54 protein-coding genes, 1 tRNA gene and 1 riboswitch (2 of these 56 running past the window's edge) are annotated in these 57,671 nt (G+C 48.8%); of the genes, 43 read left to right on the top strand and 12 right to left on the bottom strand.

Annotated features, from left to right (window positions below):
• The 6 genes from LACPH_RS08400 to LACPH_RS08375 form a co-directional block, all read left to right on the top strand.
• On the top strand, nt 1–2,050 hold the 3' portion of the coding sequence (locus LACPH_RS08400; protein WP_306386634.1) for a cation-translocating P-type ATPase. Its footprint begins 614 nt before the window's first position; only the last 2,050 of its 2,664 coding nucleotides appear in the window; its start codon lies beyond the left edge, outside the window; the stop codon is at nt 2,048–2,050.
• 59 nt (nt 2,051–2,109) lie between these two features.
• Nucleotides 2,110–2,547, top strand: coding sequence for a hypothetical protein (locus tag LACPH_RS08395; RefSeq protein ID WP_087912361.1), 438 nt, complete (start codon nt 2,110–2,112; stop codon nt 2,545–2,547).
• Nucleotides 2,548–3,265: 718 nt separating this feature from the next.
• Nucleotides 3,266–4,261 carry a tryptophan ABC transporter substrate-binding protein gene (gene trpX / locus LACPH_RS08390; RefSeq protein WP_306386633.1) on the top strand — a complete coding sequence of 332 codons (996 nt, stop codon included), beginning with the start codon at nt 3,266–3,268 and terminating at the stop codon, nt 4,259–4,261.
• A complete protein-coding gene (locus LACPH_RS08385) occupies nt 4,258–5,157 on the top strand; it encodes an ABC transporter permease (protein WP_306386632.1) in 900 nt (299 codons plus the stop codon). Before trpX ends, LACPH_RS08385 begins: the two co-directional genes overlap by 4 nt.
• Nucleotides 5,150–5,902 (top strand): ABC transporter ATP-binding protein, encoded by a 753-nt coding sequence (locus LACPH_RS08380; RefSeq protein WP_306386631.1) that lies wholly within the window; start codon nt 5,150–5,152, stop codon nt 5,900–5,902. The genes LACPH_RS08385 and LACPH_RS08380 overlap by 8 nt, the downstream gene beginning before the upstream one ends.
• 261 nt (nt 5,903–6,163) lie before the next feature.
• Entirely contained in the window at nt 6,164–6,616 is a 453-nt protein-coding gene (locus tag LACPH_RS08375) for a SprT family protein (RefSeq protein ID WP_306386630.1), read from the top strand.
• Here the strand turns inward: LACPH_RS08375 and LACPH_RS08370 are convergent.
• Nucleotides 6,609–7,073 (bottom strand): GNAT family N-acetyltransferase, encoded by a 465-nt coding sequence (locus LACPH_RS08370; RefSeq protein ID WP_049172311.1) that lies wholly within the window; start codon nt 7,071–7,073, stop codon nt 6,609–6,611. The two genes, LACPH_RS08375 and LACPH_RS08370, sit on opposite strands and share 8 nt — an antisense overlap.
• 103 nt (nt 7,074–7,176) lie before the next feature.
• Nucleotides 7,177–7,262 (bottom strand) — tRNA-Leu (locus LACPH_RS08365).
• A 172-nt stretch (nt 7,263–7,434) separates the two neighbouring features.
• Between LACPH_RS08365 and LACPH_RS08360 the strand changes: the two genes are divergently transcribed.
• The 3 genes from LACPH_RS08360 to LACPH_RS08350 all read left to right on the top strand — a co-directional run bounded on the left by LACPH_RS08360 (nt 7,435) and on the right by LACPH_RS08350 (nt 10,899).
• Nucleotides 7,435–8,892, top strand: coding sequence for an ISNCY family transposase (locus LACPH_RS08360; protein ID WP_306386520.1), 1,458 nt, complete (start codon nt 7,435–7,437; stop codon nt 8,890–8,892).
• 213 nt (nt 8,893–9,105) lie between these two features.
• The gene (locus tag LACPH_RS08355; RefSeq protein ID WP_049172308.1) at nt 9,106–9,711 is read left to right on the top strand and encodes an ECF transporter S component; all 606 of its coding nucleotides are present in this window, start codon (nt 9,106–9,108) and stop codon (nt 9,709–9,711) included.
• Between the two features lie 45 nt (nt 9,712–9,756).
• Nucleotides 9,757–10,899, top strand: coding sequence for a M20 family metallopeptidase (locus LACPH_RS08350; RefSeq protein ID WP_306386629.1), 1,143 nt, complete (start codon nt 9,757–9,759; stop codon nt 10,897–10,899).
• A 104-nt stretch (nt 10,900–11,003) separates the two neighbouring features.
• Here the strand turns inward: LACPH_RS08350 and LACPH_RS08345 are convergent, their stop codons facing one another.
• Nucleotides 11,004–11,813, bottom strand: a complete 810-nt coding sequence (locus tag LACPH_RS08345; protein ID WP_306386628.1) for an aldose epimerase family protein — start codon at nt 11,811–11,813, stop codon at nt 11,004–11,006.
• Between the two features lie 113 nt (nt 11,814–11,926).
• On the opposite strand from LACPH_RS08345, the gene LACPH_RS08340 reads away from it, so the two are divergent.
• Both LACPH_RS08340 and LACPH_RS08335 read left to right on the top strand, forming a co-directional pair.
• Nucleotides 11,927–12,490, top strand: a complete 564-nt coding sequence (locus tag LACPH_RS08340) for a restriction endonuclease (RefSeq protein ID WP_049172304.1) — start codon at nt 11,927–11,929, stop codon at nt 12,488–12,490.
• 177 nt (nt 12,491–12,667) lie between these two features.
• Nucleotides 12,668–13,498, top strand: coding sequence for a TIM barrel protein (locus LACPH_RS08335; RefSeq protein ID WP_306386627.1), 831 nt, complete (start codon nt 12,668–12,670; stop codon nt 13,496–13,498).
• Here LACPH_RS08335 and LACPH_RS08330 read toward each other — a convergent pair.
• Nucleotides 13,495–13,794 carry a hypothetical protein gene (locus LACPH_RS08330; RefSeq protein ID WP_306386626.1) on the bottom strand — a complete coding sequence of 100 codons (300 nt, stop codon included), beginning with the start codon at nt 13,792–13,794 and terminating at the stop codon, nt 13,495–13,497. The two genes, LACPH_RS08335 and LACPH_RS08330, sit on opposite strands and share 4 nt — an antisense overlap.
• Nucleotides 13,795–14,266: 472 nt before the next feature.
• Here LACPH_RS08330 and LACPH_RS08325 point away from each other — a divergent pair, with 472 nt between their 5' ends.
• The 4 genes from LACPH_RS08325 (at nt 14,267) to spxB (ending at nt 19,925) form a co-directional block, all read left to right on the top strand.
• Nucleotides 14,267–15,448, top strand: a complete 1,182-nt coding sequence (locus tag LACPH_RS08325; RefSeq protein WP_306386625.1) for a thiolase family protein — start codon at nt 14,267–14,269, stop codon at nt 15,446–15,448.
• A 9-nt stretch (nt 15,449–15,457) separates the two neighbouring features.
• The gene (locus LACPH_RS08320) at nt 15,458–16,738 is read left to right on the top strand and encodes a hydroxymethylglutaryl-CoA reductase, degradative (RefSeq protein WP_306386624.1); all 1,281 of its coding nucleotides are present in this window, start codon (nt 15,458–15,460) and stop codon (nt 16,736–16,738) included.
• Entirely contained in the window at nt 16,722–17,915 is a 1,194-nt protein-coding gene (locus tag LACPH_RS08315; RefSeq protein WP_306386623.1) for a hydroxymethylglutaryl-CoA synthase, read from the top strand. Before LACPH_RS08320 ends, LACPH_RS08315 begins: the two co-directional genes overlap by 17 nt.
• A 255-nt stretch (nt 17,916–18,170) precedes the next feature.
• Nucleotides 18,171–19,925: a pyruvate oxidase gene (gene spxB / locus LACPH_RS08310; RefSeq protein WP_306386622.1), complete on the top strand. Its 1,755-nt coding sequence runs from the start codon at nt 18,171–18,173 to the stop codon at nt 19,923–19,925.
• Nucleotides 19,926–19,996: 71 nt separating this feature from the next.
• On the opposite strand, the gene LACPH_RS08305 is transcribed toward spxB, so the two are convergent.
• Nucleotides 19,997–20,476: a nucleoside 2-deoxyribosyltransferase gene (locus LACPH_RS08305; protein WP_010487663.1), complete on the bottom strand. Its 480-nt coding sequence runs from the start codon at nt 20,474–20,476 to the stop codon at nt 19,997–19,999.
• A 76-nt stretch (nt 20,477–20,552) separates the two neighbouring features.
• Nucleotides 20,553–21,920: a 23S rRNA (uracil(1939)-C(5))-methyltransferase RlmD gene (gene rlmD, locus LACPH_RS08300; RefSeq protein WP_306386621.1), complete on the bottom strand. Its 1,368-nt coding sequence runs from the start codon at nt 21,918–21,920 to the stop codon at nt 20,553–20,555.
• 76 nt (nt 21,921–21,996) lie between these two features.
• Here rlmD and LACPH_RS08295 point away from each other — a divergent pair, with 76 nt between their 5' ends.
• Nucleotides 21,997–22,377 carry a hypothetical protein gene (locus tag LACPH_RS08295; RefSeq protein WP_306386620.1) on the top strand — a complete coding sequence of 127 codons (381 nt, stop codon included), beginning with the start codon at nt 21,997–21,999 and terminating at the stop codon, nt 22,375–22,377.
• A gap of 11 nt (nt 22,378–22,388) precedes the next feature.
• On the opposite strand, the gene LACPH_RS08290 is transcribed toward LACPH_RS08295, so the two are convergent.
• A complete protein-coding gene (locus tag LACPH_RS08290) occupies nt 22,389–23,909 on the bottom strand; it encodes a helix-turn-helix domain-containing protein (RefSeq protein WP_306386619.1) in 1,521 nt (506 codons plus the stop codon).
• Nucleotides 23,910–23,981: 72 nt separating this feature from the next.
• Between LACPH_RS08290 and recX the strand changes: the two genes are divergently transcribed.
• The 3 genes from recX to LACPH_RS08275 all read left to right on the top strand — a co-directional run bounded on the left by recX (nt 23,982) and on the right by LACPH_RS08275 (nt 25,933).
• On the top strand, nt 23,982–24,779 hold the full coding sequence (recX, locus tag LACPH_RS08285; protein WP_306386618.1) for a recombination regulator RecX: 798 nt from the start codon (nt 23,982–23,984) through the stop codon (nt 24,777–24,779).
• Between the two features lie 73 nt (nt 24,780–24,852).
• On the top strand, nt 24,853–25,389 hold the full coding sequence (gene ntdP / locus LACPH_RS08280) for a nucleoside tri-diphosphate phosphatase (RefSeq protein ID WP_010487673.1): 537 nt from the start codon (nt 24,853–24,855) through the stop codon (nt 25,387–25,389).
• A gap of 25 nt (nt 25,390–25,414) precedes the next feature.
• Nucleotides 25,415–25,933: a hypothetical protein gene (locus LACPH_RS08275; RefSeq protein ID WP_087912341.1), complete on the top strand. Its 519-nt coding sequence runs from the start codon at nt 25,415–25,417 to the stop codon at nt 25,931–25,933.
• Between the two features lie 112 nt (nt 25,934–26,045).
• Here LACPH_RS08275 and LACPH_RS08270 read toward each other — a convergent pair whose 3' ends face one another.
• On the bottom strand, nt 26,046–26,480 hold the full coding sequence (locus tag LACPH_RS08270) for a GNAT family N-acetyltransferase (RefSeq protein ID WP_306386617.1): 435 nt from the start codon (nt 26,478–26,480) through the stop codon (nt 26,046–26,048).
• Nucleotides 26,481–26,556: 76 nt separating this feature from the next.
• Between LACPH_RS08270 and LACPH_RS08265 the strand changes: the two genes are divergently transcribed.
• The 3 genes from LACPH_RS08265 to LACPH_RS08255 all read left to right on the top strand — a co-directional run bounded on the left by LACPH_RS08265 (nt 26,557) and on the right by LACPH_RS08255 (nt 30,808).
• Entirely contained in the window at nt 26,557–27,735 is a 1,179-nt protein-coding gene (locus tag LACPH_RS08265) for an AI-2E family transporter (protein ID WP_047107583.1), read from the top strand.
• 73 nt (nt 27,736–27,808) lie between these two features.
• Nucleotides 27,809–29,167 (top strand): hemolysin family protein, encoded by a 1,359-nt coding sequence (locus LACPH_RS08260; protein ID WP_306386616.1) that lies wholly within the window; start codon nt 27,809–27,811, stop codon nt 29,165–29,167.
• A 66-nt stretch (nt 29,168–29,233) separates the two neighbouring features.
• Nucleotides 29,234–30,808, top strand: coding sequence for a peptide chain release factor 3 (locus LACPH_RS08255; protein ID WP_306386615.1), 1,575 nt, complete (start codon nt 29,234–29,236; stop codon nt 30,806–30,808).
• A gap of 130 nt (nt 30,809–30,938) precedes the next feature.
• Here the strand turns inward: LACPH_RS08255 and LACPH_RS08250 are convergent, their stop codons facing one another.
• Both LACPH_RS08250 and LACPH_RS08245 read right to left on the bottom strand, forming a co-directional pair.
• On the bottom strand, nt 30,939–31,232 hold the full coding sequence (locus LACPH_RS08250) for a DUF1827 family protein (protein WP_025012683.1): 294 nt from the start codon (nt 31,230–31,232) through the stop codon (nt 30,939–30,941).
• A 161-nt stretch (nt 31,233–31,393) separates the two neighbouring features.
• Nucleotides 31,394–33,622, bottom strand: coding sequence for an ATP-dependent Clp protease ATP-binding subunit (locus LACPH_RS08245; protein WP_306386614.1), 2,229 nt, complete (start codon nt 33,620–33,622; stop codon nt 31,394–31,396).
• 219 nt (nt 33,623–33,841) lie between these two features.
• On the opposite strand from LACPH_RS08245, the gene ykzS reads away from it, so the two are divergent.
• From ykzS to nrdG, 19 genes are all read left to right on the top strand, one after another.
• Complete coding sequence (ykzS, locus tag LACPH_RS08240) at nt 33,842–34,033, top strand: protein YkzS (RefSeq protein WP_010487689.1); 192 nt, start codon at nt 33,842–33,844, stop codon at nt 34,031–34,033.
• A 142-nt stretch (nt 34,034–34,175) separates the two neighbouring features.
• Nucleotides 34,176–34,442: a phosphocarrier protein HPr gene (locus LACPH_RS08235; protein WP_003566007.1), complete on the top strand. Its 267-nt coding sequence runs from the start codon at nt 34,176–34,178 to the stop codon at nt 34,440–34,442.
• The gene (gene ptsP, locus LACPH_RS08230) at nt 34,442–36,166 is read left to right on the top strand and encodes a phosphoenolpyruvate--protein phosphotransferase (protein ID WP_306386613.1); all 1,725 of its coding nucleotides are present in this window, start codon (nt 34,442–34,444) and stop codon (nt 36,164–36,166) included. Before LACPH_RS08235 ends, ptsP begins: the two co-directional genes overlap by 1 nt.
• A 262-nt stretch (nt 36,167–36,428) precedes the next feature.
• Nucleotides 36,429–37,853: a sugar porter family MFS transporter gene (locus LACPH_RS08225; protein ID WP_306386612.1), complete on the top strand. Its 1,425-nt coding sequence runs from the start codon at nt 36,429–36,431 to the stop codon at nt 37,851–37,853.
• A gap of 333 nt (nt 37,854–38,186) precedes the next feature.
• Nucleotides 38,187–38,284, top strand: a riboswitch (TPP riboswitch).
• A 42-nt stretch (nt 38,285–38,326) separates the two neighbouring features.
• Nucleotides 38,327–38,932 (top strand): energy-coupled thiamine transporter ThiT, encoded by a 606-nt coding sequence (thiT, locus tag LACPH_RS08220; protein WP_010487772.1) that lies wholly within the window; start codon nt 38,327–38,329, stop codon nt 38,930–38,932.
• A 359-nt stretch (nt 38,933–39,291) separates the two neighbouring features.
• Nucleotides 39,292–39,777 (top strand): 5-(carboxyamino)imidazole ribonucleotide mutase, encoded by a 486-nt coding sequence (gene purE, locus LACPH_RS08215; RefSeq protein WP_306386611.1) that lies wholly within the window; start codon nt 39,292–39,294, stop codon nt 39,775–39,777.
• Complete coding sequence (purK, locus tag LACPH_RS08210; protein ID WP_306386610.1) at nt 39,774–40,889, top strand: 5-(carboxyamino)imidazole ribonucleotide synthase; 1,116 nt, start codon at nt 39,774–39,776, stop codon at nt 40,887–40,889. The genes purE and purK overlap by 4 nt, the downstream gene beginning before the upstream one ends.
• On the top strand, nt 40,883–41,611 hold the full coding sequence (gene purC, locus LACPH_RS08205) for a phosphoribosylaminoimidazolesuccinocarboxamide synthase (protein WP_306386609.1): 729 nt from the start codon (nt 40,883–40,885) through the stop codon (nt 41,609–41,611). The genes purK and purC overlap by 7 nt, the downstream gene beginning before the upstream one ends.
• Entirely contained in the window at nt 41,604–41,864 is a 261-nt protein-coding gene (gene purS, locus LACPH_RS08200) for a phosphoribosylformylglycinamidine synthase subunit PurS (RefSeq protein ID WP_025012690.1), read from the top strand. The genes purC and purS overlap by 8 nt, the downstream gene beginning before the upstream one ends.
• On the top strand, nt 41,861–42,547 hold the full coding sequence (gene purQ, locus LACPH_RS08195; protein WP_306386608.1) for a phosphoribosylformylglycinamidine synthase subunit PurQ: 687 nt from the start codon (nt 41,861–41,863) through the stop codon (nt 42,545–42,547). Before purS ends, purQ begins: the two co-directional genes overlap by 4 nt.
• The gene (purL, locus tag LACPH_RS08190; protein WP_306386607.1) at nt 42,534–44,750 is read left to right on the top strand and encodes a phosphoribosylformylglycinamidine synthase subunit PurL; all 2,217 of its coding nucleotides are present in this window, start codon (nt 42,534–42,536) and stop codon (nt 44,748–44,750) included. The genes purQ and purL overlap by 14 nt, the downstream gene beginning before the upstream one ends.
• Nucleotides 44,726–46,180 carry an amidophosphoribosyltransferase gene (purF, locus tag LACPH_RS08185; protein ID WP_306386606.1) on the top strand — a complete coding sequence of 485 codons (1,455 nt, stop codon included), beginning with the start codon at nt 44,726–44,728 and terminating at the stop codon, nt 46,178–46,180. Before purL ends, purF begins: the two co-directional genes overlap by 25 nt.
• Nucleotides 46,177–47,187 (top strand): phosphoribosylformylglycinamidine cyclo-ligase, encoded by a 1,011-nt coding sequence (gene purM / locus LACPH_RS08180; RefSeq protein WP_306386605.1) that lies wholly within the window; start codon nt 46,177–46,179, stop codon nt 47,185–47,187. Before purF ends, purM begins: the two co-directional genes overlap by 4 nt.
• Entirely contained in the window at nt 47,184–47,753 is a 570-nt protein-coding gene (gene purN / locus LACPH_RS08175) for a phosphoribosylglycinamide formyltransferase (RefSeq protein ID WP_306386604.1), read from the top strand. Before purM ends, purN begins: the two co-directional genes overlap by 4 nt.
• Complete coding sequence (gene purH / locus LACPH_RS08170; protein ID WP_306386603.1) at nt 47,754–49,277, top strand: bifunctional phosphoribosylaminoimidazolecarboxamide formyltransferase/IMP cyclohydrolase; 1,524 nt, start codon at nt 47,754–47,756, stop codon at nt 49,275–49,277.
• A 428-nt stretch (nt 49,278–49,705) separates the two neighbouring features.
• Nucleotides 49,706–50,950, top strand: coding sequence for a phosphoribosylamine--glycine ligase (gene purD, locus LACPH_RS08165; RefSeq protein ID WP_306386602.1), 1,245 nt, complete (start codon nt 49,706–49,708; stop codon nt 50,948–50,950).
• A gap of 213 nt (nt 50,951–51,163) precedes the next feature.
• Nucleotides 51,164–51,607: a CopY/TcrY family copper transport repressor gene (locus LACPH_RS08160; protein WP_306386601.1), complete on the top strand. Its 444-nt coding sequence runs from the start codon at nt 51,164–51,166 to the stop codon at nt 51,605–51,607.
• Nucleotides 51,597–53,843 (top strand): heavy metal translocating P-type ATPase, encoded by a 2,247-nt coding sequence (locus LACPH_RS08155; protein WP_306386600.1) that lies wholly within the window; start codon nt 51,597–51,599, stop codon nt 53,841–53,843. Before LACPH_RS08160 ends, LACPH_RS08155 begins: the two co-directional genes overlap by 11 nt.
• A gap of 215 nt (nt 53,844–54,058) precedes the next feature.
• The gene (gene nrdG / locus LACPH_RS08150) at nt 54,059–54,637 is read left to right on the top strand and encodes an anaerobic ribonucleoside-triphosphate reductase activating protein (protein WP_306386599.1); all 579 of its coding nucleotides are present in this window, start codon (nt 54,059–54,061) and stop codon (nt 54,635–54,637) included.
• 93 nt (nt 54,638–54,730) lie between these two features.
• On the opposite strand, the gene LACPH_RS08145 is transcribed toward nrdG, so the two are convergent.
• Nucleotides 54,731–55,810: a sensor histidine kinase gene (locus LACPH_RS08145; protein ID WP_306386598.1), complete on the bottom strand. Its 1,080-nt coding sequence runs from the start codon at nt 55,808–55,810 to the stop codon at nt 54,731–54,733.
• A 9-nt stretch (nt 55,811–55,819) separates the two neighbouring features.
• Nucleotides 55,820–56,494, bottom strand: a complete 675-nt coding sequence (locus LACPH_RS08140; protein WP_010487816.1) for a response regulator transcription factor — start codon at nt 56,492–56,494, stop codon at nt 55,820–55,822.
• 167 nt (nt 56,495–56,661) lie between these two features.
• Here LACPH_RS08140 and LACPH_RS08135 point away from each other — a divergent pair, with 167 nt between their 5' ends.
• Both LACPH_RS08135 and LACPH_RS08130 read left to right on the top strand, forming a co-directional pair.
• Nucleotides 56,662–57,432, top strand: coding sequence for an ABC transporter ATP-binding protein (locus tag LACPH_RS08135; protein ID WP_306386597.1), 771 nt, complete (start codon nt 56,662–56,664; stop codon nt 57,430–57,432).
• On the top strand, nt 57,416–57,671 hold the 5' portion of the coding sequence (locus tag LACPH_RS08130; RefSeq protein WP_306386596.1) for an ABC transporter permease. It continues 1,820 nt past the right edge of the window; 256 of the gene's 2,076 nt are visible here — the first part of the coding sequence; the start codon lies at nt 57,416–57,418; the stop codon falls past the right edge of the window. Before LACPH_RS08135 ends, LACPH_RS08130 begins: the two co-directional genes overlap by 17 nt.

The raw sequence follows: 57,671 nt of genomic DNA, 5'->3' as shown, positions 1-57,671 counted from the left end.
ACGTGGTGTCGGCGTCGTTGTTGCCACCGGAATGAAAACTGAAGTCGGCCGGATTGCCGGGATGATCAATGCCGCAGAAGAAACCACGACCCCGCTGCAGGAAAACCTTAAGAGTCTGGGTAAGACGCTGACCGTGATGATTCTGGTCATTGCAGTCATTGTGTTTGCAGTCGGTATTTGGCGGAATGCGGCAAGTCTGCCGGAAATGTTCTTAACGGCGGTGTCCTTGGCAGTTGCGGCTATTCCTGAAGGACTGCCAGCAATTGTAACGATTATTCTGGCACTGGGAACCCAGAAAATGGCCAAGCGCCACGCCTTGGTCCGCAAGCTGCCAGCTGTGGAAACTTTAGGTAGCACCGATATTATTGCCAGTGATAAAACCGGAACGCTGACGCAAAATAAAATGACCGTTGAAAAGGTTTATTACGACGGTCAGCTAAATAATGCCAGTGACGGCATCCACGGCGGCAATCCGCTGATGACCATTATGAATTTTGCTAATGATACGCAGGTTCAGGATGATGGTAAATTACTGGGGGATCCAACCGAAACCGCGCTGGTCGCATATGGGAAGACCCAATCGTTTGATCTGAATCACGCCTTGGCAGACGAACCGCGGATCGATGAAGTACCATTTGATTCTGAACGTAAATTGATGTCGACCCTTCATCGGCGGGCAGACGGCAAGATTCTGGTGACAACCAAGGGTGCGCCGGATGAATTGCTCAAGCGCGTGACTGAATTGGCCACCGGTGATCAGGCAGCACCGATGTCTGACAGCGAACGTGATGCCATTTTAAAGGCCAATAAAGATATGGCCACCCAGGCTTTGCGGGTGTTGGGCATGGCGTATAAGGTCATTGATGCAGTTCCTGAACCGGTCAATTCGGAGACAGTTGAAAATAATCTGATTTTCGCCGGTTTGGTTGGGATGATCGATCCGGAGCGGCCTGAAGCAGAAGCAGCGGTTGCAGAAGCAAAATCAGCCGGGATTCGGCCAATGATGATTACCGGCGATCACCGCGATACTGCTGAAGCAATTGCGGTTCGGCTGGGGATCATTGATCAAGGCGATGATGATGCTGTCATTACCGGCGCCGAACTTGATCAGCAAAGTGACGAAGAATTTGCCAAAAATGTTGGTAAATACAGCGTTTATGCACGAGTGGCACCAGAGCATAAAGTTCGGATTGTCAACGCCTGGCAGAAAAAAGGTAAAGTTGTTGCGATGACCGGTGACGGTGTCAATGATGCGCCTGCTTTGAAGGCCGCCGATATCGGCATTGGCATGGGGATCACCGGCACAGAAGTTTCCAAGGGTGCCTCTGACATGGTGCTAGCCGATGACAACTTCGCCACGATCGTTGTGGCCGTTGAAGAAGGCCGAAAAGTCTTTTCCAACATTCAAAAGGCGATTCAATACCTGTTGTCCGCCAACCTTGGCGAAGTACTGACGTTGTTCATGATGACCATGCTTGGCTGGGATATCCTGGCACCGGTGCACATTCTTTGGATTAACTTGGTGACGGATACCTTCCCCGCGATTGCTCTTGGGGTTGAACCGACAGAGCCAGGGATCATGAAGCAAAAGCCACGCGGTCGCAAATCCAACTTCTTCTCAGGCGGCGTCGGTCCAGCGGTCATCTGGCAGGGTATTCTTGAAGGCTTACTGACCTTAGGCGTTTACTGGTTTGCCATCACGTATCCGGTTCACAGTGGTCAAGCAGCGATGCATGCGGACGCATTGACGATGGCGTATGCTACTTTGGGCTTGATTCAGCTCTTCCATGCCTTTAACGTCAAAAGCATTCATCAAAGCCTCTTCACAGTTGGTGCCTTCAGAAATAAAGCTTTCAACTGGGCAATCCTTGCTTCCTTTGTGTTGTTGGCTGTCACCATTCTGGTACCGGGATTCAATGGACTCTTCCACGTGACAACGCTGGATTGGCACCAATGGTTAACGGTTTTAAGTGCCGGGGTTACCATGATTGTGCTCGTCGAAATCGTCAAGATCTTCGAACGTGCTCGGCGCAAGCGGCGCGGTCTGTAAATCTTCAGCATTCGGAAAAAATTGATGGATTAGTTTTCAAGAGAGGATTCGTGCTTTTCATGAACAAGCAACAAATTAAAATGGCGCACTATGGTACCACGATCAATGATGTGGTGGAACAAACCCAGGACAATCAGGAAAAGATGGCGCCTTTGTTTGAGCCATTACGTGAAGCGATTGATGCCGGCAAATTGGCCGATTATGATCAGGACACCTATGATGACACGCGGGTCGTGTTTCGTGAGGGTACCGATGCTTACAAAAAGTTACTCACTCGATTGCAAGAAGTCGCGGTTCCTGCACGGTTGGTCGGGCCACACCGTACACTAATTCACAACTTTGCGACCTTCACGGAGGCGTGTGAAGCCATGACCGAAAGCCTCAAGTCTGACTTAGAAGTGGATGTCACAGCGTTTAATGCAGCCGAAAAAGCGCAAGACGAAGCGATCCAAAAATTCACCAAGCAAATTCAAAAGATTTCAGCGATCTTACAGTGATTTTTCTTCGTGAAAAGGATCATTTTCGCTTGACATGAGAAGTTTGCTCACGTATCTTTAATTTACCAACTTATTTCAAGTTTAAATGAATGGAGGAAACCAACATGAAAGCACTGCTTACCTTAAAAACTTGGCAAAGCCAACTTTAGGTAGGTTGCAGACGCAACCTGCCAGACGCGCAGGTTGTGTCTATGTTGGCTTCTGATCAATTCGTCCGCATAGATACCCCACAACGGGACTATGCGGTTTTTTATTTGCCGCGAAGGTCTAAACCTGCCGCGGCAATTTTTGTGTGAGCGTGAGCCGGCGCGCTTAGGGGTCGGAGTGTAAGTGGCCTCAGGCGTGATGGCCCGAACTTAGGCCATTGCGACTGAGGTCCTTACACGCAGACCCCTGCGCCGGGGAACGCGTTATAGAAAGCTGAGCGTGAGCCAGCCCGGTTAGAAACCGGAGTGTAAGCGGCCTTGGACCTGATGGCTGGGCTTTGGCCATTGCGGCCAAGGCCCTTACACGCAGGTTTCTGGGCTGGCGAACGCGTTATAGAAAACGGAAGCAGGATTTATCGACTAGACGTCATTAGAACTAGCTGCCATGGTTGGAAAGGCATAAGCCGTGGCGACCACAAGACCTTTACATGTCGATAAACGTGTCACGGCTCGACACACACAACAACCTCATCACAACCAACCAAAAATTACAACAAATTGGAGGAACCCGCATGAAGCGAATGCTTGGATTGATCATCATCATCTTCGGCTTTTTAGGCATTGCCTATTTTCAAAGTGGTACCACAACGCAACAAACGCAAAGCAAACCAACTGTGGGCATTTTGCAGCTGACGACTCACCCGGCGTTAGATGCAATTCATAAAGGCATTATTTCAGGACTAAAAGATAAAGGCTACGTTAACGGGAAAAACATTAAGATCGACTTCCAGAATGCCGAAAACGATCAGAGCAATCTGAAGTCAATGTCGGAACGTTTTACCGAAGAGAATGCGGCGGCTACTGTGGGGATTGCAACGCCAGCAGCTCAGGCACTGGCCAATGTTAACCAGAAAACGCCGATCATTCTTGGTGCCATTACCGATCCGGTGGCGGCTAAATTGGTCAAAAATGTCAAGAAACCGGGTGGTAATATCACCGGCGTTTCGGACCAGGCGCCGATTGCCGCCCAATTGAAGCTGATTCGCCAGATCATGCCTGACGCCAAAACGCTGGGCGTGATTGCCACTTCTAGCGACGACTCAGCCCAGACACAAGCTAAAATGGTGGCAAAACTCGGACCAAAAGAAGGGTTTACGGTGAAACGGTATGCCATTAGTTCCACCAATGATTTAAACCAAGTGGCAAGTCAAATGGTCAGCCAAGTCGATGCCGTTTTCGTGCCGACTGACAACACGGTCGCCAGCGCGATGCAAACACTGGTTGCGGCGGCCAATGCGCGCAAAGTGCCGATTTTCCCGACTGTCGATACAATGGTTAAACAAGGCGGGGTCGCCACGATCGGGATCAATCAGTTTCATCTAGGTGTCGTAACCGGACACATGTTGGCGGATGTTTTAAAAGGCAAAGCCAAACCCGCAACGACGCCTATTCATTTTGAAAAAACAGGCGAGCTTATTTTAAACGAGAAACAGGCAAAACAGTTAGGGTTGACCTTACCTAGTGCGTTAGTCAAACAGGCAGAGACGAAAGGAACGGTGATCAAATGAGTTTAGGCGTTTCGGCAATTGGTCAAGGATTACTTTATGGATTAATTGGCTTGGGATTGTTTTTGACTTTCCGTGTGCTTGATTTTCCTGATATGACGGTTGAAGGGACTTTCCCGTTTGGGGCGGCAGTCGCGGTTAGTGCGATTACCCATGGCATTTCGCCGATCATTGCGACACTACTTGCTACCGGAGCAGGGATGCTGGCGGGCTTGGCAACAGGCTTATTAACGACAAAGGGACGAATTCCGGTATTGCTCGCTGGTATTTTGGTTATGACTGGCTTGTTTTCGATTAACTTACGAATTATGGGGCGGGCGAACTTATCCTTGTTGCACCAAGCCAATCTTTTTCAGGAATCGTTTTTGAAGGATCTGCCGCCATACTTTAACAGCGTTGTGATTGGGTTGGTGGTTGCGGTCGTTGTCGTCGGATTACTTATGCTGTTTTTAAACACCCAGTTGGGCCAAGGCTTCATTGCTGCCGGAGATAATCCGAACATGGCGCGTAGTTTGGGGATTGATCCTGATCATCAAATGGTGCTTGGCTTAACGGTTGGGAATGGGCTTGTCGGACTTGCCGGGGGCCTGTTAGCGCAGAACAATGGCTATGCGGATGTCAATATGGGCATCGGGATCATTGTTATCGGGCTTGCTGCCATCATCATCGGTGAAGTCGTTTTCGGTGAACTGACCTTGTCACAGCGCTTGGTCGCCGTGATTCTGGGCAGTATTCTATACCGGTTTGTTCTGCTAGTGGTTTTGGCACTGGGATTCAACGCCGACGACCTGAAATTGATTTCGGCAGTGGTCCTAGCCGTTGCCATCATGGTACCGCAAATCGATCATCAACTGCGATTACGGCGAGTTTTGCAAAAAGGGGTGCAGGCACATGGCTGAATTAATATTAGATCACGTCACAGTCAATGTACCGGTCGCAACGGAAGTAAAAACCTTGCTTCAAGACGTGACGTTAACGGTCAAAACCGGTGATTTCGTAACAGTCTTAGGCCATAACGGCGCAGGAAAATCGACGCTGTTTAACGCCATTACCGGTGATCTGCCGGTGAGCGGAGGAACGGTGACCTTAGCCGGTAAAAAGTTGAATGGCCAACGTCCCGAGCAACGGGCGCGTCACATTGCCCGAGTCTTCCAAGATCCAAAAATGGGCACAGCCCCGCGGATGACGGTCGCCGAAAACTTGCTATTAGCCAGTCACCGTGGCCAGCGCTTAAGTTTGCGCTCACGGGGACTTACTGCCCAAAAGGAGCGGCTGAAAGAACTTGCGGCCAAAACCGGGAATGGTCTGGCTGAAGCGCTTGATAAGCCGACTGAACAACTTTCTGGCGGGCAACGGCAGGCACTGAGTCTGTTAATGGCCACTATGCGAGAGCCTGATCTGCTATTACTTGATGAACACACGGCAGCACTGGACCCGCACACGAGCCAATCAATCATGACGCTGACTAACGAAATTGTTTCGGATCAACATTTAACCTGCTTAATGATTACCCATCAAGTCGAAGATGCGTTACGCTATGGCACGCGCTTAATCGTTTTAGATGCCGGCCAAATTGTGGCTGATTTTGATCAAAAGAGAAAAGCTGCGCTAACCCGTGAGGATGTGTTGGCGTTCTTTAGCTAAAGAATATTTTTTAGCTAATTGAAGCATTCAAGTAAGTTCGTCTCGGCGCATTATGAATGCGGTGCGCGTGAGTCAGATTCAATTTTAGAATGACGAAAAAATCGGTTACGGATGATCGTGCACATCAACCATGCATGAACATCTGGAACCGATTTTTGTATTGCTGGTATAGATTGTTTGTGAGCAGGTTAGCGGTCAGCGTCAGTCGTGCAATCGAGCATCACTTGATGTACACTGTTGGCTCGGAGGTAATGTTCAACGATGACAAACCAAGAACTACAGGCACGCGTGGAGGCAATTTCCATGGCGGCATTTCACCAACCGTTCCGCCACCATGCCATTTTCAATGCCCGGCTAAAAACAACCGGCGGCCGGTTTCATCCAGCTGACATGAATTTGGACTTTAACCCCAAACTCTTTGCCGCTTATCCCCCGGCAATCACCGATGGCATCATCAAGCATGAACTGGTGCACTATCATTTGTACGCCCAGCATCGCGGGTACCAACACCGCGATCATGATTTCCGCCAATTACTGGCAGCAGTTGGCGGGTCCCGCTTTGCTCCGCCGCTGCCCACGACCGGCCGTCAATATATCTATGTTTGTACGCAATGCGGCCGGCAATTCATTCGTCGGCGGCGGATTGACGTCAAACGGTATGCCTGTGGCCACTGCCGCGGCAAGTTGCGACTACAAAAAACGGAGATCAATTGAGTGGCTTTTGTAACGTTAAATTGACTGGTTCAAAACCGGCCTTGGCGTATACTTCACGAGCCGTCTTATTAGCACTGAGGACATTGAGTTGGATAAAAGATGCCTGGTGACTTTTGGCAAAAGCCGCAACCGCCGCCATCAGCTGCTTCGCCAAGCCGTGATGACGCTGATCAGGGATGACAAAGAGATCGATGAGTTGGGCAAAATGTTGCGGCACAAATTCAGGACTGGCACTGGTTTGTGCTAAGACAACCAAGGCAAAACCGGTAAGTTTCCCATGACTTTCGGTCACAAATAACCGGGCAAGGTCGTTTTGCAGATAATCGGCAAAATATTGGCGGTTATCAGTGGCTAATGGTCGATACGTGTCCGGCGCCAATGTCGCCATTTCCGTTGTAAGCTGTTGGTAAAGATCCACGATTGCAGACAGATCAACAAATTGGGCTTCACGAAGCATTTTAAGTTACTCCTATCTCATTCGAATTAAGCGGTTACGGATAACCAATCATTAAAAAAGATCCGATCAACAAGTTATCGTTGTTGGTCGGATCTTTTTACACTGCGGGCAAGAAGACTCGAACTTCCATGAGCAAAAATGCTCACAAGATCCTTAATCTTGCGCGTCTACCAATTCCGCCATGCCCGCATGGCTATTTAAGCACAAGAAATATTATAGAAAATCAGATGATCAAAGTCAACAAAAATTTACTATTCGGTTGAACCCGTGTCGACCGCAAGCGATATTGTCTTAAGTAAGCAGTTAGCCAAAGTGTCACAAAAACTGTAACCTCTTAGAAGATACATCTAGGAGGAATCACATGAAGAAGGTTGTCTTAACAATGAAAGAAGAAGAACGTTACCGAGTCATCAAAGCAGTGGTCAATGGTAAGACCTCCGTGCAACGCGCAGCCGTTAAGCTCAAGCGCTCCGAACGAACCATCTACCGATTGATCAAGCTTTACAAGCAACAAGGCAAAGACGGCTTTATCCATGGCAATGCCGGTCGTGAGCCCGCCAACAAACGCAACGCGCAACTCGAACGCCAGATTATTCGTCTGTACACCAACAAGTATGCCGGATTCAACATCGCCCATTTTCACGAGTTCTTAACCACTGCCGAACAAATCGCCATCTCCGAATCCTCACTCCGGCTCTTATTCAGACACCACCACATTCTCTCACCCAAAGCCCATAAAGCCACCAAGCGCCGAGTCAAGCGTGAATTAAAAGAAAAAGAAAAGAAGTCCAAGCTCCTATCCAAACGTGATGAAGCCACCTTGTCAGCCATCGAGGTCGTTGAAAACATCAAAGCCCATCCAGAACGTCCTCGGAAACATTATTCTGGTGAACAGGTACAAATGGATGCTTCCTGGGAGTATTGGTTTGGTACTCAAAAAACCACCTTACACGCAGCCATTGATGATCAGTCCGGGAACGTTGTCGGCGGCTACTTTGCCAAACAAGAAACACTCAGCGGCTATTATCATGTGTTTGCCCAAGTCCTTCGCGATTATGGCGCTCCAGCAGAATTCCTAACGGATCGGCGCACCGTGTTTAACAGCAACAAAAAAGAGGGCTCACCTTCGACCGAGAACCCTCTTACACGTTTCGGTTATGCCTGCCAGACACTTGGAACAGAACTTTCGGTCACCAGTATTCCGCAAGCCAAAGGCCGCATAGAACGTCTTCTGGAGACTTTTCAAGATCGGCTCACAAGTGAACTGCGGTTGCATAACATCACCACAATCGCAGATGCCAATCGGTTTTTGGTCGGCTTTATCAAGCGTTACAATGACCGCTTCGCATCTACCATCAAAAGTAGCATGTCGGTGTTTGATAAGCAACTAACACCCAAGGAAATTGACAATATTTTGATCATTGCCAATGAACGCAGCATCGGCCACGGACATTGTGTTCGCTTTGATAACAAACGCTATCTGCCACACCGGAATGGCGAATTGGTTTATTTACCCCCGCATACAAAGGTCTTAGTCATCAAAAGCTTCACGGGCAGACTTTATATGACCACTGATGATGACCAGGTGTACGACCTTTTCTGTGTGCCAAAAGAACAGTTCATGTCAGCCAAATTCGATCTTACGCCAGCTGCGGCACCAACTCCTAAACGAACCAAGAAAATCCCGGCAATCACGCATCCGTGGCGCCGCGCTAACTATCGCGATTACCTTGATTCTCTTGGCATTAACAGGACAAGGGTTAAACAGTTGGTCGCCGAACGATATCCATACAAGAATTCACAAGCGATTCAAGTCTAATTAGGATCATCTCGCGTCCAGTTTTCGGACGCATGTTTTATGGAATTTACTGTCAAAGTCGAAAATCGCTTGACACAAAAATTTACTATTCGGTTGAACCCGTAGAGTGGCGAAAAGTTGACAAGTCCTGACTGAAAGCTGAACTTGTTTGGTGCTGCTTGGAACGTGTATAATCTGATAGAGCTAACTGTAAACAAATAGGGGGTGTCCAGCATGACGCGTCGAGGGAAAGCGTATAACATTGCTATTATTGGAATTCTCGGTGCTTTAATTATCCTCCAGGCTTATATTCCGATGGTGGGGTATGTTCAGATTTTTCCAGCCTGGCCTGCCATTTCGACGATTCATTTGACCGTCATTATTGGTGGGATTGTTCTAGGATATGGCGGTGGTGCCAGTCTTGGCTTATTATGGGGGCTGACGAGCCTGATTCGTGCTTATACATCAGCGACTGATCCTGTGACTTTATTGCTTTTTCGTAATCCGATTATTGCATTGGTGCCGCGCGTCATGGTGGGTCTCGTGGCGGCGTTTATCTTTCACCAAATGTTTAAGCGCCATCAAAGTGCGCTGGCGCAAACGATTAAAATGGTATTCGCCGGTGTGGCCGGTGCCTTGACCAACACACTTTTGGTCATTGGCTTTACATGGTTGCTTTTTTCGAGCAAGGCTGCGCAAATTGTGCCAGGTGCTAATGCATCCAATCTTGGGTGGCTGCTGATCACGGCGCTGGCCATTAACGCGGTTGCTGAAGCTTTGCTAGGCGGTATTGTCACACCCATCTTAGGCCATGCGTTACTGCGTTTTCGGCGAAAGTAGTTTTAGAATCAGCAATCATGAGTTTTGAGAAGCGGAGGTTTTGGATTGACAGATGAAGAGCAGCAAGTCGTTGATTTATTGCAGGCAATGGTACAAGTACCGAGTGTCGGCGCAAAAGAAGGCCAAGTTGCTGATTTGATTGAGGCTTATTTAGCCCCTGAGTTGCAAGCCGGTTTAATCAAGCGCGAGCGGATCACATATGCGCCGGGACGGGATAATCTGGTTTTGACCGTTGGTGATCCAAATGCCAAAAGGTGGTTAGGTGTCGACGGGCATATGGATGTCGTCGATGCTGGCGATGAATCTAAATGGCAGTTTCCACCGTTTTCAGGACAGATAAAAGACGGCAAATTATTTGGCCGTGGGGCAACGGATATGAAATCCGGTCTGGCAGCGGTGGTTGTTGCTTTGAAACAGGTTGCGCATACGCACTTGGATCACGGCATTCAGTTGATGGCTACGGTCGGTGAAGAAATCGATAATTATGGCGCCCGGCAATTGGCTGGAGCGGGTTATGGCGACCGCCTCAATGGTCTTTTAGTGGCAGAGCCTGGCAATAGTAACGTGGATGCGGCTGAGCGCGGGATTATCGATTATACGTTGACGGCGCATGGTAAAGCAGCGCATTCATCGCGCCCGGATCTTGGTGCCAATGCCATTCACGGCCTGTTTGCATTTGCCAATGCGGCGTTGACCGCAACAGCGCCATTGCAGGCCAAGGATGATCCGATTTTGGGACATGCCACGCACAATATTGATATTATTCATGGCGGGAACCAGATCAACTCGCTACCTGAGTCGGCCTATCTGCGTGGCAATATTCGCACAACCATGATCGCCGACAATGATGCGTTTATTCAGGCGCTAAAACAAGCTGCGAACACGCCTGTACCAAAAGGTGTGCATCTGGCGCTTTCAATTGACTCAGTACTTGGCGCGGCTGCTGCTTCGCCTGACAATGCCTTGATTGAGACCGTTCAGCAGGCACGGCAACGTATCGGGCTTGATCGCGGGGCCGTGGCGTATCGGACCGGGATTACGGATGCAGCACTGTTTTATCACGATGGGTTGGATCTAGCGATTTATGGACCGGGAAACGACACATCGCATGAAACCAATGAATATGTCGCTCTTCAAGATGTTTTTGATAGTGTGAAAGTCTATAAAGATGTTTTCCTGAACTATTAACCAGAATATTGGCAATCAAAAAAACCTTGTGCGGGTCATGCGTACAAGGTTTTTTGATCAACTAAATGCGTTTGTTAGACACAACTGAGTCTGGTTTACGACTTCTACCGAATGCCTAGGTGATATTCAGCATGATGGTGCCATGTCGCACCTGCAGGAAGTTCCCAGGCTTGTGCTTGCGAATTTGCTTCGGGAGCAAAACCGATTGCCACGTGAGGCTGTCCGAGAATGCCGTTGAAGTTGTTTTGCGTACCAATGTCGGCGAACGGATCGATTCGGGTAGCCGGCGCATCGGTCAGGTAATGGAGTTGCCAGTCAGCGGCTGCTAAGTCGTAGTCCTGAGCCGCATAAACTTTTGACTGTTGTGCGATCATACTTGGCTGCGAGGCAATTGTTAATTTAGCCTGCATCATCGTTTGCGCGGGATCAGCCGTGAGCAGCCAAGGCAATACCAGTCGCGGATGTAGACGAATTGAAGCGCTGGTTTGGATCGCCATATCAATGGTCCAGACGTTCGCATTGTTGAGTCGGTGGGTAACGCTAAGTTGACGCGCGCCGGGCTGGCCATCAGCACCTTCTGGCAAGTCTAACGAAAACGTGATGACTAAATCAGGATCCTGACTGGTTTTCACCGCCCAGTTCCAGTTTTGCCATGCGCCAGAGACATTGGCTTCGGCTGGTTGCAGCGGACCGGTCATGGCGCCGAAAAACCCCGGCTGGTGCAGATAGTCTTCTAAAGTGACAAATCCAAGCAGTAAGTTAGGGTCAAACCCGGTCGCGTTAGGCAGACGAACCTGTTGGACCCGGGCACCGAACGTTAAAAAGCGTAAGGTCATGTGATGATCGTTCACCAAAGTATATTGGGTAATTCGTTCCTGACCGACTTTGGCAAAAATTTTGGCGCTTAGTTTCATGGCGAAAACGCTTCCTCTCTCAATAGTTTAAGCCTACAGAAAAATTGCTCCAGATTCAATGCAATCATGACTTGAATCTGCTAGGCTTGATAAGGAAAGAGAAGGGTGGAACCATGAGAACGTTACTTAAGAAGGCCTATCAATTACTGTGGGCACTATTTATTCTGGCACTTGCTTACAGTTTCTGGGCCCGCGACATTCTGCCCCGGCAGTTGCGACCATATGGCGATCCGGCAAGTTTTGTGATCATTAGTCTGTTTGTGGTGGTGAATGCCATTTGGCTGTACCATCACCATTTTCGCTTCCGTGATTTAAAAATGGAAAATGTCGACATCATGGAAGGCGAGAAATTTGAGGAGTTTTGTGCTTACTTGTTGAAGCGAAACGGTTTTAAACATATTCAGCTGACGCAAGCTTCCGGTGATCAGGGAATCGACATTATCGCTCGAAAAAAAGGGCAGTCCATTGGGTTTCAATGCAAACGCTATACCGGTTTTGTCGGCAATAAAGCGGTGCAGGAAGTTTGGGCCGGCCATCAATTTTATAAACTTGATCAAGCAGCGGTGATCACCAACAGTGACTTTTCCGACTCGGCAATCGCACTAGCGGATGATCTAGGGGTTATGCTCATTGATCGCAAAAAGCTCAAGCGGCTTATGAGAAGACTGCCAAGTTGAGGTGAGCGTGAGCCGGCGCGCTTAAAAGTCGGAGTGTAAGTGGCCTTGGGCGTGATTGCCCGGGCTTAGGCCATCACGACCAAGGTCCTTACACGCAGACTTCTGCGCCGGCGAACGCGTTATGGTAATTTGGGCAACTGCGTGTTATCAGTTTGATGAGGAGGCAGCAAACAATCGATGTTACTGGGATTAAAAGCTAGTACAGATGAACGGCAGATTCGTGATCGGTTGCAGTATCATCCGGACGTATTTGAATTTCACTTAACCGAAAATGATTTTACGGCTGAAGGATGGGCCCATTTTTTAAAAATGGTGACTTGGGTTCGCAGCCAAGTGCCCACAGTGGTTTTTCATCATCCGATGCGATTCCGTGGTCAACGCAATGAATTAGCCATGAATCCAACCAAGTATCCGACGCGTTATGATTTTATGATGACTAGTTCGATTAAACTCATGAATCTGGCCAAAAAGGTGAATGCGACGGCGTTGATCCATGGGGGTTATCGGGTGGACACACCAGGCGATTATGCTGGGTGGACGGACGTTGCCAAGGCGCAGGATGTTGCTTTAGCGCGGATGATTGCGTTTGCTCAGGAGGCACCGGGACACGTTGTCTTTGAAAACTCCATGTCCCCCATTTTTCGCTATGGCGATCCTGATTTTGAGGCGCGGATATTGCGTTGGCAGCTACCGTTAGCCTATGATACCAGCCACACCTTCATCACGCTTCACGGCGATAATGATCGGCTCATGGCCAGTCTGGCGAATCTAAAGCCTTTGGTTCGGCACTATCATCTTGTCGATTCGATGGGTAAAACGCATGACAGCCTGCCACTGGGGCAAGGCCGGATTGACTGGGCGCGGGTTTTGCCGCTGCTCAACCCTAAGGCCAGTCGGATTTATGAAATCGGATTGAAGGATCAATTCAACTGTGAAGAAATGATTGCCAGCCATCACTATTTAGAAAAGGTGGCTGAGGAATTAGCCGCAGCCAAGCACCCAGCCTAGTTAAGTAGTAAACCGTTTCGGCGCTTGATGAACCCAAAAAGAGCGCGTGGTCCATTTGCGTCAGTCAGATACAAAAATCGCGCTTGGAGATCCGGTTTATTTAATAAGAGCTGCAATTCCCAGACACGTAAAGGCGCTTTCCGGGTCAAGTTGGGTTTAAAAATCAGTTGCGGCTGATCGTCCGCGGTTGTCAGGATAAAATCATCAAAACGGCTCGGTGTTGGTTGCGTGTCCAGCAACACGGAGGCGTTTTTGTTTTGGTCGGCTAATAAAGCGAGTAAATCAATCACTCGCATGGTGGCGGCCTCCTTTCTAATGGCAAAAGTTAAGGATTCATGAAGAAGGTTGGTGCTTATCAGAACAATCGCATACAATTTAAGCAAGCTTATGTTTGATTTGGTTTTATGAGATGTAGATAGCATAACGAGTGGTTAATTTGCGCGGGAGGCTTGGGTGAATTTATAAGAACGTTCGCTGGCTTTGTAAGCACAGTTTTTGTGCAGGTGCTTGCCGACACTTCGGCTTCTAAGCACGCCAGTTCACACTCTCAAACGCGTTCACTGGCGCAAAAGCCTGCGTGTAAGGACCTCAGCCGCAATGGCCTAAGCCCGGGCCATCACGCCTGAGGCCACTTACACTTCGGCTTCTAAGCGCGCCAGTTCACGCTCTCTAATTATAGCTCAGTGTTTTGCAGTTAAGTCTGTGATAAACTGTAACGGTTTATCTAAAAAGCGTAAAAAGCGCGATTGTACGTATTAGGAGGTCATCATGGAAGAAGTTGTCATTCTCAGTGCCAAGCGAACGCCGATTGGGAAGCTGGGTGGCGAGCTTGCTGGCGCCAGTGCGGTTGATTTGGGGGTTGCAGCGGCACAAGCAGCGATTAAAGCGGCGCGGGTTGACCCTGAGCAACTGGATCAGGCTATTTTCGGGAATGTCTTACAGGCCGGTTCCGGTCAGAATGTGGCGCGGCAAATTGCGTTAAAAAGCGGGATGGCAAATCGCTCCACGGCCATGACGGTCAATGAAGTGTGCGGATCCGGATTAAAGGCGATTCGGCTGGGACAGGCGGCGATTCAATTAGGCGAAGCCACTGCTGTGCTGGTTGGCGGTACAGAAAGTATGAGTCAGGTACCTTATTACGCCGAAGCCATGCGCGCCGGCCATAAATTTGGTGACACGGCATTTGTTGACGGACTCAGCCGCGACGGTTTAAATGACGCCTTCAGTCAGCAACCCATGGGGATCACCGCGGAAAATATTGCGACGCGCTTTGAGATTAGCCGCCGCGATCAAGATGAGTTTGCCTTGCGCTCGCATTTACGCGCGGCAGCTGCAGCGGCTGAAGGTCGATTTAAATCGCAGATGGCGCCAGTCACGATTGCCGGTCGCCATGGCGATGTCACCGTCGAAACCGATTCCGCCATCCGTCCAAACACTTCGCTGGCTCAGCTAGCCAAACTGCCGCCGGTTTTTGAAGTGGGTGGTACGGTGACGGCCGGCAATGCAAGCGGCATTAATGATGGTGCGGCCGCGTTGGTTTTGATGGCCAAAAGTAAAGCCGAGCAACTAGGACTACATTATTTAGCGACGATTACTGATTATACTGAAGTCGGCATTGATCCGGATATCATGGGCTATGCGCCTAAATTGGCGATTGACCAGTTGCTTCAGACCAATGGCACTTCGATTTCGTCCATTGATCAAGTCGAGCTCAATGAAGCCTTCGCCTCCCAAAGCGTCGCGGTGATGCGTGACTTGGGATTAACCGATGAACAGGTGAATATCAATGGCGGTGCCTTAGCGTTAGGACATCCACTTGGGGCGTCCGGTGCGCGCATTATGGTTTCATTACTTTATAACTTAGCAGAACGTGATGAAAAGACCGGTATTGCAGCTTTATGTGTCGGCGGTGGTATCGGCATTGCGATGCAGGTCGTCCGGCATGTTTAGGAGGGCGTGATGAAATTTTACGAAAAAACGCCTGAAGAAAGGCGCGCGCAATTGATTCGCGAAGGTTCGCTGACGCAGGCGGATGCCAGGTTATTCGCGGCGAAGTCATCCCTTCCTGCCGCAACCGAAGCGAAGCTGATCGAAAATTCAATCGGTGAATTTTCGCTACCTTTAGGGATTGCCCGAAATCTATTAGTGAATGGCCAGTTACATCAGGTGCCGCTTGCCAACGAAGAACCTTCTGTTGTAGCAGCTGCCAGTAATGGTGCGCGGATTGCTGCGGAAAATGGTGGCGTTGTGGCACGGGTTGATCCACATCAGGTGGTCGCCGAGGTGGTTTTGACAGACTTAGCCGATGTGAAAGCTGCCAAACAAACAATTTTGGCTCACCAAGCAGAAATCAAAGCAGTTGTGGCAGCCGCGCATCCTTCCATGATTCAGCGTGGTGGCGGGTTAGTTGGCGTAACAGTCTCTGTGCTAGCTAACCGCTTCTTGAAGATTCGCTTAACCCTTGACCCTAAAGAGGCAATGGGAGCCAATTATGCCAATACGGTAGCCGAAGCAGTTGCAGCAGTCGTTAAAACCTGGCTCAACGGAACGATTTTGGTCAGTATTTTAACAAATGCCCCGGCCGAGTTAGTGACCGCGACGGTGCAACTGGATCCGACGACCCTTGCCACGAAGACCGTGCCAGGTGATGTTATTGCAAAAAAAATCGTGCAACTTAGCGAATTGGCTTTTGTCGATCCGGAACGGGCCGTGACGCATAATAAGGGCATTCTTAATGGTGTCATCGGGGCGGTTTTGGCAACCGGTAATGACACACGGGCGATTGCCGCAAGTGTGGGAGCTTTTGCGGCTGCTAGCGGTCAATACCAACCTTTGTCACGTTGGGTGATGCATGCCGGTAAATTAGAGGGAACGCTGCAAATGCCGTTGCCGCTCGGAGCGGTCGGCGGTGCAATCGGTGCCTTGCCAGTGGCACAAGCTGCCCGCCGCCTTGGTGGTTATCGCGATTTAGCCACTATGCAGCAGGTGATTGCGGCATTGGGCTTGGTGCAGAATCTTGCGGCATTGCGGGCACTGGCCGGACCGGGTATTCAAGCCGGGCATATGAAGCTGCAAGCTAATGCCTTAGCGATCGCGGCTGGTGCCGACGAACGCGAACTGCCGGCTCTGGTCGCTGCATTGCGGGAAGGGCAAATGAACCTAGCACACGCCAAAACTTATTTAGCAAACATTCGATCAAATCAGAAAGTAGGCCAATCAAAAAATGAAAATCGGGATTGATGCCATTGTAATGGATACACCGGACTTTTACGTCGATTTAGTGGAACTCGCAAAGGTTCGGGGAGATGAACCGGACAAGTACACCATCGGCATCGGCCAAGATGAACAGGCGGTACCGCCTTCAAGTCAAGATATTGTGACGATGGGTGCCAATGCCGCAGCGCCACTGATGACCCCGGCAGTCCGGGACAGTCTGGGAATGGTGCTGGTCGGAACCGAAAGTGGTGTGGACGCAAGCAAGTCAGCTGCTTTGTTTATTCATCAGCTGCTGGACTTGCCTGAATGGGTACGTGCAGTTGAATTAAAAGAAGCCTGTTATGGCGGAACTGCGGCTTTGATGATGGCGCGGGATTATGTAGCTGGGCATCCAGATAAAAGCGTGCTGGTCATCGCGGCTGATATTGCCCGGTACGGCTTAGCCACAGCAGGTGAAGTCACTCAAGGTGCCGGTGCCGTAGCGATGATCGTCAAGGCGGCTCCGCGACTCATCACGATTGAGCCGGATTCGGTTTATCGCTCGGCATCGATTAATGACTTTTGGCGGCCGGTTTATCAAGATACTGCGATTGCTCAAGGAAAATATTCTACCGAGCAGTATTTGGCCTTCTTTCAGGCGGCATGGGATCGTTATCAGACAGAAAACCATTTGACCGCGGCTGATTTTGCGGGGATGACCTTCCATTTGCCTTACACCAAAATGGGCAAAAAGGCGTTGGACTTAGTCTTACCCCAGGTCGATGATCAGACTGTGAAGCGCTTAAAGGAACGGTTTGACGCTAGCACCCGCTACTGCCGCCGGATTGGCAATATTTATACGGGTTCGCTTTATCTGGGATTGCTTTCCTTATTGGATCACGATGCAACACTGCATGCCGGAGACCGTATCGGGCTCTTTTCGTATGGCTCTGGTGCGGTGGCGGAGTTTTTCAGTGGTATTTTGCAGCCAGGATTCAAAGACCAACTACAGTCAGCCGGTCACGCCCGCCAATTGGATGATCGCCAACAGCTGACGGTGCCGGAATACGAGGCGCTGTTCAGCGATAAGGTGCCTTATGATCCCGAAGATTATCGGCCGGATCCAGCGTACTTCCGTGGCAAATTTGTGTTGACTGGCGTGGTTGGGCAAGAGCGCTTGTACGAAAAGCGGCCGGCTAATTCATCGACTTCGACACGTTAATCTGATTTGTGGCTGGTTATTTTATGGCGGTTATTTTCGGCGAACGGTATGAAACCTGTCAATCTGTATTAGTCAATTTGGTTGACTGTTATGGTTCCAACGGGCTTATTATGCCGGTCATGGAAGCGATTTCTAGGCTTTTGGCCTTTTTGCAAGATTAGTTGAGGTGAAAGGGCTTGCATTGCTGACGATTAATTGTTATACTCATTTTTGTAATGAACTTACAAAATGTAAGTAATAATGGAGGCAAGTGTCATGACAGAAAAAATCAACGCTGCAGACGCAATGATCAAGGTGCTCGAAGACTGGGGCATTCATAACATTTATGGGTTGCCTGGTGGTTCTTTTGATAGCACGATGAATGCACTTTATAATCGGCGTCACACGATCAACTATGTTCAGGTTCGGCATGAAGAAGTCGGTGCGTTAGCAGCAGCTGGTGAAGCTAAAGTAACTGGCCGCATTGGCGCAACGTTTGGTTCTGCTGGGCCTGGGGCAGTACATCTGCTGAATGGGTTGTATGATGCTCAATACGATCATGTGCCGGTTTTGGCTTTGGTCGGGCAGGTGCCGACTGCTGCCATGAACACCAACTTTTTCCAGGAAATGAATGAGAATCCGATGTTTGCCGATGTTTCGGTTTACAATCGGACAGCGATGACGGCTGCTCAGTTGCCACATGTTGTTGATGAAGCCATTCGTCAGGCGTACAAGCATCAGGGTGTGGCAGTGGTGACGATTCCTAAAGATCTTGGTTGGGAACAAATTGACGACAATTATGTTTCGTCAGCCAATCTCTACCAGAAGCCGCTTTTACCTGAGCCGGATCCGGAACAGGTTGCAACGGCCTGGAGCATCATCAAAGGTGCCAAGAAGCCGATTTTATACGTTGGTAATGGCGCGCGTGGTGCCCGGGACGAGATTATTGCTTTTTCCGAAAAAACGCATATTCCGATTATCACGACGGCTTTGGCAAAAGGCGTTGTGCCTGACGACTACAAAGCGAATATGGGTTCTGCTGGCCGGGTTGCGTCCAAGCCGGGCGTTGAGGTTGCCCGTGGTGCCGATATGGTCTTGTTCCTTGGTTCGGATTTCCCATTCCAGCCATACTTTATCGCACCGAATGCCAAATATATTCAAGTCGATATTGATGCCAGCAAGTTTGGCCGACGTCACACCGTTGATTTAGCGGTTCTTGCTGATGCCAAGAAGTTCATCAAAGCATTGACCAACGTCGCTGAGCCATTACCGGAAACGGCTTGGTATCGCGCTTCATTAGCCAATAAGGCAAACTGGGTTGATTGGATGAAGTCTTTTGAAGACGACGCTGAAACGCCATTGCGGGTTGAGCCAATCTTCAAGCTCATCAATGAAATGGCGGAAAAGGATGCCATTTTCCAAGTCGACGTTGGTAACGTGACGATTAACGGGATGCGCTATCTTAAGGCTAACGACGATCAGGCCTTCACCACGTCCGGCTGGTATGCAACGATGGGTTACGCATTGCCGGCAGCTATTGGGGCACAATCAGAGTTCCCGGATCGTCAGGTATGGTCAATTTCTGGCGATGGCGGGTTCGCGATGGTGATGCAAGATATCATGACGCAAGTGAAGTATCATCTGCCGATCATTAACGTGGTTTTGACGAACCAAAGCCTAGGGTTCATCGAAGCGGAGCAAGATGATACGCATCAGCCACATTCAGGGGTTGATCTGATCGGTGCCGATTATGGCAAAGCTGCCGAAGCCATGGGCGCTCAAGGTTTTGAAGTCCACACCCTGGATGAACTTAAGGATGCGTTTGCTAAGGCGAAGGATCGGAAGGGTCCGGTTGTGATTGATGTGAAGATTTCCAACTTGCGGCCGATTCCGGTTGAGCAATTGGTTCTCGACAAGCAAACCCAGGATCCCGAAGCCGTTGATGCCTTCGTGAAGAAGTATCATGCTGAGAGTCTGATCCCATTCCGGCAATTGCTTGAAGATGCAGAAAAAAACACTGCGAATGTTTAGTTGCGTCATAAAAAAGCTTCCGTTCATCAGATTGTTATCTGGTGGCGGAAGCTTTTTTTGATTAGCTAGGCTTAGGCGTTTGCCCGAACTTTTATGGCCGCAACCAACGCTGCTTCATCGGTGTAGATGGCACCGTTGAGTTTGATTAACCCAGTCGTATAAAGGTTTAGATAATGGAATTGATTTTCGGCAACCCGTTGCAAGGCGTCGAGCTTTTGCTGATTAGTAGCGCCAAGACGTCGGCTGTCGGTGTAAAGGCCGAGTATCGGGATTTTGGTGGCATAGGCGACCCCGATTTCAGTGGCCACCCCATTGTCGATGACTGGGCCGTCCAAGATAGCCACTAACAGATCAGCAGCCTCCAGGCGATCAGTATCAGCCTGGGCGATCATTTTGGAATCGGCATAAGCTTCCTTATTGTTAATTGCCGCGTTTTCCTGAGGCACATACAGATCGACGTCAGGAACGGCGGCGCGAATTTGCGCGGCTAATTTTGCGTTGTAATCAAAGTCGGCATGACTGAAAAGGGCGTTGGCAAAATAAATTTTCATGGCAGGAACCTCGCTTTGGATGGATGAATTGGGGGACGAATGGAGATTGGTGAAGATGCTGCTTCATTTAATGCGATCAGCGCCGCGTAAACTTAACAACTGCCTCACAGCGCGCCGTTTGTGGGAACATGTCGATGCTCTGGATCCAGTCGACCTTGTAATGTTTGGCCAGGGGAACGAGATCCCGCGCTAACGTTGAGGGGTTGCAGGAAATATAAACGAACTTTTTAGGATTAAGGGTGAGTAAGGCATCGATAAAAGGACGTTCAAGGCCGGCACGCGGTGGGTCGACAATCACGGCGTCAGGGTGAATTCCTTCTTCCAGCCACTTAGGAAACAGGGTCTCGGCTTTGCCAACAAAATAATGGGCCTTGGTAAAGCCATTATGAGCCGCGTTGGCCTTTGCATCGGCAATGGCCTCAGGCACCGTGTCCATACCGTAGATTGTCTGGTGCCGGTCAGCGAGGCTGATACCGACAGTGCCGATCCCACAATACGCATCAACCAGTGTATCGCCTGGTGCCAGTTCAAGGGCATCTTTTGCGACAGTATAAAGCCGTTCTGTTTGCGCTGGATTAAGTTGTAAAAAGGCTTGCGGTGAAACCTGAAAAGTGCGGCCTAACAATGACTCATGAATATAAGGTTGGCCAGCCAAAAGTCGGCTTTCCTTGCCCCAAATAATTGAAGTGTTGCCGGGATTAATGTTTTGCGCAATGCTAACGACCATAGGCAAACGCGTTGCAATGGCCGTGACCAATTTTGTCTGCTGCGGCAGTTTAGCGCTGTTGGTAATGAACGTGACTTGCACTTCACCGGTTGCAAAAGACTCCCGAACGACCAACGTTTTGACAATGCCGGTGTTCTTTTTTTCCTCGTAGATCGGAATCTGGAGCTCTTCAAGCAGCTGACACAAAGCAGTCACGACTTTCATGGTCAACGGCGCCTGTGTCAAAAAATGGGTTAACGGGATGAGGTGATGTGACCCGGGCGCGTATAAACCGGCGCGAACATGACCGTCAATAACCCGAACCGGGAACTGAGCCTTGTTGCGATAATGCGTCGGGTGTGCCATGCCGATGGTGGGTTTTAAGTCGTAATGTTGCCAGCCGGCTGGTTTGAACTTGGCTAAGGCCTGTGCGACCACATCCCGTTTGAAGCGCAATTGTGCCGGATAAGCAAGGTGGTTTAATTCGATCCCGCCGATCTGTCCATAAAGTGGTTCCGCGGGTTTCACCCGATCTGGTGAGGCCGAACGGATTTTGTGGACCTTGGCTTCAAGATAGCGGTCATGAATCGCCGTCACTTCAGCAACGACGATTTCGCCGGGGAGCGCACCGGTGACAAAGGTGATTTTGCGTTGATAGTACCCGATACCTGCGCCGTTGATATCCAAACGCTTGATAGTCAATGGAAAACGTTGTCCGATTTTAACCGTGGTTGCCATAAATACTCCTTTACGCTGACAAATGGTGACGATCCCTGAAAAATTCTAGTATAATGTACTTTCAGGAGGATTGACTGTGAAAATTACTTATTCGAATACCATGAGCAAAAAAATGACGGCGACCGTTTGGCAAAACGACACGCCACATGTCATGCACGTTGGCGAAACGTTAGATCTCAAAGTCCAACGCGGCGACAAAATAACCTATAAAGTTGGCCGATTGAACAAGGTACATGCGATTGATTACCAAAGTCCTGAGGCTAAATTTGAAATTCAGATCAATCGCAGCCTGCAAAATGCTTATTTTGTTGTAATGTTTCTGATGGTGGTTTTTTTGTGGTTTAACCGCAATAGTAACCTGAACAACACGCTGCTGGTGACCGCGGTCGTTCTGGGACTGGCCGGCTATGAGGCGTTGGTTTATTTTGTCGGCTATACCGCCAAGCCTTTTCACTAAAATAAAAAGGTTTAGGCCTGCACCGATGAGCCGTGTTGATGCTGTAATTGTTTGAGTCGGCGATAAAGATGGAAATAATCTAAATCAGTCGGTTCCGGCATCCAGGTAATCAGCGGAGTTGCGGGATCAAACGGGTGGCCCAGACGCGGGATCACCCGTTTTGGTTTGGTGAGGCTGGTGATGATCAGATCCGGTTTGACTGCTGCATCAGGTGGCACAACCCGGATAAAGCCCAAATCATCCAAAAAGTTGAGCAAGTCCCGTTTGGCAAACGAGTCATGCTCGATGAGAACGTTGACAACCATCTGCATGTCCCGGTTAAGTTCGGGATAATTTTCCTTCACCAAAAGATATAAGCCGCTGACGAATGGCTCAGGGAAGTCGGCAAAAATAGATTCCGGCATCGATTTAGGAATCTTTTTGAGGTACCTTTGAATTTCCGCAGCTAACTGACTGCTGTCGGCTTCTTCGTAAGGTGATTGGGCAAAGTCGATGCGCTGGCTAAATCGCCCATCGAGTACATATTCATTAAAACTGAGACGATACAGATTAGCAATCATGACTTGGCTTTCGGCAATCAGCTGGCGATCCGTTTCTTGCAGCTGATCGTTCAAGTGGCTGAGCAACCCAAAAACAAATCGATTCACGAGGTTATCGGTTTCATCGAAATGTTCGATGATTTGCCGATCAAGCGTTTGCGGTTGCCGAGTCACGGTCATAAAATACATGCGCATAAAATAATAAAATTGTTTTTCCGCCTTTAGTTCTGACGCTGACAGATTAGGAAACCGTGATTGGGTAAAAATCAAATCCGGCAGGTCATCGTGTCCGGAAAAAAGCAGCTGCATGCGGCGATTCGGCAATAGGGCATGGCCTGCTTTGATCCGCATCAGCTGAATGGCAAGAATGACCAATGCTTCCTTGGACATCGGTTGCACCGGTACCAACAAAAAGGTTGGCGCAACCTGATTAATCTCCGTCAAAAGCGTCTTTGCCTGCTGCTCCTGATCAGCTGAAAACGGCCAGCCCGCACCACGATAAGCAAGCATAAAAAAGGTAAACATGGCCAAGCGGATATGTAGCTCATCACCTTCAATTGCCCAGGTTGTGCTGTTGAGACTGACACCGTTGTCCGCCAAATAATCCCGAAATGGGGTAATTCGGCGTCTCAGAGTTGAAACGCTTGTCTGATGATTTTCTTTAAACTGGTGAAAATCAGGATGCGGATTTTTGAACACGTCATCGAAGAATTCAAACGGCAAGCTGTCTTTAAGCAAAGCAAAGCGGTACTGATTGAGCGTGACACTTCCTAAAAATTGGGTAAAATTTGCCTCGTCAACGGCTTCGTCAGGAATGATTTTATTAAGCTGAACCAAAACGGTCTGAAACGCCGTGTAGGTTTGCGAGTATGATAAACCTGTTGAGCGGCTAAGTGCATTGATCGATATGGTTGTTTGTGGCAAGGTCTTCATTGCCCGAAATAGTTGATAATTAATCAAACTATGACGGTCAAAAAAACTAGCTTCAAACATAACAGACCTCCATCTTATTTATCAAAAGTATAACATAAGTGATGACATGATTAGAAAGGTGGTCAGAAGCGTATGGGGCAAATTACAAAGATAACGGCGCAAAAACGGCGGGGACGCTATAATATTTTTCTGGACGGTGAGTATGCCTTTCCGGTCAGTGAGACGACATTGGTGAATTATCAGCTCGCCAAAGGGATGACACTCACACCAGCGGAGGAGGCCCAGATCAAGGACAGCGAAGTCGTTGCCATGGGTTTGGAGATCGGTTTGAATTATATCAATCATCAAAGTCGCACTCGCCATGAAGTCAAGGAACGGTTGGCGAAAGAAGATTTTCCGGAAGACGTCATCGGCCAAATCTTACAGCGTTTAACGGAGCTGGGGTTCTTAAACGATGTTGAGTATGTTCAGCGCTATTTAGAAGCCAATAGCAAAATGGGCGAAGCCGGACCCCGCATGGTGCGTCATAAGCTCGAGCAGAAAGGCATTACGTCCGATTTGTTAACCGAGCAACTGGCCACCATTCCTTCAGCAACCTGGACTGAAGCAGCGGTGCGTGCGGGTCAAAAAAATCTGCGCCACCATCAAAACCGGGCATTTAAGGATCAATTACAGCGACTGCGGGTTGCCTTGATTCAAAAAGGCTTTGATGAAGCAACGATTGCTGCCGCGATTGAAATTCTCGATCCGCAACCGGATGCAGAAAGTGAGCTGGCACTTTTAAAAGCCGAGGCAGCGAAACAGTGGCGGTTAAAACAACATTACGAAGCGCGAATTCGTAAGCAAAAGGTCAAGTCGGCCTTATTTCGCAAGGGGTTCGATTTAGATGCCATCGATGATGTTTTGGCGGATTTGGCAGAAGAGGACTAGAGCTCTAGTTTTTTAGCGGTATCCGATAAGCTTTGTTATAATGGAAATCGGAATTTTAGAAAGCGGGTTTTGTATGCTGATCCCTAAAGAAGGCGACTCGTTCGCCATTCAGAGTTATAAACATGATGGCAGTTTGCATCGCACCTGGCGTGACACGATGGTGCTTAAAACGAGTGAAGACGCCTTGATCGGCTGCAATGATCATACCTTGGTCACCGAGTCTGACGGGCGTCGCTGGTTGACGCGGGAGCCGGCAATTATTTTCTTTCACAAGCATTACTGGTTCAATGTGATTGCGATGATTCGTGAAGGCGGCGTTTCGTATTATTGCAACTTGGCGACCCCTTTTACCATGGATCAGGAAGCACTGAAATATATTGATTACGATTTAGATGTCAAAGTGTTTGCGGACGGGGAAAAGCGCCTGCTGGACGTTGATGAATATGAAGCCCACCGCAAAATGTGGCAGTACCCCGCCACGACGGATCGTATTTTGAAAGCCAACGTTAAAGTGCTGGTCGATTGGATCAACCACGGTAAGGGGCCTTTTTCCCAAGCCTATGTAGATTTGTGGTATCGCCGGTACTTACAATTGGCCCATCGAATCTGAAGACGGTATGGATGTTGGAGGCAATATGAAACAAATTCCGCAACAACCTGCACAATTATTTGCAGGTCATGCTTATACAACCGAAAGTAGCGATCAACTCGGCACGTTTCGCCCTGCGTGGACGGATTTCGAACAGCGACTGGGATTTAAATCGCTTGATCAGTTGGCCAAAACGCCTAACCGAACGGCGATGGTGATCTTTTCGCCGTATGATACCTTTCTGTACTGGATTGGCAGCTTATTGCCGGCGGGGACAGATGTACCAAAAGCTTACGACTGTTTCCAACTGCCAGCGGCGACGGCCGGGCAAGTGAAGCAACCGGCCAGTCAAGTTTTGGCAAAAGAATTACCGTTGGCTACCAGCTTTAATAAAGGCTTACAGATCATCGAGCAGGCAGGGTATCCGCTCCCGGAACGCCTAGGTCAGACGGATCATCCGTATTATTTAGAAAGTTATCTGCTTGATGGGGCGGCGGTCAAAACGGTGGCTTATCGCCTTTATATTGATCCGGATCAGTTGACCGGGGTTGACGAATATGAATAAAAAAGCAAGCCCGGCATGGCCTGCTTGCAGTGATGGGCTTCTAATAAAATCAAATTAGAAGCGTATTTTTTTCAAATTTGAATGGTTTAATCGGACTAACCTGAAGCACCGCTTAATCTAGTTTCAGCATCATTTCACGATGGCGAATGCCGGCATCCAGGAATTCCGGTCGATTCGTTAATTCAAATCCTAAAGTTTTATAAAAACCAACTGCCTGAATCTGGGCGCCGAGTTTTAGAAACGCCACATGATGCTGGCGGGCATATTTGATGATGGCGGTTAGCACCATTTTACCAAGGCCATGCTTGCGGTAGACCTTTTCCACGGCAACGCGTTGAACGTGATAGCCGTTTGCTTCCGGTAAAATCCGGGCCGTGGCCACAGGCAAGCCAGCGTCATAAAGGACAAAATAGGTGGCTTTTCCTTCATCACCATCGACTTCCAGATCTGCCGGGACGTGCTGTTCCTTGACGAAAACATGTGTACGGATCTGAACGCTATCTTGGTGAATCGCTGAATCTAAAGCAGTTGTTGTCTTTAATTCCAAAGCGCGAACCTTCTTTCCGTTTTGATAAATTGTTTGCTATTATAACACTAGCGAGAAGAGGTTGGGGAGGCCAATTATGTTTGATAAGTTACGCCATTCAAAATTAATGTTCTGGTCAGTCGAGTTATTGGTACTGATTTTCGTGGTGATCGGCTTAACCCAGGTCTCGTTCTTATTTGCGCCGGTTGCAACGTTCTTTTCAACGCTGCTGATCCCGATTCTGTCGGCTGGATTTTTGTTCTATTTGTTTAATCCGATTGTGAAGCTGTTGCAACGGCTGCATATCAGTCGCAATATTTCGATTCTTTTGATTTTCCTGGTGGTTATTGGCGCCATCGTCTTAATTGTCATGGCGGTCCTGCCGAATCTGATTTACCAGGTCACCCAATTCATTACCAATATTCCGGATTTCTTAAAGGGGTTGCGTTCCTTTATCAGTAAGGCTTCGCACTACACTTGGTATCAGCGGCTTAACATTGGCAAATATGTGGCAAGCTTACAAATATCGCCAAGCAAATTGCTGAGTCAGGTGCTAGGCAGCTTCTCAAGTGGATTGCCGGGTATGATCGGTTCTTTGGCAAGTATTGTGGTCAGCATTATTACGATTCCGGTGATGCTCTTTTACTTCCTTAAAGACGGCGAAAACTTTGTGCCAAGTATTCAGCGACTCTTACCGCGGCGGTATCATGCGGAGGTGGCAACAGTGTTCACGCGCTTGAATGCCACATTGTCGCACTATATCGGTGGTCAGGCAATTGAATGTTTGTTTGTTGGCACCTTTACGTTTATTGGCTATCTGATCATTGGCATGCCATACGCGTATCTGCTGGGTTTCATTGCCGGTGTGGTCACCATTATTCCTTATTTGGGACCGTATATTGGCATTGCCCCAGCGCTGGTCATTGCGGCAACCCAGGGATGGACCAAAGTTTTGCTGGTTGTCTTGGTCGTCGTCATTATTCAGATGACTGACGGGAACTTCATCTATCCTAATGTCATCGGTCGGTCTTTGGACATTCATCCGTTGACCATCATCATTTTGCTGATGGTGGCGGGCAATTTATGGGGGCTACTGGGCACTATTTTGGCTGTACCGACTTATGCCGTGATCAAAACCGTCATTACTTACTTATACGAACTATATCGGTTCCATCAAGAACATAAGGATGACGAAGATTTTGATGATGAGCGCGAACTACCCGAGCCGACCCCACAGGACGGCGCGCAGCACGATTCTGAATTGAAAAAGAAATAAGGACTTGCTATACTGAAGTGATCGAACTACGGGGATGAATCCCCGTTTTTTTTACGAAAGGTTGTGTTTTTGAATGGGCAGTGACCCAGACGGTCAGATATGGGGACAGTTAATCCTCATTATCTTTTTGACTTTAATTAATGCAGGATTTGCTGCCGCAGAAATTGCGGTCGTTTCAAGCTCACGTACCCGAATGCAAGCACAGGCAGATAAGGGTGATCGAAAAGCAGCTAAGTTGGTTGCCATTATGAAGGACTCCAGCCGGTTTTTGGCGACGATTCAAGTCGGCATTACCTTTGCCGGCTTCTTTGCATCGGCTTCGGCTGCAACTACACTGGCGGATCGGATTGCCCCGATTTTTGGTCAGTGGTCCTTTGCCCATGAAGCAGCGGTTATTTTAGTCACGTTGATTTTGTCGTATTTTTCGCTTGTCTTCGGTGAACTTTATCCCAAGCAAGTGGCGCTTCAACGGGCAGAACGCGTGGCCAAGATGAGTGTGACGCCGATCAGTTGGCTAGCGACGTTAATGCGTCCGTTTGTCTGGCTTTTATCGGCGTCGACTCAACTACTGATGAAGTTGACCCCCATGGAATTTAACCATCAAGGCGAATCTGTCACACGTGAAGAAATGGTCGCCATGATCGAAAATGGCCGGAATGCCGGCGCTATTGATCCTGATGAATATCAAATGTTTGAAGGGATTATCTCGTTGTCAGACACAATGGCCCGCGAAGTGATGGTCCCACGAACAGATGCCTTCATGATTGATGCCGAAGAACCTGATCAAAAAGCAATCGACGCGATTTTAAATAATATTTACTCACGAATCCCGGTATACGAAGAGGATAAGGACCATGTCATCGGGATTGTCCATATCAAGAACTTACTCAAAGAGGCGCGGCGAGTTGGATTTGAACATGTTAAAATCGAATCGGTGATGACGGAACCGGTGTTTGTGCCGGAAACCATTACTGTGGATGCACTGTTGAAGGAAATGCAAACTCGCCAACAGCAAATTGCCATTCTTTTGGATGAGTATGGCGGTGTTGTTGGCATTGTCACGATTGAGGATTTACTTGAGGAAATCGTTGGCGATATTGATGATGAATCGGATCAGGCGGAACAGCTTTATACGAAACAAACGGAGTATGACTATGTCGTTTCTGGGCGGATGCCGATTTCCGAGTTCAATGATTTATTCAAGACCAGTCTGGATGTGCCGGATGTTGATACCATCGCCGGCTATGTGTTGACGCAGCTTGGTGCGATCCCTTCGACGCATCATAGCGAAAAGCTTGAGCTGGCACCAGGCGTCATGTTGTCGACCGGCAAAGTGGAAGGGTCACGGCTTGTCAACGTTCACATTCATTTAACTGATGTGCCGACGTTAGAAACATCAACAGAAGTATCGTCCAAGGAAACGGATAGCTAGCACGGCTTAAAATGACTTAGAGCAGGTGCCGGCAGTAACTTTGAACATTTTGGAAGGAACCAGATAATGAAACCACAGGAATTAGCACAAGAAGTCGCAAAACGGCGGACGTTTGCGATTATTTCTCACCCGGATGCAGGGAAGACTACGATTACCGAGCAGTTATTGCTGTTTGGGGGTGTTATCCGTGAGGCCGGAACGGTTAAAGGCCGAAAGTCCGGGCATTTTGCCAAATCGGATTGGATGGAAATCGAAAAGAAACGTGGTATTTCGGTTACGAGTTCGGTGATGCAATTCAATTATCAAGGAAAACGTATTAACATTTTGGACACGCCCGGGCATGAAGATTTTTCCGAAGACACGTATCGGACGCTGATGGCAGTGGATGCTGCCGTGATGGTGATTGATTCGGCGAAAGGGATCGAAGCCCAGACGAAGAAGCTGTTTAAAGTTGTTAAGCAGCGCGGCATTCCTATTTTTACCTTCATGAACAAATTGGATCGTGACGGCCGCGAGCCGTTGGATTTGATTGCTGAATTGGAAGATTTACTGGGCATTGAAGGTTATGCGATGAACTGGCCGATTGGGATGGGCAAAGGCTTGAAAGGGCTGTACGATCGGGTGAATAACCGGATCGAACTGTACCGACGAGAAGGTGACGATCGGTTTTTGCCGCTTAATGACAAAGGCGAGCTTGATCCCAATGAACCATTGACTCAGGATTCCATTTACACGCAAACGATGGATGACATCGAGCTGTTAAACGATGCGGGTAATCAATTTAGCCTCAAGAAAATCATGGCTGGTGATCAGACGCCGGTTTTCTTCGGGTCAGCCCTGACCAACTTCGGCGTCGAAACTTTTCTGAATAGCTTTGTTAAATATGCGCCTGAGCCGGGTCCCAAAAAGACTGAGCAAGGCGATGAAGTGATGCCGACCAATCCGGAATTCTCAGCGTTCGTCTTCAAGATCCAAGCGAATATGAACCCGGCTCATCGCGATCGGATTGCGTTTGTGCGAATTGTTTCCGGCGAATTTGAGCGTGGCATGGATGTTGTTTTACATCGCACCGGTAAAACCATGCGGCTTAACAATTCCACCGAGTTTATGGCCGATAGCCGCGAAACTGTCTCGACTGCGGTTGCAGGGGATATAGTCGGCTTATATGACACCGGTAATTTTCAGATTGGCGATACCATTTATCAAGGTAAAACGCCGATCCAATTTGAAAAGTTGCCACAGTTTACCCCAGAAATCTTCGTGCGCGTCACCCCTAAAAATGTCATGAAACAAAAATCGTTTCATAAGGGCATGCAGCAGCTGGTTCAAGAAGGGGCGGTCCAACTTTATAAGACTTACCATACAAATGACTACATTCTCGGTGCGGTCGGTCAATTGCAGTTTGAAGTTTTCCAGTTTCGGATGTTGCATGAATACCACTCCGAGGTTGTGATGACCCCGATCGGCTCGCGTATTGCCCGCTGGATCGATCCGGATCAAATGGACGAAAAGATGAGCAGTTCGCGGAACCTGCTGGTGCAGGATATTCACGGTGATCCGTTGTTCTTGTTTGAAAACCAATATGCCGAGCGGTGGTTTGCGGACAAGTATCCGGATGTGAAATTGACGGCTAAGCTTTAATCTTGGCAACAAAAAAAAACGGCTATTAGCCGCTTTTTTGTTGCCGAATTTTGAGGCACCCTTTCGCTTATACATGAGAACCATGACGATGCATCGTTTGATCGCCTAACGAATGAACAAAAACTCTCTTTTATTCAGCCTGACGTTCTAGCTTAGGCACCGTTACCTCGGCTAAATGGTGGCCCATGATTGGCGAAACCTCGTCAATGGACTTTTTGAGCAGCCGGTCAAGCGTGAAGGCAATTTCCTCACGTTGAATGTTGCGGCGTTCGTTGGTGAACAGTATCTCGATGTGTGAAGGTGCTTCTGTATAAACAACGGTGGTTTGACCGAGTGAAAAGACTTTGACAAGTCGGGCATCAGTGCCGCTTAGTTGCTGGCTTACCAAATTTCTAAAGCTGTTGGTGACATTAATTAGTCGCATGGTCAGGCCCTCCATTTCTCTTCCTACTGGTTTTATTATAAAACAATTTAAGGAAAAATAATATTATGTACAATCGAAAGCCCGCGAACATTTTGTCCGCGGGCTTTCTGTCTTTGTATCAATCATCCTGATCGTTATGATCGGGTGATGTTTGCTGGTTGTTACTTTTTACTGGTTTTTGAAGGCGTTTCGGCTTTGGCTGGTTCGCCAACCGTAATTTCACCATTGCTGATGCGGGCTTCAAGTTCCTTGGCATCCGGATGATCCAGATAGAAGTCGGCTACCCGATCTTCAATCTGTTCTTGGATAACCCGCCGTAATGGCCGCGCACCCATGGATGGATTGTAACCCAGGCTGACCAGCTTCTCTTTGACCGGATCGGTGACATGAATCGTCAGGCCCTGACTCTTGAGATTATTGTTGGTGTCAGTGATCATTAAGGAAACGATCTTCAACAAGTCATCTTTAGAAAGTGGCTTGAATTCAACAATATCATCGAACCGGTTGAGGAATTCCGGCTTGAAGTAATTGCCAAGCTGATCCAGAACGCTGTGCGTCTTGCCACTCAAGGTTGCACCAAAACCGACATTAGCCTCGGCGTCAGTTGATCCGGCGTTGGACGTCATGATGATGATGGTGTCCTTGAAGGAAACGGTACGGCCTTGCGAATCTGTCAAGCGGCCATCATCCAGAATCTGCAGGAACATGTTCATAACATCGGGATGGGCTTTTTCAATTTCATCTAACAAAATCAGACTATAAGGATTCCGACGAACTTTTTCAGTTAACTGGCCGGCTTCCTCGTAGCCAACATAGCCTGGCGGTGACCCGATCAGTTTGGAGACGCTGAATTTCTCCATGTACTCCGACATGTCAAACCGAATCATGGCATCTTCCGAACCGAACAGTTCTTTGGCCAGCTGCTTGGCCAGCTCGGTTTTACCAACACCGGTAGGCCCAACGAAGAGGAAGGAACCGATTGGCCGGCCGGTCTTATTGAAGCCAATCCGGTTACGGCGAATGGCTCGCGCAACCTTGTCAACCGCCTCGTTTTGACCGATGACGTGTTTTTCAAGATCGCTGGCAAGGTTCTTCAACTGTGCCTGTTCTTGTGCTTTCAGTTCACCGACAGGAATGTTGGTCTTTTCTTCGACAATCTTTTCCATGTCCTTTTCGGTGACAGTTGGCACTTCATTTTCAGGGAGATTTGATTGCTTCTTGGCCATGTCTTCTAATTTCGTGACTTGATCGCGATAGAAGGCGGCTTTTTCGTAATCTTCCTGTTTCAGTGCTGCCTGCTTTTGATTCTCGGCATCCGCAATCTTGGTTTTAATCGTTTCAGGATCAACGGTCGCAATCGTCAGATTCTTGCGAGAACCGGCTTCATCCAACAGGTCAATGGCCTTGTCAGGCAAAAAGCGATCCTGAATGTAGCGGTTGCTGAGTGTAGCTGCGGCTTCAATCGCGGCTTCCGTGTACTTAACGTGATGGAAGTCTTGATAACGCGGCTGCAAGCCTTTTAGAATTTTAATGGTTTCGTCAACGCTAGGTTCTTCAACCATGACTGGCTGAAGTCGCCGAGCAAGCGCGGAATCTTTTTCAATTTGACGATACTCGTTGCTGGTGGTTGCGCCAACCAGTTGCAATTCGCCACGAGCGAGGGCAGGTTTCAAAACATTGCCTGCATCCATGCCGCCTTCAGCGTTGCCGGCACCGACAATTTCGTGAATTTCATCAATAAATAGGATAATGTTCTTATTTTGTTTGAGTTCATCGATCAATTGTTGCATCCGCTGCTCGAATTGACCACGAATACCCGTTCCTTGAACAAGGGAAACGACATCGAGACGAATGACGTGACGATCCTGTAGCTTTGCCGGTACGTCGCCATTGGCAATCTTCAATGCCAAGCCTTCGACGACAGCGGTTTTACCGACACCGGCTTCACCGATCAGAACCGGATTATTCTTCGTCCGGCGATTCAGGATTTCGATCACCCGCGAGATTTCTTTGTCGCGGCCGATGACCGGATCAATTTGGCCTTTGCGTGCCTGTTCGGTCAGATCAATACCGAATTGACCCAGCAATCCCTTACCACCATTGCCATTGCGGCCGTTGTTACCATTGCCGCCGCGTCCTGCCTGAGTAGGCGGGATCTGCGCGTTAGGCTGTTGCGGCCGATCCATTCCCTGATTCATCGCACGGAAGATATCATCTAAGCTCCCGAACCCAAACGGATCAGTAGCATTTGTTGGATTCATATTTCCTCCTGCTTGTTTCTTGAGTAATTGATAACAGTTTTGGCAGAGATTGATCTCCTGCCGCGTACCGTTAACAACGGTTGAAAGATGAATAGTGGCTGGATTCTTATGACAGTTTTCACATAACATTTTGTCACAACCTTCCTGTCTAAATAGGTGCCACATATAGTCGAAAAAGGTTTGACCTTTCTTGACCTATGGCAATAGTATACACCCTCATGTTGAGAATGCAAGCACTCGACACACAAGAGTGCTAAAAAGTTCCAAATATTTCAGTGATATCAGGCATTAGCGCTTTTTCAATGCCTACTTTTATGCTAACCTTATGGAGTGAGGTGAGGCAAATAGATGACTCAGGATTATGTCGCTTTAATGGATGAGTTAAAGACTGGTCAGCGTGACAAGATCACGGTGACGCCCGAAACATTCATGGCGTTTCGGGCGGCATGGACAAATTATCCCGATCGTGAAGAAATTGTGGGGACGGCCAAACGCGATGGTGTCATCGAATACCATTACCGGTCAGTTGATTCCCGCTAAATAAGCGTCAAATCTCATGTGACGCTTGTGGCAAGCTACAAAAAATGGTAAGGTTTACATGAATTGTTTTAGGTGTTAGTGTGCCTATAAACTATTCGGAAAAACACTAGAAATCTAGTTAATATGAAGGAGCAGATCAGTCATGGAAAAACGTGAATTTAACATTATTGCAGAAACCGGGATCCACGCACGTCCGGCAACCTTGTTGGTACAAGCAGCCAGCAAGTTCAACTCAGACATCAACTTGGAATATAAAGGTAAGAGCGTTAACCTGAAGTCCATTATGGGTGTTATGAGTTTGGGTGTTGGCCAAGGCGCCGATGTTACCATTTCTGCTGAAGGTGCCGACGAAGCAGACGCAATTGCTGCTATTACCGATACTATGAAAAAAGAAGGCTTGGCTGAATAATGGCTGAACATTTGAAGGGAATCGCTGCTAGTGATGGGATCGCCACAGCGAAGGCCTATTTACTGGTTCAACCTGATTTATCATTTGACAAAAAAACGGTTGATGATCCTTCAAAGGAAATCAATCGGCTGAAGCAGGCACTTGATCAAAGTAATGATGAGTTAAAGGTTATCCGTACAAAGGCCGCTGAATCGCTTGGCGAAGAAGAGGCTCAAGTTTTTGATGCCCATATGATGATTTTGGCTGATCCTGACTTTACCGGTCAGATCGAATCCAAGATCAAGGACGAAAAAGTAAATGCCGAACAAGCTGTGAAGGAAGTTTCCGAATTCTTCATTCAGACCTTTGAAGGCATGACTGATAATCCATATATGCAGGAACGTGCTGCCGATGTTCGCGATGTAACAAAGCGTATTATGGCGCATTTGTTGGGTCGTACATTGCCGAATCCGGCGTTGATTGATGAAGAAGTCATTATCGTGGCTCACGATTTGACCCCTTCTGACACGGCACAGCTCAACAAGAAGTATGTGAAGGCATTCGTCACTGATATCGGTGGTCGGACGGCCCACAGCGCAATCATGGCGCGTTCATTGGAAATTCCTGCTGTTGTCGGAACCGATGACGTCACCAAGAAGGCCCAAAACGGTCAATTGATTTCCGTTGACGGTCTGACTGGTGAAGTGGTCATTGATCCTTCGACGGATGAGGTTGCCAAATTCAAGCAAGCTGCTGAAGCATTTGCCAAGCAAAAGGCTGAATGGGCGCAACTGAAGACGGCGAAATCCGTGACGGCTGATGGCAAGCATTTTGATGTTGCGGCTAACATCGGGACCCCTAAGGATCTTGATGGTGTGCTGGCAAATGGTGCTGAAGGTATCGGCCTGTATCGTACCGAATTCCTTTACATGGATTCTTCCGAATTGCCGACTGAAGACGATCAGTTCGAGGCCTACAAGAAGGTTCTTGAAACCATGAATCCAAAGCCGGTCGTTGTTCGGACAATGGATATTGGCGGGGATAAGCATTTGCCGTACCTGCCATTACCGCAAGAACAAAACCCATTCTTAGGTTATCGTGCGATCCGGATCAGTCTTGATCGTCAGGATATTTTCCGTACCCAATTACGTGCTTTGTTGCGCGCGTCTGCATTTGGTAATCTGCGGATCATGTTCCCGATGATCGCAACCATTTCCGAGTTCAAACAGGCTAAGCAGATCTTCACAGAAGAAAAAGACAAGTTGGTTAAGGATGGCGTTAAGGTATCCGACAACATTCAGCTTGGCATTATGATCGAAATTCCTGCTGCGGCAGTTCTGGCTGATCAGTTTGCTAAGTATGTCGACTTCTTCTCGATCGGGACTAACGATTTAATTCAGTACTCAATGGCGGCTGATCGTGGGAACGAACATGTTTCTTACCTGTATCAACCATACAACCCATCGATCCTCCGGTTGGTCAAGCATGTGATTGACTCAGCCCACAAGGAAGGCAAATGGGCTGGCATGTGTGGTGAAGCTGCTGGTGATCCGATCATGGTTCCGTTGCTGCTTGGTATGGGACTTGACGAATATTCCATGTCTGCAACTTCTGTTCTTAAGGTGCGCAGCTTGATGAAGCGGCTCTCCACCGAGGACATGGCTAAGATGGCCGATGTTGCTCTAAATGAAAATATTTCGAATGACGAAAATGCGGACTTGGTTAAAAAGACAACCGGTCAGTAATGACGTCATGATTTGAAGAAGGCTGTCATCCCAAATAGGGTGGCGGTCTTTTTTAATTGCTTTAAAGCTTTGGCGAGAGCTTTGTCATTTCTTTTAAGTGGCTTGGTAAGTAGACGGCAATGCCTGGGCAGATCGTATTTACCTGGTGCACATGCAGCATTTTCAGAAAAGTGGTATGGTTATTATGTAAACTAAAAAGGTCGAGCCGCGATGCAGATCTGTGATAGTAAGTATGGTGGTTCACCGAATGAGGGGGAATTGCATGTATTTACAACATCAAACAAAAACAGGCTTGCAGCGCAGGACTGGTGCTTTTTCCACTGCGCGTGTTCGGTTACGACTAGTGGCGCTCATTTCGACAATGGGCGGGCTTCTTTTTGGCTATGATACCGGCGTCATCAATGGCGCTTTGCCGTTTATTTCCAGTGAACTTAAATTAGCACCGGGTTTACAAGGATGGGTCACCAGTAGTTTAACGTTAGGCGCGGCATTTGGCGCTGTGTTGGTCGGCCGAGTTAGTGACCGATATGGGCGTAAACGTTTGATTACCGGATTAGCCGGTTTATTTTTTCTCGCCACACTCGCTTCTTCACTAGCGCCTAGTGCTGGTTGGTTGATTGGGGCCCGGATGGTCTTGGGGCTGGCAGTCGGTGGTGTTTCGGTTTTGGTTCCTAGTTTTCTGGCTGAAATTGCGCCAACGAATCGGCGTGGTCGGCTTGTGACCCAAAATGAATTAATGGTCGTCTCTGGGCAACTGCTTGCGTTCATCTTGAATGCCGTTTTAGGGACGAATTTTGGTAATGTGCACGGTATTTGGCGGTGGATGATCGTCTTAGCCGTGATTCCGGCTATCTTGCTAGGTGTCGGTACCCATTTTGTTCCCGAGTCGCCGCGTTGGTTAATGATGAAAGGTCGTCAGCAGGATGCCAAAGCCAGTCTTGCGGTTTTGCGAACGCCGCAAGAGGTTCCAAATGAGCTTGAACATTTAAAACAGACGATTGCAAAAAGTGCAGAACATAAAAAGGTCAAGCCGGTTGATGCGCTCAAGGTTAAGTGGATTCGTCGACTATTGATGATTGGTATCGGCTTAGGCGTTATCCAACAAATCGCTGGGATTAATGTCATGATGTATTATGGAACATCAATTTTGCAGATGACCGGATTTGGCCGCAACAGTGCATTGATTGCCAACATTGCCAATGGCGTCACGGCGGTTGCTGCCACAATTGTGACGATGCAATTACTTAAACATGTGCCGCGCCGACCATTATTGATTATTGGTTTAATCGGTACGTCGCTGGCAATTACAGGTGTGACATTTGCTTCCCGTTTGCCGGCAGGATCGCCGCTGCGTTCCTTTACAACCATTCTGATGATGATGCTCTTTCTGGCCTTCTTCCAAGGAGCGATTAGCCCGATGACTTGGCTGCTTATGTCGGAGATCTTCCCGGAACAGTTGCGCGGCCTTGGTATGGGCACAGCGACCTTCTTCCTGTGGTTAGGTAATTTTGCGGTTGGGGTGCTTTTCCCGATTGGTTTGGCACAAATGGGGATGTTTTGGACGTTCGTTTGCTTCATTGTGACGAACATTGTGTCCTTGTTGTTTGTCGTTATCTTTGTCCCGGAAACGGCGGGGAAGTCGTTGGAGGCTTTGCACCGTGAAGAAAAGGCGCGGTTGAGTCGGTGAGTGAAAAAATTCATGTTGCAAGATTGCAGCTGTTCTGAAGTAGGCTCACGTTCCATAAAACGCGTTCGCAGGCCCAGAAACCTGCGTGTAAGGACCTCTCAAGCATAAATGGTAAAAGACAGATCAGTTTCTGATGCACTTAAAAACGCGCTCACCAGCCCAGAAACCTCCACATAAGGACCTCAGACCTAAATGGCCAAAGCCCGGTCATTTAGGTCTGAGGCCACTTATGCTCCGGTTTCTAACCGGGCTGGTTCACGCTCTGCTCTGGGTAAAATATTTGCCCTTTCTCCAAAGTCTGGTAGGATAAAGTTGTATCAATTAATTCGATGAACCTTCACAAAGGGGAGCCATTGGCTGAGATCGGGGAGACCCGGACCCTTCGAACCTGTTCGTTAATGCGAGCGTAGGGATTTGTGAACGGTCGGAAGCGACCTTCTTTGTGAGTGGGGATTCACTAGGAGGCTTTTTTTATGCAACAACATAAGCGTCTGGTTGTTATTTTGGAAACAGCGATTATTGCCGCGTTTGCGATGGCGCTGACGTATATTCCGCATACCACCGGTGTTTCGGCGATTGAGTTGAATTATGGCTTGATTCCGATCGCTGTTTTGGCGATGCGGCGTGGGGCGATTCCTGCCGCATGGGCTGGCTTTGTCTGGGGCATTCTTGATTTGATTCTGCGTGGCCTGAGCGGTGGCAGTGTTCTGAACCCGATTCAGGGCTTTCTTGAATATCCAATCGCGTTCACGCTGGTTGGTTTGATGGGCTTGACCTATGCTGCCTTTCAAAAGAACGTTCGCGGCGGTGAAAAGGTAAAGGCTAGTGGCTATGCGTTTGCTGGCATTATCATCGGTACTTTTGCTAAGTACTTCATTCACTTTATCGCGGGCGTGGTTTTCTGGGGCAGTTACGCACCAAAAGGCATGAATGCCTGGATCTATTCGTTGATCGTTAACGGCGGATCTGCGCTGTTCAGTACCGTATTGGCGATTGTCGTTGTCGGCATTTTGCTAACGGTTGCGCCACAACTCTTTATTGCCAAAGATGGCAAGTCGCTTTCTACCAAAGCAGCTTAAGCCATTGCATCATTCATAAAAATGACTGGTCGGTTCTTGTCTCCCCGTATTGTAAGGGGTTAGGCATCTAGGCCTTAAATCGGTTCCAAAGATGAAATAAATCTTTGAAGCCGATTTTTTTGTTTTCAAGAAAACTGAAGATGATTAGCGCGGCAGTTGCTGAATTTGAAGCGCTTTACGTAGCCAAATTTTCCCATTGAAGTTAGCGATGATTCAAGTTTTAGGCAATGCAAGAATTAATACTTCTAGTAAAACACGAACATTAATTTGAAATAAGTCCAATATAGTTCCATTTTACGGTTGAATGTTGTTTCTGAACGTGCTATTCTCAAAATATCTTAAAGAAAGCAGGGAACAAGATGCAGAAAGTAGCTGTGGTCATGGGCTCAAGCTCCGATTGGCCAACCATGCAACAGGTTGCAACGCAATTGACGGCGCTGGCAATTCCTTATGAAAAGCATGTCATTTCGGCGCACCGCATGCCGGATAAGCTTGCGGAATTCGGTAAGCAAGCGGCTGATCAAGGCTTTGGGGTGATTATTGCTGGAGCAGGCGGTGCGGCTCATTTACCGGGGATGCTCGCAGCCAACACCCTTTTGCCTGTCATCGGAGTTCCAATCAAAACCCGAACATTAAATGGCGTTGATAGTTTGTTATCGATTGTGCAAATGCCAGGTGGGGTGCCAGTCGGAACCATGGCCATCGGTGATGCCGGTGCTGTCAACGCTGCTTTATTTGCCGCTTCAATCCTAGCTTTGACAGATGAGGCATTAACCCAACGTCTCGAAGCCTTTCGTGCCGAGCAGACCAAACGCGCCGAAGAAAGCGAGGCTGCGCTCAAATGATTGATGTGGTGACGTCTCCGGCAACAATCGGCATTATCGGCGGTGGTCAGCTTGGTCGGATGTTAGCCCAAAGCGCCAAAACCATGGGCTATCGTGTTGGCATTTTGGAGCCGACTCCGAACTCACCCGCGGGTCAGGTCGCGGACTTCCAAATTACGGCGCCCTACGATGACCAAGCGGCGTTGACCAAGTTAGCCAAGGAATCCGATGTTTTAACTTATGAGTTCGAAAATGTTGACTTAGCTGCACTTGAGGCTGTTCAACATTTAACTCGCATCCCTCAAGGCACGGCAATCCTTGCAACAACGCGTGACCGCATCAAGGAGAAAACCTTTCTTGAAACCCACGGCGTTCCAGTAACACCGTTTGCGGCCGTTGATTCACCGGCAACACTGAAAACCGCGATTGCCAAGATCGGCCTGCCAGCGATTCTGAAAACCACAACAGGCGGTTATGACGGACACGGCCAACAAGATATCAACACACTGGCAGATGTACCGGTGGCAGAAAAGTTGCTTGCGCATGGCCCTTGCATTTTGGAAAAACGGCAGCAATTTGACCGTGAAGCTTCCGTGATGATCACGCGTGATGGTCGCGATCAAGTCCGAGTTTTCCCGATTGTCGAAAATCGCCACAAAAACCACATTTTGCATCTCACTTTAGCACCAGCACCGAACATTTCCCCGGTTTTGGCCCACAAAATCGATGACCTGGCGACCAAAATTGCCTTAGGACTTAATTTACGCGGTGTGCTGGGCGTTGAGCTGTTCCTTGAAGGGGATAACGTCATTGCCAACGAGCTGGCACCGCGGCCACATAACTCCGGCCACTATTCGATTGAGGCATGTAACTTTTCCCAGTTCGATGCGCACATTCTGAGCATCTGTGGCCTGCCAATCCCGCCAATCAAATTGAAGCAGCCAGCGGTGATGCGCAATTTGCTCGGTGACGACTTAACCCAGGCTAAAGCCAAGTGGCCGCAGCATCCCGAATGGCACATGCATGATTATGGCAAGGCCGAGATTCGCCCTGGCCGTAAGATGGGGCACATCACGGTAACCGATGATCGCAATGTTTTGGACATACTCAAACAAATGGAGGCAGCATGGTGAAGAAGACAACGTTACTGTATACCGGCAAAGCCAAGCAGGTTTTTGCGACTGACGATCCGGATGTTTTATGGATGGCTTACACCAATCAGGCCACGGCTTTAAACGGGGAAAAGAAGGCGCAGATTGATCATAAAGGTGAACTAAATCGCGCTATTTCGACCTTGTTGTTTAAGGAGTTGGCAGCCGCCGGGATCCCAACTCACTACATTGATTCGCCAGATGCCACCACAATGATCGTCAAGAAGGCAACGATGCTGCCGCTGGAAGTGGTCGTACGTAATTATGCATCAGGGCACTTTGTCACGAAATTCAATGTAAAGCCGATGATGAAGCTCGACCCGCCGATCCACGAATATTATTACAAGTCCGATGAACTCGGCGATCCATTCATGAACGAGGCACAAATTTTCGCTTTACATGAAGCAACGCCTGAACAATTACGTGAAGTTCGTGCATTAACCGACCGCATTAATGCCTATCTCACAAAACGTTTCAATGAAGTCGGCATCACCTTGGTTGATTTCAAGCTTGAATATGGAACGTTAAAAGACGGCACATTGGTATTAGCAGACGAATTGTCACCGGATAATTTCCGCTTGGTTGACCAACAGACAGGCGCGTCGCTTGATAAAGACGTTTTTCGCCAAAATCGGGGTCCGCTAACACCGGTTTATCAAGAAGTGCTTAATCGACTACAAGAAAAAGGAGCTGCTCATGTTTAAAGCTAAAGTTTACGTGACCTACAAACCTTCTGTACTGGATCCCAAGGCCGAAGTCATCAAAACGGCCTTAAGCCGGATGGATTATCACAATGTTGATGACGTCTTGTATGGTAAATATTTCGAATTAAAGCTTAGCGGCACCGAAGCAGCGGTACGAAAGCAAGTCGATACGATTTGTGATCAGTTGCTTGCTAACGTCAATATGGAAACTTATCGCTTTGACTTGGAGCCAATCACGGAGGATGAGGCATGAAAGCGGCCGTTATTTCTTTTCCCGGATCTAATTGTGATCTGGATTTGCAGTGGGCAGTGCAGCAAATTGCCGGTGCCGACTGTGAATTGATCAAGCAGGATCAAACCGATTTAAGCAGTTACGACGTTGTGATGGTACCCGGCGGTTTTTCTTACGGTGATTATTTGCGCAGCGGTGCCATCGCCCGGTTTTCACCCGTCATGACGGCGCTAAAAGATTTTGCGGATGCTGGCGGGTATGTGCTTGGTATCTGCAATGGCTTTCAGATTTTAACTGAAGCCGGTTTGTTGCCAGGGGCCTTGCAGTGGAATCGCGATCTGAACTTTATCTGCGAGCCGGTGGCGTTGACCGTTGATCGCGCGGACACGGCATTCTCGAATCAATATCAGGTCGGTGAACAGTTGACGTTGCCGATTGCCCATGGTGAAGGCAATTATTATGCCGATCCCGAAACGTTGGCGGAACTCGAAGCTAATGGTCAAGTGGCGTTTCGATACGTCGACAATCCGAATGGTAGTGTTCATGACATTGCAGGCGTGACCAATGCGGCGGGAAATGTTTTAGGAATGATGCCTCATCCGGAGCGTGCGGTTGAAGCCTTACTTGGCGGTACTGATGGATTAGGCGTCTTTCATTCGCTTATCCAACAAACGAAAGGAGCCGACATTCGTGGCACACGTTGAAATGAGTCCAACGGCCATTGCGGAAAAGAAATCCTATCTGGACTTGGGATTGACTGAGGCCGAGTATGAGCGTTTTGCCGAATTAATCGGCCATCAACCTAATGACACTGAAATCGGTTTGGCAAGCGGCATGTGGAGTGAACACTGTGCTTACAAGTACAGCAAACCGATCTTACGCCAGTTCTGGACCAAGAATGAACGGGTTTTGATGGGCCCTGGTGAAGGCGCCGGCGTCATTGATATCGGTGAAGGCAAGGCAGTAGTGTTTAAAGCCGAAAGCCATAATCACCCTTCCGCCGTCGAACCTTATGAAGGTGCCGCAACCGGTGTCGGCGGGATTATCCGCGACATTTTCTCCATTGGTGCTAAGCCCGTAGCGATGCTGGATTCACTGGCTTTTGGCGATCTTAATCAACCGCACACGCAGCATCTGGTTGACCGGATTGTTGCCGGCATTGGCGGTTATGGCAATGCAATCGGCATTCCGACAGTGGGTGGCGAAACCAATTTTGATGGTAGCTATACGCGCAATCCGCTGGTAAATGCGATGTGTGTGGGCATCATGGATAAGAATCAGATTCAAAAAGGCAAAGCAGCCGGCGTCGGTAATGCCTTGATTTATGTCGGTGCCAAAACCGGTCGGGATGGCATTAATGGTGCCAGCTTTGCCTCTAGTGAATTTTCCGACGACGAGGCGGCGGATCGCTCAGCCGTTCAGGTCGGCGATCCATTTATGGAAAAGCTATTGATGGATGCGTGCCTTGAGATCACCCAGCAACATCAGCAGGCACTTGTCGGCATTCAGGATATGGGTGCGGCAGGGTTGGTTTCGTCCAGTGTTGAAATGGCCGGTAAAGCCAATAGCGGCATGGCCTTGGATCTTGACTTGATTCCGCAGCGCGAAGCCAACATGACGCCATTTGAGATTATGTTATCCGAATCTCAGGAACGTATGCTGCTTTGTGTTCGCGCCGGTTTTGAACAAGAAGTTTTGGATGTCTTTGCGGCTTATGATTTGGATGCAGCAGTTGTTGGCCACGTGATTGAAGGTCATCAATACAAACTTTATCATCATGGCAAATTGGTTTGCGATGTGCCGGTCAGCTCTTTAACCGATGATGCACCGGTTTATGAACAAGAGGCTAAGCAGCCGGAGCGTCTGGCTAACCCGGCGCCTGATTTTGATCCGATTGTGACAGATCCGGTCGCAACCTGGAAAGCGATGATGGCGATGCCGACCATTGCCGACAAGTCATCCTTGTACCGGCGCTATGACGCGCAAGTACAAACCAATACCGTGGTTCTGCCAGGCAGTGATGCCGCAGTGATTCGCGTGCGAGGGACGCATCGGGCACTGGCGATGACGACCGACAGTAAGGGACGGTATCTCTATCTCGATCCGCAAGTCGGTGCCGCAATGAGTGTCGCCGAGGCCGCGCGGAATCTGGTTGCCAGCGGCGCAGAGCCATTGGGGATTACCGACTGCCTCAACTTTGGTGATCCGACCAAGCCTGAAGCGTTTTACGAACTGGCCGAAGCAGCTAAAGGCATTATTCAGGCTACCAAAGCGTTTAATGCACCGGTGATTTCCGGTAATGTGTCACTGTATAACGAAACAAATGGGCACGCGATTTATCCGACGCCGATGATCGGGATGGTGGGGCTGATTGAAGATCTCAGCACCATCACGACAGCAGCCTTTAAGCACGCCGATGATTTGATCTATCTGGTTGGTGAAACGCATGGCGACTTTAACGGTAGTGAGTTGCAAAAATTACAAACCGGTGGCGTTTCCGGTCGATTGTTCGATTTTGATTTAGAAGCAGAGCAGACCAATCAGGCGTTTGTTTTAAACGCAATTCGTCAGCACTTGGTCACTGCTGCCCATGATTTAAGCGACGGCGGTTTGCTGGTGGCACTTGCAGAAATGGGCTTTGCCAAAGGTCTGGGCGCCAAAATTAAGGTGACGTTGCCAACCAGCTGGGGCTTTTCTGAAACTCAAGGCCGCTTCCTGATGACGGTGTCACCAGAAAACCAAGCCGCATTTGAAGCCTTAAACGGGCCAGCAAAACTGATCGGCCATGTCCAGGCAGCACCACAATTCGACGTCACAACCGTCAGTCATCAATTTTCGGTGGCCTTGAGCCAGCTGCAAACCGCATTTGAGGAGGCACTCCCATGGTACATGAACCAAAAGGCTTAAATGAAGAATGCGGCGTCTTTGGTATTTGGGGTAATCCCAACGCTGCCAGTATTACCCATCTGGGCCTGCATACGCTGCAACATCGGGGACAGGAAGGCGCCGGCATCGTTGGCCTGACCACAGAAGGCATGCGGCGCCATTATGGTTTGGGACTGCTAAGTGAAGTGTTTACTAACACCGATCAGTTACGGCCATTGATGGGTCGGGCTGCTTTAGGTCATGTTCGCTATTCAACAGCAGGTGGCCGCGTTCTGGAAAATATCCAGCCGTTACTTTTCCGGTTTTCTGATGAGTCAATCGCTTTAGCGCACAATGGCAATTTGACCAACGCGATTAGCTTGCGGCGGGAACTTGAAGATCAAGGTGCCATTTTTCAATCGACTTCGGATACCGAAGTGCTCATGCATTTGATTCGTCGCCAGGTCGGCAAGCCTTGGTTGGTCCAGCTAAAAACGGCACTGAATGAAGTACACGGTGGTTTTGCGTTTGTTTTGCTGACCGAGCATGGCTTGTATGCAGCCGTTGATCCCCATGGCTTTCGACCGATGGTGGTTGGCGTGATGCCGGATGGCGGGTACATCGTATGCAGTGAAACGGCTGCGTTAGATGCGGTTGGCGCCGACTTTGTTCGCGATGTTCAACCCGGGGAATTAATCACGATTGACGATGCGGGGCTGCATCTTGATCATTTCACGACAGATACCACGCTGGCCGTTTGCTCAATGGAATATATTTATTTTGCCCGGCCGGATTCTGACATTCATGGCATCAACGTTCACCAGGCGCGCGTACGCATGGGTGAACGTTTGGCTAAGGAACAACCGGCCGGCGCCGATATCGTTGTCGGGGTGCCTAATTCATCACTGTCAGCCGCGATCGGCTATGCCAAGGCCAGTGGTATTCCTTACGAAATGGGGCTCGTCAAGAGCCAGTATGTGGCGCGGACATTCATTCAACCGACACAGGCATTGCGTGAAAAAAGCGTCAAAATGAAGTTGAGCGTCATCAAACCGGTCGTTGCCGGGAAGCGGATCGTTTTGGTCGATGATTCGATTGTGCGCGGAACCACTTCCAAACAAATCGTTAAATTGCTCAAAGAAGCCGGGGCTGCGGAGGTTCACTTGCGCATCGCCAGTCCGCCACTGCGGTTTCCATGCTTTTATGGTATTGATTTTCAAACCACCAGCGAGTTGTTTGCGGCCAATCACACGGTTCCGGAAATGCGTGATTTGTTGAATGTTGAATCACTTGGATTTCTTTCGACTCAAGGGCTTGAAGATAGTATCGGGTTACCGACCACGGCTCCGAATGGCGGTTTATGCGTTGCTTATTTCACCGGAAAATATCCAACGCCGCTTGACGATTATGAATCCGACCTGAATAAAGAAGTTGCGTCACTCAAAGTTAATGTTGCGGAGGTTAGCGCATGACAGATTACAAAGACGCTGGCGTTGATATTAAAGCCGGTGATGAAGCGGTGCAACGAATTGCCGCGTTAGCCAAGGAAACAACGAATGAAAATGTGTTAGCAAGTGTTGGCGGTTTTGCGGCGGCATATCGGTTGCCGTCTGTCCCGCAGCCGACTTTGATTAGCGCTACCGATGGCGTGGGAACCAAATTATTGTTGGCCTTACAATGCGATGCCCACGAAACCGTCGGCATTGATTTGGTGGCGATGGTGGCCAATGATTTGCTGGCGACAGGGGCACAACCGTTATTTTTCCTTGATTACATGGCGGTGGATCATTTGGATGTCGCGCGAGCCGAGTCCGTGGTTCGCGGGATTGCGTTCGGTTGCCAACAGGCCGAGATGGCGCTTATCGGTGGTGAAACCGCTGAGATGCCGGATATGTACCCGCAACATCACTATGATTTAGCCGGCTTTGCGGTTGGCGTCGTTTCGGCACCAAAAAGATTGCCGCAGGATGTCGCTGAAGGCGATGTGTTAATTGGCTTACCAAGTTCCGGTGTCCATAGCAATGGCTATTCGTTGGTGCGGAAATTATTGGCCGAAACCGATTTAGGCAGTCAGACACTTGAAGACGGCTCTGAAATGATGCAAGCGCTCATGCGGCCAACGCGGATCTATGTCAAGCAGGTGTTGCCGCTGATGCAACAGGGTTTGATTCATGCGGCAGCGCACATTACCGGCGGCGGGATTACCGAGAATCTGCCACGAGTGATCCCTGATGGCTTAAGTGCCCACGTTGATCCGCAAGCATGGCGACGGCCGGAACTTTTTGATCGTCTGCAACATGCCGGTCATTTGAGTGAAAGCACGATGCGGATGACCTTTAATCTTGGCATCGGTATGATTTTGGTAGTCGCTAAGGAATCGGTTTCCGCAGTACAGACAGCCTTGCCAAGCAGTAAAGTGATCGGCGAAGTTGTCGCAGACCCAGCGGAAAAGATTCACTGGCAGGTGGCAGGCGAATGAAAGCATTAGCTGTTTTTGCATCAGGGAACGGAACCAATTTTGAAGCATTGTTTGAGGCTTCGCAGGCGCAGGATAGCAATTTTCGTATTGTGGTGGTGGTTTGTGATCGGGCACGTGCCCCGGTGATTCGCAAAGCAGCTCATCATCAGATTCCAACCATTGTCGTGAATTTCAAGGACTATGCCGATAAAGCGGCAGCCGAAGCTCACATTTTGACGGCGCTTCCGCCAGTCGACGCGTTGATTCTGGCTGGCTACATGCGCATTATCGGCCCGACCTTGTTAGATGCATTTCCGCGGCGCATTATCAACCTGCATCCGGCACTGTTGCCAAGTTTTCCCGGGCGCCAAGGGATCAAGGATGCCTTTGATTATGGGGTGAAAGTAACTGGTGTGACCGTCCATTACGTTGATGCGGGTATCGATACCGGCGAAATCATTGCCCAGGATCCTGTCCGGGTACTGCCCGGCATGACATTAGCCGAATTGGAAGCCGCCATTCACCATCAGGAGCATCACACTTTTCCGGAAACTGTCAAGAAACTCATTCAAGAAGGAGCGATTTAAGTGAAACGAGCATTGTTAAGCGTCTCTGATAAAACCGGTTTGGTACCTTTTGCTAAGGGATTGATTGAACGGGGCTTTGAACTGATTTCAACTGGCGGTACCCATCGTGAACTGGCTGAAGCAGGTGTTGCTGTGACCAGTGTTGAAGATGTGACCGGTTTTCCGGAGATGCTTGATGGCCGGGTTAAGACACTGCATCCTAAAATTCATGCCGGTATCCTGGCGCGCCGGGATGATCCGAAGCATATGCAGGCGTTGGCCGATCATGACATCCAGCAGATTGACGTGGTGTGTGTGAATCTGTATCCGTTTGCTGAAACCATTAAACGGGCTGATGTGACCCGGGCCGAAGCTATTGAACAAATTGACATCGGTGGTCCTTCTGCTTTGCGCGCCGCGGCTAAAAATAGTGATAGTGTCTGGGCCGTGGTTGATCCAGCTGATTATTCAGCAGTTTTGACCGGCCTTGATCAAGATGATGCAGCGTTGCGGCAGAAACTGGCAGCCAAGGTTTTTGCAGTAACGGCGGCTTATGATGCCCAAATCGTTCATTACTTAGATCCAGAACCATTTCCGGAGCAATTCACCCCGACTTACCACAAGCGTCAGGACTTGCGTTATGGGGAAAATAGTCATCAGCAAGCGGCGTTTTACGTTGAACCGGATCCTGATCCGACGAGTCTGGCGGCTGCCAAGCAGTTGCACGGCAAAGAGCTTTCGTACAACAATATCAAGGATGCTGATGCGGCCTTGGCGATGCTACGTGAATTCAAGCAGCCGGCTGTTGTGGCAGTTAAACATATGAATCCTTGTGGCATTGGCTTGGGCGAAACGATCGAAGCTGCTTGGGACAAGGCGTATGCGGCAGATCCGATGTCGATCTTCGGTGGCATTATCGCGCTAAATCGCCGGGTAGACTTAGCAACGGCCGAAAAAATGCACAAGCTTTTTCTCGAAATTATCATGGCGCCGGGTTTTGATGATGATGCCTACGAGATTTTGGCCAAGAAGAAGAATGTACGTCTGTTGACGATTAATACGGCTGATGTCCCAGAAGAGTTGGGCACCGAAACGGTTTCGATTTTCGGCGGCCTACTGGTACAGACGCGCGACGATAAGACGGAAACCCCAGCGGACATGACCGTTGTGACCAAGGTGCAACCGACTGCTGATCAGTTAAAAGCTTTAGCCTTTGCGCAAACGGTGGTTAAACACGTGAAGAGTAATGCGATTGTGGTCGCCCAGGCAGATCAGACGTTAGGCATTGGCGCCGGTCAAATGAATCGGATCGGGTCAGTCGAATTGGCATTGACCGAGGCGCAACAAAACGAAAACTTTGCCGGCGCCGTCATGGCCAGTGACGCCTTCTTCCCAATGGACGATTGCGTTGATTACGCGGCAAAACACGACATCAAAGCCATCATTCAACCAGGCGGCAGCATCCGCGACAAAGACTCCATCGCCAAAGCAGATGAATACGGCATCGCCATGGTAACAACGGGTGTGCGGCACTTTAGGCATTAGAGCGGAGAGCGTGAGCTGGCGCGGTTAGAAGTCGGAGTATAAGTGGCCTTAGGCGTGATGGCCCGAACTTGGCCATCACGCCTAAGGTCCTTATACGTAGACTTCTGCGCCAGCGAACGCGTTTTGGCGCCAGAAAGCTGCAGTGCAGGTCTTGGGCCATTGCGGTCAAGGTCCTTACACGCAGGTTTCTGGGCTGGCGAACGCGTTTTGGCGTCAGAAAGCTACAGTGCTGGTCTTTGCCATTTAGGGCTAGATGTCCTTATACGCAGGTTTCTGGGCTGGCGAACGCGTTTTGGCATCAGAAAGCTGCAGTGTCGGTCTTAGGTCATTTATGCTCAACACCCTCACACAAAATTTCCACACCAGCAAACGCGTAAACACTACCCTCATCACCCACAAATATGCGCCCATACGCGCGAGGAGGTTTTATGAAACAGGTTCTTGTCATTGGCGGCGGTGCCAGAGAAAGTGCCCTTGCGCTAAAATTCAACCAGTCGCCACAAGTTGACCACGTCTATGTGGCACCCGGTAATCCGGCTATGACGCTTTTAGGCGTTGAGCCAATCGGTATAAAAGAAGCCGAAGTGCCGGAACTGATTCAGTTTGCCCGGGATCATCAGATTGATTTGACGTTTGTCGGTCCTGAAGTACCCTTGGCAGCTGGCATTGTCGATGCTTTTCAAGAAGCTCATCAGCCGATTTTTGGCGTGACGAAAAAACTCGCCCAACTCGAATCCAGTAAGACGTTTGCCAAAGACTTTATGCACCGACACCATCTTCCGACCGCTGCCAGCAAAACCGTCCACAGTGCACTGGAAGCCCATGCCGAGGCGACGTTGATGGGATTGCCAATCGTCCTTAAAAAAGATGGTCTTGCCGCCGGAAAAGGGGTCGTCATTGCCCAAGACGCTGCTGCCTTGGACGATGCAATTGATCGACTTTACGAGGGGCACCCAGATGCAACGGTGCTTCTTGAACAATACCTTGACGGCGAAGAAGCATCGGTAATGGCGCTTTTCAACGGTCAAAACCGCGTGATTTTACCATTATCACAGGATCATAAACGCCGTTTCGCCGCCGATCGTGGTCCTAACACGGGCGGCATGGGCGCCATTAGCCCGCTACCACAGTTTACTACCGACCAAGTACAGGCAGCTGAGGCATTAGTTGATACGACGTTGGCAGGGATGCAGGAGGACGGCCTCAGTGGGCAAGGCGTAATGTATATCGGCCTGATTTTTACCGCTGATGGTCCTAAAATTCTGGAATACAACATGCGCTTCGGCGATCCGGAAACTCAGGTGTTGTTACCTCAGATCGAAAATGATTTTTATCAGTTGGTAACGGATTTGTTGAATGGTCAACAACCTGATTTGAAGTTAAATGGCCAAGCTTACGCGTGCTTTGTTGCGGTGAATCCGGATTATCCCGGTTCAGGATTAAAGCAGGTCCCGGTGATTGTGCCAAAAGACTGGCCGATTGGCACCTGGTTGCCAGCAGGCGTTAACCAGACGGAAAACGGCTGGGTTAGCAGTTCAGGCCGAATTTTCTCGGTTGTAGAGGCGGCATCAACGCTTTCTGAAGCTATTATGAAGGCTAAAAAGGCCATGGAAAGTATCCAAGGAGTTTTGGATTATCGCACCGACATTGGCTTCCATGCGGTCAAATCCTGAAGAAAACAATTAGCAATAAAACCTGATTTTGGCGAATAGCATCAACGAAATAGGCACTGTGACAGTTTCTCGTCGCGGTGCCTATTTGCATGTCCCTTTTTTCAGGATGCGCAGGCACTTCCAAATAAAATCAAAAAATTGATATTGACATTCATCGTTTACAGTTGTAAATTATAAGTGTTGAAAGATTACAAGTGTAAACGGAGGCCAATTATGGAAACACCAACAGTCGGCATCTCCCAATCGGAATGGGAAGTCATGCGTATTATTTGGACACTCGGACCTTTAAAAAGCAGCACGCTTGCCGCTATTTTGGCGGATAAGATGGGCTGGAAGGTTGCAACTACCAAAACCTTTTTAGGACGCTTGGTTAAAAAAGGCGCACTTGTAACGGAAAAACAAGGTCGTGAATTTTTGTACCATGCTACGGTCGGCGAGCAAGCATCCATGGATGCAGCAGTGACTGAGTTATTTAGCCATTTATGCCAGATGAAAATAGGCAAGACCTTGGATCACTTGATAACGCACGTGACTTTATCAAAACACGATATCAACGACCTACAACAAACATTGACAGCCAAGCTGCCGGATGCACCGACAATGGTCAGCTGCAATTGCTTGCCAGAAGGGTGTAAGGAGGAAGTTCATGAAGGATAATAAGATGGAACATACACACGAAACGACTGGAAAAACCAGTGATATGCAACATGAGCACATGCAACATGATGATATGGCGGATATGCCAATGGATCATGAACAGATGGGGCACCAAGCTGGTATGGAAACCATGGCCATGGACCAGGGAACCATGGCTCATGGGCAAATGAATCATGGCGACATGCATATGAGCCATGGTGACATGAGCCATATGGATATGCATCACGGCGATATGTCGCATATGGACATGGATCACGGTGGTGGTCATATGATGCATATGGGCAATCTCAAGCAAAAGTTCTGGGTCAGCCTGATTGTGATGATTCCAGTGCTGTTGCTTTCCCAGTTTATGGGGATGAACATCCACTTAGGCGCTTTGCAACTACCGATCGTATTTCCCGGATCTGACTGGCTGGTTCTGATTTTATCGTCATTTCTGTTCTTCTATGGTGGCTGGCCATTTTTGACTGGAGCTAAATCCGAATTGCAACAGCGGCAGCCAGCGATGATGACGCTGATTGCAATGGGCATTACCGTTGCTTATGGTTATTCACTTTACGCGTTTGTGATGAATCATTTTATCGCCCCGAATGGTATGGTCATGGATTTCTTCTGGGAACTGGCAACATTGATCGTGATCATGCTGTTAGGGCACTGGATTGAAATGAATGCGGTCATGGCAGCGGGCAATGCGGTCGAGAAACTCGCGGCGTTGCTGCCAAGCCAAGCGCATGTCGTGCATGGCGATCACGTGATGGACATGCCGTTAGCAGAAGTTCAGGTCGGCACGCGTTTGCGCGTTCTGGCAGGTGAACAGATGCCGGCTGATGGCCAGATCGTCAGTGGTAGCAGTAGTGTGAATGAATCCCTAGTTACCGGTGAAGCCAAAGCCATTCATAAAGCTGAAGGCGATCGGGTCATTGGTGGATCAGTCAATGGTGATGGCGTCATTGAAATCAAAGTCACCGGTACTGGTGAAAGCGGCTACCTGTCGCAAGTGATGAAGCTGGTTCAAAGTGCGCAAGCCAATAAGAGTAAGGCAGAAGGGATGGCCGACAAAGTTGCTGGCTGGCTTTTCTACGCAGCATTAGCAGTCGGTATTCTGGCATTCTTCATTTGGCTATCAGATGGAGCGGCAATTGCCTTTGAACGCATGGTCACCGTTTTCATCATTGCCTGCCCGCACGCACTGGGACTGGCAATTCCATTGGTCATCGCGCGTAGCACCAGTATTGGCGCAACCAATGGCTTATTGATTCGTAATCGTCAGGCACTTGAAACTGCCAAACATGCGAAGTTTATCTTAATGGACAAAACCGGTACGTTGACTGAAGGTAAATTTACCGTTGCCAAAACCGTTGCATTTGCCAATCATGATGAAGCTCAAGTCTTAGCCTTGATGGCCGCACTTGAGAGTCATTCAGAGCATCCACTGGCAACCGGTATTAAAGCCGCGGCTAAGGAACAGCAATTAAACGTACCTGCTGCTCAAAATGTTCAGGTACTCAAGGGCATTGGTCTTCAAGGCGAAGTTGATGGCCAAGCTTATACCATCGTCAATGCGCGTTACTTGAAAGACCATCAGTTAAGTTATGATCAGGCCCAAGCCGATCAGTTGGCGGCTGCCGGGAATTCATTGGCCTTCTTACTACAGAAGGATCAGGTTTTAGGGATGGTAGCTGAAGGCGATCAGTTGAAGCCATCAAGCAAGCCGTTCGTAGCGGCCTTGAAGCGTCAAGGAATCACACCGGTTATGTTGACTGGTGACAATCATGAAACAGCCAAGAAGGTTGCGGACCAGCTGGGGTTAAGCGATTTTCAGGCAGAACTCAAGCCTGAAGACAAAGTTGTCCAAGTCAAAGCTTATCAGCAGCGCGGGGTTGTGATGATGGTCGGCGATGGTGTCAACGATGCGCCTAGTCTGGCCCAAGCAGATATCGGGGTAGCAATCGGTGCTGGTACCGATGTTGCCATTGATACGGCCGATGTGGTTCTGGTTCACAGCGACCCAGCTGATATTCTTAACTTCTTATCGCTGGCAAAGGCGACGAACCGCAAAATGGTGCAGAACCTTTGGTGGGGAGCTGGCTACAACATTTTAGCCATTCCTTTGGCAGCGGGTATCCTGGCGCCGATTGGTTTCATTCTCAGTCCGGCAGTCGGCGCGGCGATCATGTCGTTATCAACGATCGTGGTTGCGTTAAATGCCATGACGCTGCATTTGAACCGTGCATAAGATAATCAAGATCTGATATGAATACCGGCTCGCCATCAAGATATAGATGACAAGCCGGTATTTTGTGTACAACCAATACTATATATTGGGGTTAAAAGATGATACGATAAAAAAGACTTACCAAACAAGGTGCCGGTTTACCGACCAGCACTCCGGTAGAAACCAAGTCTTACACAGCATCGCTACAATGATTTCAGAAAGAGGCAAATATTGTTATGACCACCAATGGCTTACCACAGAATCCTAAACCTAAGGAATGGCTCGCTAGCGACCTTTCCCAGCAACGTATTGCGGATTACAAACCATTTAACTTTGTGGATGGCGAAGGCGTGCGTTGTAGTTTATACGTATCTGGCTGCCGGTTTGCCTGCCCCGGCTGTTACAATCGGGTTGCCCAGAATTTTCGATATGGGAAACCTTACACTCAGGAGTTGGAAGATCAGATTATTGAAGATCTCAGTCAGTCGTATGTACAAGGGCTGACATTATTAGGCGGCGAACCGTTTTTGAACACGCACGTATGCATTCGGTTGTGCCGCCGGATTCGGCAGGAATTTGGCCACGACAAAGACATCTGGAGTTGGAGCGGGTACACATATGAAGAACTGATGCAGGATTCCGAAGATAAGTTGACGTTATTAGGACTCATCGACATCCTGGTCGACGGCCGCTTCTTACTGGCGCAAAAAGATTTAACCTTACAATTTCGCGGCAGCGCCAATCAACGTATCATTGACGTGCCGGCAACGCAAGCGGCTGGCGAGATTAAACTTTGGAAGAATCTTATTCGGTAACATCACAAAAAGAACGAGTGGCTTTCTGCAGGAAACTGTATGTCAGAAGTCACTCGTTCTTTTTTGTTGGATTTTGCTGACTAAAAGACGCATTTAACTATTAGAAGATTGCTCGTGGCTGGTTTTGGGATGATGAACCGTTTGGCTTGGATCGCTGTAATAGCTGACATATGGAAAATGAATAGTCACAGTGGTACCTTGATTAATCACGGACGTCAGCGTCAAATGATGGCCAAGTTTTTCGGAAAGCTTTTCCGCCAAAAAGAGCCCCAAACCGGTTGATTTATGATTCGATATCCGCCCATTGCTCCCGGTAAAGCCTTTTTCAAATACCCGATGTTGTTCATCTTTAGGAATGCCAATGCCAGTGTCGGTAATCATGAGCTGGGTCTCTTTACCGGTATTGCGAATGGTGGCACTGATGCGGCCGCCTTCCGGTGTGTATTTCACGGCATTCGAGATCAGTTGCGCCAAAATAAACCGCAACCACTTGTTATCGGTTAGCACGGTTTGATCCTCGCCATTGAGCTTAAATGACAGGCGTTTGTTGATAAACCCGTTCCGCTGACTGGCGACGACATCATTCACAAGTGGTTTTAACGGCGTGTTGTGCAGCAGATAATCTTTGGAAAAACTGTCGAGTCGGGAGTAGTACAAAACTTGCTCGACATAAAATTCGATCTGATCCAACTGCAAATTAAGATTGTCAAGTTTGTCGTCCGGTACTTGGCCTTCAAAACTCTCAGCCAAAAGCGAAACCGCCGCTAACGGCACTTTAATTTCATGGACCCAGGAATCAATGAAGTCTTTTTGATCTTGTTGCTGGGCTAATAAGGCGGTAATCTGTTGGCGATGCAACGTCAGCATTTGGTTGTACGTATCGGCAACAACTTGTTCGAGGCCTGATTCACCACCAGGCAGCGGCCAGTCCAGCGCCGCATCCTTGGCCTCTTGACGGTCATGAAGTTGGGCCGCAAAGCGCCGAATCCGGCCAAAGTGAGCCACAAAAAAAGCGCTCGCAACAAGTGTCACTAGTAACACCGCATACCAGAGTGTTGACATTTTAACTCGATGTTGAGGATCCAGCCAAATAATGATGGCCGCTAACCCCACACATAAAATGTAACCGCCAATGGGCCACAGGTGGTCTTTGACGTAATCGCGAAAACGCATGGCAGCCTCCTAAGGAACGATATAGCCCTGACCGACTTTAGTTTGGATATAATCTTTTAAGCCGGCTTCTTCGATTTTTTTGCGCAACCGATTGATGTTAACCGTTAGCGTATTATCGTCAACAAAACGTTCATCTTGCCAGAGATCTTTAAGGAGACGGGACCGGCTGACGATCTGCCCATGTTGCCGCATGAGGATCTGCAGTAACTTGTACTCGTTTTTTGAAAGGTTGATTTCATTATCATTAACCTGCGCCATTCCGTTTTTTAGGTTCAACATAAGGCCGTTGTGTTCCAAAACATCCGTGCCTTGATCGGCGTAATTATAGGTTCGGCGCAACAGTGCGTTGATTTTGGCGATCAAAACTTCCATCGCAAACGGTTTATTTAGGAAATCATCGGCGCCCATGTTCATGGCCATGACCATGTCCATGTTGGTATTGCGGCTTGAGATAAAGATAACCGGCACCTTAGAGACTTCGCGAATCTTTTGGACCCAGTAATAACCGTCAAAAACCGGCAAATTGATGTCCAGCAAAACCAAGTGAGGCTTTTCTTGCAGAAAATCATCGAAGACAGCGTTAAAATCAGTCACAACGACTGGTTCGAACTGCCATTTTTTTAGGTTGTCAGCGATCAGGCCGCTGATGGTCTGATCATCCTCTACGATCATGATTTTAAACACGTGATCAACTCCATTCCTGCACTTATCGTATAAGTTTTGGCCAGGAAGCACAAGCCGCGAGAACAGTTGGTTAATAAGAAAATATCGCTGACATGGGCAATTTGTCAGTGAGGACGATGAACAGCAGTCACCACTGGTTTTTGGTAGAATGATGACGGAGGTAAGCCATGGCAATTTTAGAAGTATCTAATTTAAGTAAAATCTTTGGACAGCGACATGATCGGGTTCGCGCTTTAAATGACCTTAGCTTTCAGGTTGCAGCCGGCGAATTCATCGGTATCATGGGGCCAAGTGGTGCCGGGAAGTCGACCTTGCTGAATATTTTGGCCACGATTGAAACGCCTAGCACAGGTAAGGTCAAAATTGCCGGATATGATCTGGAAGCTTTGAATGAAAGCCAACAAGCTGCATTCCGCCGTGACCATCTGGGCTTTGTTTTTCAGGATTTTAATTTGTTAGACGATATGACGGTTGCGCAAAATGTCCTTTTACCGCTGACGTTACAGCGTCATGTTCAACCAGATCGCGCTGAACGTCTCCGGACGGTGTCCCAGCATCTCAATTTAGACCCGTTATTAAAAACGTTTCCCGGTGAATTAAGCATGGGACAGCGGCAGCGGGTGGCGGCTGCACGGGCGGTGATTACGCAGCCGAGCCTGCTGCTGGCTGATGAACCGACTGGAAGCCTTGACTCATTGGCAGCTACAGACTTTTTGCGGTATCTCCAGCAGTTAAATCAGCAGGAGAAAACCACAATTTTGATGGTCACCCATGATCCGTTTACGGCTAGTTTTGCCAGTCGGATTATTTTCATTAAAGATGGCGCGTTTTTTGCTGAAGTAACCCGCGGCAAATCCCGTGAACAGTTCTTTGATCGCATCATTGATATGGAAGCGACGGTAAGCGGAGGAGGCCATGCACGTGTGGCAACAGATTAAGACCAACCTTGTGCGACATCGGCACGAAGATGGCTTGCAGATCATGATCGCTGCGTTAATCAACGCCATTATGTATGCGATTGGCGCGGTGGCGAACAATCGGTTGATTTTAACCGATGCCAGCAAGCGCCTAGGCAGTCTGGATATTGTACCCAGTCTGTTAATGATTGTCATGGTCCTGCTGGCCTTGTTTTCGATCAGTTTCCTATTGTATTTAAATAGCCTGTTAATTGCCCGCC

The sequence above is a fragment of the Lacticaseibacillus parahuelsenbergensis genome, assembly GCF_030770265.1.
In the GTDB taxonomy this organism is placed as follows: domain Bacteria; phylum Bacillota; class Bacilli; order Lactobacillales; family Lactobacillaceae; genus Lacticaseibacillus; species Lacticaseibacillus casei.
This window is presented reverse-complemented; position numbering and strand designations above follow the sequence as displayed.

Excerpts from the sequence above, each read along its gene's own strand:
- ptsP (WP_306386613.1), top strand. The coding sequence starts at position 34,442 with ATGGCTGAACATTTGAAGGGAATCGCTGCTAGTGATGGGATCGCCACA.
- purE (WP_306386611.1), top strand. The coding sequence starts at position 39,292 with ATGCAGAAAGTAGCTGTGGTCATGGGCTCAAGCTCCGATTGGCCAACC.
- LACPH_RS08375 (WP_306386630.1), top strand. The coding sequence starts at position 6,164 with ATGACAAACCAAGAACTACAGGCACGCGTGGAGGCAATTTCCATGGCG.
- LACPH_RS08250 (WP_025012683.1), bottom strand. The coding sequence starts at position 31,232 with ATGCGACTAATTAATGTCACCAACAGCTTTAGAAATTTGGTAAGCCAG.
- LACPH_RS08330 (WP_306386626.1), bottom strand. The coding sequence starts at position 13,794 with ATGCGAGTGATTGATTTACTCGCTTTATTAGCCGACCAAAACAAAAAC.
- LACPH_RS08315 (WP_306386623.1), top strand. The coding sequence starts at position 16,722 with ATGAAAATCGGGATTGATGCCATTGTAATGGATACACCGGACTTTTAC.
- LACPH_RS08355 (WP_049172308.1), top strand. The coding sequence starts at position 9,106 with ATGACGCGTCGAGGGAAAGCGTATAACATTGCTATTATTGGAATTCTC.
- LACPH_RS08385 (WP_306386632.1), top strand. The coding sequence starts at position 4,258 with ATGAGTTTAGGCGTTTCGGCAATTGGTCAAGGATTACTTTATGGATTA.
- purM (WP_306386605.1), top strand. The coding sequence starts at position 46,177 with ATGACAGATTACAAAGACGCTGGCGTTGATATTAAAGCCGGTGATGAA.
- thiT (WP_010487772.1), top strand. The coding sequence starts at position 38,327 with ATGCAACAACATAAGCGTCTGGTTGTTATTTTGGAAACAGCGATTATT.
- LACPH_RS08320 (WP_306386624.1), top strand. The coding sequence starts at position 15,458 with ATGAAATTTTACGAAAAAACGCCTGAAGAAAGGCGCGCGCAATTGATT.
- LACPH_RS08275 (WP_087912341.1), top strand. The coding sequence starts at position 25,415 with ATGAAACAAATTCCGCAACAACCTGCACAATTATTTGCAGGTCATGCT.
- trpX (WP_306386633.1), top strand. The coding sequence starts at position 3,266 with ATGAAGCGAATGCTTGGATTGATCATCATCATCTTCGGCTTTTTAGGC.
- purC (WP_306386609.1), top strand. The coding sequence starts at position 40,883 with ATGGTGAAGAAGACAACGTTACTGTATACCGGCAAAGCCAAGCAGGTT.
- purN (WP_306386604.1), top strand. The coding sequence starts at position 47,184 with ATGAAAGCATTAGCTGTTTTTGCATCAGGGAACGGAACCAATTTTGAA.
- LACPH_RS08290 (WP_306386619.1), bottom strand. The coding sequence starts at position 23,909 with ATGTTTGAAGCTAGTTTTTTTGACCGTCATAGTTTGATTAATTATCAA.
- LACPH_RS08145 (WP_306386598.1), bottom strand. The coding sequence starts at position 55,810 with ATGCGTTTTCGCGATTACGTCAAAGACCACCTGTGGCCCATTGGCGGT.
- LACPH_RS08135 (WP_306386597.1), top strand. The coding sequence starts at position 56,662 with ATGGCAATTTTAGAAGTATCTAATTTAAGTAAAATCTTTGGACAGCGA.
- purK (WP_306386610.1), top strand. The coding sequence starts at position 39,774 with ATGATTGATGTGGTGACGTCTCCGGCAACAATCGGCATTATCGGCGGT.
- nrdG (WP_306386599.1), top strand. The coding sequence starts at position 54,059 with ATGACCACCAATGGCTTACCACAGAATCCTAAACCTAAGGAATGGCTC.
- LACPH_RS08335 (WP_306386627.1), top strand. The coding sequence starts at position 12,668 with ATGTTACTGGGATTAAAAGCTAGTACAGATGAACGGCAGATTCGTGAT.
- rlmD (WP_306386621.1), bottom strand. The coding sequence starts at position 21,920 with ATGGCAACCACGGTTAAAATCGGACAACGTTTTCCATTGACTATCAAG.
- purD (WP_306386602.1), top strand. The coding sequence starts at position 49,706 with ATGAAACAGGTTCTTGTCATTGGCGGCGGTGCCAGAGAAAGTGCCCTT.
- LACPH_RS08395 (WP_087912361.1), top strand. The coding sequence starts at position 2,110 with ATGAACAAGCAACAAATTAAAATGGCGCACTATGGTACCACGATCAAT.
- LACPH_RS08255 (WP_306386615.1), top strand. The coding sequence starts at position 29,234 with ATGAAACCACAGGAATTAGCACAAGAAGTCGCAAAACGGCGGACGTTT.
- ykzS (WP_010487689.1), top strand. The coding sequence starts at position 33,842 with ATGACTCAGGATTATGTCGCTTTAATGGATGAGTTAAAGACTGGTCAG.
- LACPH_RS08340 (WP_049172304.1), top strand. The coding sequence starts at position 11,927 with ATGAGAACGTTACTTAAGAAGGCCTATCAATTACTGTGGGCACTATTT.
- LACPH_RS08260 (WP_306386616.1), top strand. The coding sequence starts at position 27,809 with ATGGGCAGTGACCCAGACGGTCAGATATGGGGACAGTTAATCCTCATT.
- LACPH_RS08155 (WP_306386600.1), top strand. The coding sequence starts at position 51,597 with ATGAAGGATAATAAGATGGAACATACACACGAAACGACTGGAAAAACC.
- ntdP (WP_010487673.1), top strand. The coding sequence starts at position 24,853 with ATGCTGATCCCTAAAGAAGGCGACTCGTTCGCCATTCAGAGTTATAAA.
- LACPH_RS08370 (WP_049172311.1), bottom strand. The coding sequence starts at position 7,073 with ATGCTTCGTGAAGCCCAATTTGTTGATCTGTCTGCAATCGTGGATCTT.
- recX (WP_306386618.1), top strand. The coding sequence starts at position 23,982 with ATGGGGCAAATTACAAAGATAACGGCGCAAAAACGGCGGGGACGCTAT.
- LACPH_RS08345 (WP_306386628.1), bottom strand. The coding sequence starts at position 11,813 with ATGAAACTAAGCGCCAAAATTTTTGCCAAAGTCGGTCAGGAACGAATT.
- LACPH_RS08235 (WP_003566007.1), top strand. The coding sequence starts at position 34,176 with ATGGAAAAACGTGAATTTAACATTATTGCAGAAACCGGGATCCACGCA.
- LACPH_RS08265 (WP_047107583.1), top strand. The coding sequence starts at position 26,557 with ATGTTTGATAAGTTACGCCATTCAAAATTAATGTTCTGGTCAGTCGAG.
- LACPH_RS08245 (WP_306386614.1), bottom strand. The coding sequence starts at position 33,622 with ATGTTATGTGAAAACTGTCATAAGAATCCAGCCACTATTCATCTTTCA.
- LACPH_RS08160 (WP_306386601.1), top strand. The coding sequence starts at position 51,164 with ATGGAAACACCAACAGTCGGCATCTCCCAATCGGAATGGGAAGTCATG.
- spxB (WP_306386622.1), top strand. The coding sequence starts at position 18,171 with ATGACAGAAAAAATCAACGCTGCAGACGCAATGATCAAGGTGCTCGAA.
- LACPH_RS08305 (WP_010487663.1), bottom strand. The coding sequence starts at position 20,476 with ATGAAAATTTATTTTGCCAACGCCCTTTTCAGTCATGCCGACTTTGAT.
- purF (WP_306386606.1), top strand. The coding sequence starts at position 44,726 with ATGGTACATGAACCAAAAGGCTTAAATGAAGAATGCGGCGTCTTTGGT.
- purS (WP_025012690.1), top strand. The coding sequence starts at position 41,604 with ATGTTTAAAGCTAAAGTTTACGTGACCTACAAACCTTCTGTACTGGAT.
- LACPH_RS08225 (WP_306386612.1), top strand. The coding sequence starts at position 36,429 with ATGTATTTACAACATCAAACAAAAACAGGCTTGCAGCGCAGGACTGGT.
- LACPH_RS08325 (WP_306386625.1), top strand. The coding sequence starts at position 14,267 with ATGGAAGAAGTTGTCATTCTCAGTGCCAAGCGAACGCCGATTGGGAAG.
- LACPH_RS08380 (WP_306386631.1), top strand. The coding sequence starts at position 5,150 with ATGGCTGAATTAATATTAGATCACGTCACAGTCAATGTACCGGTCGCA.
- LACPH_RS08360 (WP_306386520.1), top strand. The coding sequence starts at position 7,435 with ATGAAGAAGGTTGTCTTAACAATGAAAGAAGAAGAACGTTACCGAGTC.
- purQ (WP_306386608.1), top strand. The coding sequence starts at position 41,861 with ATGAAAGCGGCCGTTATTTCTTTTCCCGGATCTAATTGTGATCTGGAT.